General features: G+C 64.4%; 54 protein-coding genes and 1 pseudogene (2 of these 55 cut by a window edge). 32 read left to right on the top strand and 23 right to left on the bottom strand.

Annotated elements, in window-relative coordinates; all coding sequences use genetic code 11:
- A protein-coding gene (locus H1B27_RS40085) for a hypothetical protein (RefSeq protein ID WP_246515393.1) crosses the window boundary here: on the top strand, positions 1-38 show its 3' end. 118 nt of this gene lie to the left of the window's left edge; only the last 38 of its 156 coding nucleotides appear in the window; its start codon lies off the left edge, out of view; its stop codon occupies positions 36-38.
- A 126-nt stretch (positions 39-164) separates the two neighbouring features.
- Here the strand turns inward: H1B27_RS40085 and H1B27_RS13940 are convergent, their stop codons facing one another.
- From H1B27_RS13940 to gltX, 3 genes are all read right to left on the bottom strand, one after another.
- On the bottom strand, positions 165-482 hold the full coding sequence (locus H1B27_RS13940) for a hypothetical protein (RefSeq protein WP_197966433.1): 318 nt from the start codon (positions 480-482) through the stop codon (positions 165-167).
- A 202-nt stretch (positions 483-684) separates the two neighbouring features.
- Complete coding sequence (gltA, locus tag H1B27_RS13935) at positions 685-1,989, bottom strand: citrate synthase (protein ID WP_124158115.1); 1,305 nt, start codon at positions 1,987-1,989, stop codon at positions 685-687.
- A gap of 144 nt (positions 1,990-2,133) precedes the next feature.
- Positions 2,134-3,561 carry a glutamate--tRNA ligase gene (gene gltX, locus H1B27_RS13930; protein WP_197966432.1) on the bottom strand — a complete coding sequence of 476 codons (1,428 nt, stop codon included), beginning with the start codon at positions 3,559-3,561 and terminating at the stop codon, positions 2,134-2,136.
- A gap of 143 nt (positions 3,562-3,704) precedes the next feature.
- Here gltX and H1B27_RS13925 point away from each other — a divergent pair, with 143 nt between their 5' ends.
- The 7 genes from H1B27_RS13925 to H1B27_RS13895 all read left to right on the top strand — a co-directional run bounded on the left by H1B27_RS13925 (position 3,705) and on the right by H1B27_RS13895 (position 8,413).
- The gene (locus tag H1B27_RS13925; protein WP_197966431.1) at positions 3,705-5,381 is read left to right on the top strand and encodes a glutamine--tRNA ligase/YqeY domain fusion protein; all 1,677 of its coding nucleotides are present in this window, start codon (positions 3,705-3,707) and stop codon (positions 5,379-5,381) included.
- 7 nt (positions 5,382-5,388) lie between these two features.
- Entirely contained in the window at positions 5,389-5,775 is a 387-nt protein-coding gene (locus tag H1B27_RS13920; RefSeq protein ID WP_197966430.1) for a YybH family protein, read from the top strand.
- 185 nt (positions 5,776-5,960) lie between these two features.
- Positions 5,961-6,194: a DUF2171 domain-containing protein gene (locus H1B27_RS13915; RefSeq protein ID WP_197966429.1), complete on the top strand. Its 234-nt coding sequence runs from the start codon at positions 5,961-5,963 to the stop codon at positions 6,192-6,194.
- Between the two features lie 55 nt (positions 6,195-6,249).
- Positions 6,250-6,891, top strand: coding sequence for a hypothetical protein (locus H1B27_RS13910; RefSeq protein ID WP_197966428.1), 642 nt, complete (start codon positions 6,250-6,252; stop codon positions 6,889-6,891).
- Positions 6,888-7,679, top strand: coding sequence for a DUF1828 domain-containing protein (locus H1B27_RS13905; RefSeq protein ID WP_197966427.1), 792 nt, complete (start codon positions 6,888-6,890; stop codon positions 7,677-7,679). Before H1B27_RS13910 ends, H1B27_RS13905 begins: the two co-directional genes overlap by 4 nt.
- Positions 7,676-7,843, top strand: a complete 168-nt coding sequence (locus H1B27_RS13900; protein WP_197966426.1) for a hypothetical protein — start codon at positions 7,676-7,678, stop codon at positions 7,841-7,843. The genes H1B27_RS13905 and H1B27_RS13900 overlap by 4 nt, the downstream gene beginning before the upstream one ends.
- 144 nt (positions 7,844-7,987) lie before the next feature.
- Positions 7,988-8,413, top strand: coding sequence for a hypothetical protein (locus H1B27_RS13895; RefSeq protein ID WP_197966425.1), 426 nt, complete (start codon positions 7,988-7,990; stop codon positions 8,411-8,413).
- 499 nt (positions 8,414-8,912) lie between these two features.
- Here H1B27_RS13895 and H1B27_RS13890 read toward each other — a convergent pair.
- Positions 8,913-9,870: pseudogene (locus H1B27_RS13890) on the bottom strand (IS1595 family transposase).
- Between the two features lie 126 nt (positions 9,871-9,996).
- Here H1B27_RS13890 and H1B27_RS13885 point away from each other — a divergent pair.
- Complete coding sequence (locus tag H1B27_RS13885; RefSeq protein WP_197966424.1) at positions 9,997-12,276, top strand: ComEC/Rec2 family competence protein; 2,280 nt, start codon at positions 9,997-9,999, stop codon at positions 12,274-12,276.
- A 124-nt stretch (positions 12,277-12,400) separates the two neighbouring features.
- Here the strand turns inward: H1B27_RS13885 and H1B27_RS13880 are convergent, their stop codons facing one another.
- From H1B27_RS13880 to H1B27_RS13870, 3 genes are all read right to left on the bottom strand, one after another.
- Complete coding sequence (locus H1B27_RS13880; RefSeq protein ID WP_027574385.1) at positions 12,401-12,835, bottom strand: hypothetical protein; 435 nt, start codon at positions 12,833-12,835, stop codon at positions 12,401-12,403.
- Between the two features lie 481 nt (positions 12,836-13,316).
- Positions 13,317-14,018 carry a transcriptional repressor LexA gene (gene lexA, locus H1B27_RS13875; protein ID WP_028177622.1) on the bottom strand — a complete coding sequence of 234 codons (702 nt, stop codon included), beginning with the start codon at positions 14,016-14,018 and terminating at the stop codon, positions 13,317-13,319.
- Between the two features lie 176 nt (positions 14,019-14,194).
- Positions 14,195-15,406, bottom strand: coding sequence for a molybdopterin molybdotransferase MoeA (locus H1B27_RS13870; RefSeq protein WP_197966423.1), 1,212 nt, complete (start codon positions 15,404-15,406; stop codon positions 14,195-14,197).
- 128 nt (positions 15,407-15,534) lie between these two features.
- On the opposite strand from H1B27_RS13870, the gene H1B27_RS13865 reads away from it, so the two are divergent.
- On the top strand, positions 15,535-15,762 hold the full coding sequence (locus H1B27_RS13865) for a hypothetical protein (RefSeq protein WP_061881437.1): 228 nt from the start codon (positions 15,535-15,537) through the stop codon (positions 15,760-15,762).
- Positions 15,759-16,052, top strand: coding sequence for a type II toxin-antitoxin system RelE/ParE family toxin (locus H1B27_RS13860; RefSeq protein ID WP_082822124.1), 294 nt, complete (start codon positions 15,759-15,761; stop codon positions 16,050-16,052). Before H1B27_RS13865 ends, H1B27_RS13860 begins: the two co-directional genes overlap by 4 nt.
- A 102-nt stretch (positions 16,053-16,154) precedes the next feature.
- Here the strand turns inward: H1B27_RS13860 and H1B27_RS13855 are convergent, their stop codons facing one another.
- The 3 genes from H1B27_RS13855 to H1B27_RS13845 all read right to left on the bottom strand — a co-directional run bounded on the left by H1B27_RS13855 (position 16,155) and on the right by H1B27_RS13845 (position 18,317).
- On the bottom strand, positions 16,155-16,361 hold the full coding sequence (locus H1B27_RS13855; RefSeq protein ID WP_061881435.1) for a hypothetical protein: 207 nt from the start codon (positions 16,359-16,361) through the stop codon (positions 16,155-16,157).
- Between the two features lie 170 nt (positions 16,362-16,531).
- Positions 16,532-17,155: an HAD-IA family hydrolase gene (locus tag H1B27_RS13850; protein WP_197966422.1), complete on the bottom strand. Its 624-nt coding sequence runs from the start codon at positions 17,153-17,155 to the stop codon at positions 16,532-16,534.
- 28 nt (positions 17,156-17,183) lie between these two features.
- On the bottom strand, positions 17,184-18,317 hold the full coding sequence (locus H1B27_RS13845) for an alpha-hydroxy acid oxidase (protein WP_197966421.1): 1,134 nt from the start codon (positions 18,315-18,317) through the stop codon (positions 17,184-17,186).
- 306 nt (positions 18,318-18,623) lie between these two features.
- On the opposite strand from H1B27_RS13845, the gene H1B27_RS13840 reads away from it, so the two are divergent.
- Positions 18,624-19,961 carry a S41 family peptidase gene (locus H1B27_RS13840; protein WP_197966420.1) on the top strand — a complete coding sequence of 446 codons (1,338 nt, stop codon included), beginning with the start codon at positions 18,624-18,626 and terminating at the stop codon, positions 19,959-19,961.
- A gap of 74 nt (positions 19,962-20,035) precedes the next feature.
- Here the strand turns inward: H1B27_RS13840 and H1B27_RS13835 are convergent, their stop codons facing one another.
- The 6 genes from H1B27_RS13835 to H1B27_RS13810 form a co-directional block, all read right to left on the bottom strand.
- Positions 20,036-20,791, bottom strand: a complete 756-nt coding sequence (locus tag H1B27_RS13835; protein ID WP_197966419.1) for an SDR family oxidoreductase — start codon at positions 20,789-20,791, stop codon at positions 20,036-20,038.
- Positions 20,792-21,097: 306 nt separating this feature from the next.
- A complete protein-coding gene (locus H1B27_RS13830) occupies positions 21,098-23,830 on the bottom strand; it encodes a bifunctional diguanylate cyclase/phosphodiesterase (protein ID WP_197966418.1) in 2,733 nt (910 codons plus the stop codon).
- Between the two features lie 176 nt (positions 23,831-24,006).
- Positions 24,007-24,555: a cyclic pyranopterin monophosphate synthase MoaC gene (gene moaC / locus H1B27_RS13825; RefSeq protein ID WP_197966417.1), complete on the bottom strand. Its 549-nt coding sequence runs from the start codon at positions 24,553-24,555 to the stop codon at positions 24,007-24,009.
- 1 nt (position 24,556) lies between these two features.
- Positions 24,557-25,366: an indole-3-glycerol phosphate synthase TrpC gene (trpC, locus tag H1B27_RS13820; RefSeq protein WP_197966416.1), complete on the bottom strand. Its 810-nt coding sequence runs from the start codon at positions 25,364-25,366 to the stop codon at positions 24,557-24,559.
- 8 nt (positions 25,367-25,374) lie between these two features.
- A complete protein-coding gene (gene trpD, locus H1B27_RS13815) occupies positions 25,375-26,388 on the bottom strand; it encodes an anthranilate phosphoribosyltransferase (RefSeq protein WP_197966415.1) in 1,014 nt (337 codons plus the stop codon).
- Positions 26,389-26,402: 14 nt separating this feature from the next.
- Complete coding sequence (locus H1B27_RS13810; RefSeq protein ID WP_197966414.1) at positions 26,403-28,301, bottom strand: SurA N-terminal domain-containing protein; 1,899 nt, start codon at positions 28,299-28,301, stop codon at positions 26,403-26,405.
- A 269-nt stretch (positions 28,302-28,570) separates the two neighbouring features.
- On the opposite strand from H1B27_RS13810, the gene tpiA reads away from it, so the two are divergent.
- The 3 genes from tpiA to pyrG all read left to right on the top strand — a co-directional run bounded on the left by tpiA (position 28,571) and on the right by pyrG (position 31,662).
- Entirely contained in the window at positions 28,571-29,329 is a 759-nt protein-coding gene (gene tpiA, locus H1B27_RS13805; protein ID WP_197966413.1) for a triose-phosphate isomerase, read from the top strand.
- 151 nt (positions 29,330-29,480) lie between these two features.
- Entirely contained in the window at positions 29,481-29,864 is a 384-nt protein-coding gene (secG, locus tag H1B27_RS13800) for a preprotein translocase subunit SecG (RefSeq protein WP_197966412.1), read from the top strand.
- A 166-nt stretch (positions 29,865-30,030) separates the two neighbouring features.
- The gene (gene pyrG, locus H1B27_RS13795; protein ID WP_197966411.1) at positions 30,031-31,662 is read left to right on the top strand and encodes a CTP synthase; all 1,632 of its coding nucleotides are present in this window, start codon (positions 30,031-30,033) and stop codon (positions 31,660-31,662) included.
- A 4-nt stretch (positions 31,663-31,666) separates the two neighbouring features.
- On the opposite strand, the gene H1B27_RS13790 is transcribed toward pyrG, so the two are convergent.
- The 3 genes from H1B27_RS13790 to H1B27_RS13780 all read right to left on the bottom strand — a co-directional run bounded on the left by H1B27_RS13790 (position 31,667) and on the right by H1B27_RS13780 (position 34,488).
- Positions 31,667-32,329 (bottom strand): class I SAM-dependent methyltransferase, encoded by a 663-nt coding sequence (locus H1B27_RS13790; RefSeq protein WP_197966410.1) that lies wholly within the window; start codon positions 32,327-32,329, stop codon positions 31,667-31,669.
- Positions 32,330-32,440: 111 nt separating this feature from the next.
- Positions 32,441-33,817 carry a sensor histidine kinase gene (locus H1B27_RS13785; RefSeq protein WP_197966409.1) on the bottom strand — a complete coding sequence of 459 codons (1,377 nt, stop codon included), beginning with the start codon at positions 33,815-33,817 and terminating at the stop codon, positions 32,441-32,443.
- Positions 33,814-34,488, bottom strand: coding sequence for a response regulator (locus tag H1B27_RS13780; RefSeq protein ID WP_061881837.1), 675 nt, complete (start codon positions 34,486-34,488; stop codon positions 33,814-33,816). The genes H1B27_RS13785 and H1B27_RS13780 overlap by 4 nt, the downstream gene beginning before the upstream one ends.
- Positions 34,489-34,676: 188 nt before the next feature.
- On the opposite strand from H1B27_RS13780, the gene H1B27_RS13775 reads away from it, so the two are divergent.
- The 4 genes from H1B27_RS13775 to glsA all read left to right on the top strand — a co-directional run bounded on the left by H1B27_RS13775 (position 34,677) and on the right by glsA (position 39,160).
- Positions 34,677-35,003: an NIPSNAP family protein gene (locus H1B27_RS13775; protein WP_061881836.1), complete on the top strand. Its 327-nt coding sequence runs from the start codon at positions 34,677-34,679 to the stop codon at positions 35,001-35,003.
- Between the two features lie 126 nt (positions 35,004-35,129).
- On the top strand, positions 35,130-35,978 hold the full coding sequence (kdsA, locus tag H1B27_RS13770) for a 3-deoxy-8-phosphooctulonate synthase (protein WP_197966408.1): 849 nt from the start codon (positions 35,130-35,132) through the stop codon (positions 35,976-35,978).
- Entirely contained in the window at positions 35,978-37,183 is a 1,206-nt protein-coding gene (locus H1B27_RS13765) for an MFS transporter (RefSeq protein WP_197966407.1), read from the top strand. The genes kdsA and H1B27_RS13765 overlap by 1 nt, the downstream gene beginning before the upstream one ends.
- Before the next feature lie 102 nt (positions 37,184-37,285).
- A complete protein-coding gene (glsA, locus tag H1B27_RS13760; protein ID WP_197966406.1) occupies positions 37,286-39,160 on the top strand; it encodes a glutaminase A in 1,875 nt (624 codons plus the stop codon).
- Here the strand turns inward: glsA and queF are convergent.
- On the bottom strand, positions 39,157-39,609 hold the full coding sequence (gene queF / locus H1B27_RS13755) for a preQ(1) synthase (protein ID WP_100230722.1): 453 nt from the start codon (positions 39,607-39,609) through the stop codon (positions 39,157-39,159). The genes glsA and queF overlap by 4 nt on opposite strands.
- A 51-nt stretch (positions 39,610-39,660) precedes the next feature.
- Positions 39,661-40,638 (bottom strand): Vgb family protein, encoded by a 978-nt coding sequence (locus tag H1B27_RS13750; RefSeq protein WP_197966405.1) that lies wholly within the window; start codon positions 40,636-40,638, stop codon positions 39,661-39,663.
- 174 nt (positions 40,639-40,812) lie between these two features.
- Here H1B27_RS13750 and eno point away from each other — a divergent pair, with 174 nt between their 5' ends.
- From eno to H1B27_RS13730, 4 genes are all read left to right on the top strand, one after another.
- Positions 40,813-42,096, top strand: a complete 1,284-nt coding sequence (gene eno, locus H1B27_RS13745; protein WP_197966404.1) for a phosphopyruvate hydratase — start codon at positions 40,813-40,815, stop codon at positions 42,094-42,096.
- 38 nt (positions 42,097-42,134) lie between these two features.
- A complete protein-coding gene (locus H1B27_RS13740) occupies positions 42,135-43,268 on the top strand; it encodes a zinc-binding dehydrogenase (protein ID WP_197966403.1) in 1,134 nt (377 codons plus the stop codon).
- A 116-nt stretch (positions 43,269-43,384) separates the two neighbouring features.
- On the top strand, positions 43,385-44,383 hold the full coding sequence (locus H1B27_RS13735) for an MBL fold metallo-hydrolase (protein ID WP_197966402.1): 999 nt from the start codon (positions 43,385-43,387) through the stop codon (positions 44,381-44,383).
- Positions 44,384-44,559: 176 nt separating this feature from the next.
- Positions 44,560-45,111, top strand: coding sequence for an NADPH-dependent FMN reductase (locus tag H1B27_RS13730; RefSeq protein WP_197966401.1), 552 nt, complete (start codon positions 44,560-44,562; stop codon positions 45,109-45,111).
- 96 nt (positions 45,112-45,207) lie between these two features.
- Here H1B27_RS13730 and acmB read toward each other — a convergent pair whose 3' ends face one another.
- Entirely contained in the window at positions 45,208-46,401 is a 1,194-nt protein-coding gene (gene acmB, locus H1B27_RS13725) for a methyl acetate hydrolase AcmB (RefSeq protein WP_197966400.1), read from the bottom strand.
- 51 nt (positions 46,402-46,452) lie between these two features.
- Complete coding sequence (locus H1B27_RS13720) at positions 46,453-48,090, bottom strand: flavin-containing monooxygenase (RefSeq protein WP_197966399.1); 1,638 nt, start codon at positions 48,088-48,090, stop codon at positions 46,453-46,455.
- A 351-nt stretch (positions 48,091-48,441) separates the two neighbouring features.
- On the opposite strand from H1B27_RS13720, the gene H1B27_RS13715 reads away from it, so the two are divergent.
- The 9 genes from H1B27_RS13715 to H1B27_RS13675 all read left to right on the top strand — a co-directional run.
- Complete coding sequence (locus H1B27_RS13715) at positions 48,442-49,329, top strand: helix-turn-helix domain-containing protein (RefSeq protein ID WP_061881825.1); 888 nt, start codon at positions 48,442-48,444, stop codon at positions 49,327-49,329.
- 101 nt (positions 49,330-49,430) lie between these two features.
- Positions 49,431-49,748, top strand: coding sequence for an FtsB family cell division protein (locus H1B27_RS13710; protein ID WP_061881824.1), 318 nt, complete (start codon positions 49,431-49,433; stop codon positions 49,746-49,748).
- 218 nt (positions 49,749-49,966) lie between these two features.
- The gene (locus tag H1B27_RS13705) at positions 49,967-50,926 is read left to right on the top strand and encodes a helix-turn-helix domain-containing protein (protein ID WP_061881823.1); all 960 of its coding nucleotides are present in this window, start codon (positions 49,967-49,969) and stop codon (positions 50,924-50,926) included.
- 325 nt (positions 50,927-51,251) lie between these two features.
- The gene (adh, locus tag H1B27_RS13700; protein ID WP_197966398.1) at positions 51,252-52,769 is read left to right on the top strand and encodes an aldehyde dehydrogenase; all 1,518 of its coding nucleotides are present in this window, start codon (positions 51,252-51,254) and stop codon (positions 52,767-52,769) included.
- 225 nt (positions 52,770-52,994) lie between these two features.
- The gene (pdhA, locus tag H1B27_RS13695) at positions 52,995-54,017 is read left to right on the top strand and encodes a pyruvate dehydrogenase (acetyl-transferring) E1 component subunit alpha (protein ID WP_061881821.1); all 1,023 of its coding nucleotides are present in this window, start codon (positions 52,995-52,997) and stop codon (positions 54,015-54,017) included.
- Between the two features lie 29 nt (positions 54,018-54,046).
- The gene (locus H1B27_RS13690; protein ID WP_197966397.1) at positions 54,047-55,438 is read left to right on the top strand and encodes a pyruvate dehydrogenase complex E1 component subunit beta; all 1,392 of its coding nucleotides are present in this window, start codon (positions 54,047-54,049) and stop codon (positions 55,436-55,438) included.
- Positions 55,439-55,441: 3 nt separating this feature from the next.
- Positions 55,442-55,744, top strand: a complete 303-nt coding sequence (locus H1B27_RS13685; RefSeq protein WP_197966396.1) for a DUF5076 domain-containing protein — start codon at positions 55,442-55,444, stop codon at positions 55,742-55,744.
- A gap of 2 nt (positions 55,745-55,746) precedes the next feature.
- The gene (locus tag H1B27_RS13680) at positions 55,747-56,199 is read left to right on the top strand and encodes a nucleoside deaminase (protein ID WP_197966395.1); all 453 of its coding nucleotides are present in this window, start codon (positions 55,747-55,749) and stop codon (positions 56,197-56,199) included.
- 64 nt (positions 56,200-56,263) lie between these two features.
- A protein-coding gene (locus tag H1B27_RS13675; protein ID WP_061881817.1) for a pyruvate dehydrogenase complex dihydrolipoamide acetyltransferase crosses the window boundary here: on the top strand, positions 56,264-56,478 show its 5' end (the start). It continues 1,147 nt past the right edge of the window; 215 of the gene's 1,362 nt are visible here — the first part of the coding sequence; it begins with the start codon at positions 56,264-56,266; its stop codon lies off the right edge, out of view.

Below are 56,478 nucleotides of genomic sequence, written 5' to 3'. Positions count from 1 at the left end.
CCTTCACGCGTTTCGACGGCAGCCGCGTGACGATCTGACGGTAGACGGGCGGCATTGCCGCCGGGAGGCGCCGGTTCACCTGAGCGGAAGCGTTCATACCCGACGGCCTGCAGGCGAACGCCCGGCGCATCGCCTGCCAGACCACTGAATGGACGCCGGCTGGTCTACTTCGGGGCGCTGGTCTGACCACCCGAACCCGTGGTCTGCTCACGTCCCGGTCGGCCCGGAGGATGCGCAGAAGCGGCCGGCTTGTCCTGATCGGCCACGTATCCGGACTCTCCGGAGTTGCGGGTCTTGATCCCTTTGTCCGCATCACGCTGCATCTGCTCGTTGGGCTGACCAGGCTTGAGCCCTTGGTCCACGTCGCGGTTCATCTCCTCCTTGGTTTGCTCACTGGGTGCGGCCTTTTGCTGTTGGGCCGATGCTTGGAAGGTAATTGCGCTTGCGGCAACTACAATCAACGCGAGAATTGCTGTTCGCATGCTTCTTCTCCACGGCTTGCTCCAGCCCCTAAACGCGCGAACGTCCCGAGGTTTCCTAAGCTCCGATCGCTGCCCGGCGGATCGGCCCGGACGGCCAATCTACACTGAAAGGCCGTCACGAACCTCACAAGGGTACAGGTTGGGCAAACGAAAGCGGCGCCATCGTGAGATGGCGCCGTTTCGAAAGCCGTGACGGCCGAGCTTACTTGCGATCGCCGATCGGCACGTAATCGCGCTTGGTGACGCCGGTGTAGAGCTGGCGGGGACGACCGATCTTCTGCTGCGGGTCCTCGATCATCTCGCTCCACTGGCTGATCCAGCCGACGGTGCGGGCGACCGCGAACAGCACGGTGAACATCGAGACCGGGAAGCCCATCGCCTTCAGCGTGATGCCCGAATAGAAGTCGACGTTCGGGTAGAGCTTGCGATCGATGAAGTACTGGTCGCTGAGCGCGATCTTCTCGAGCTCCATCGCCACCTTCAGCATCGGATCGTCGCCATGGCCGGTCTCCTTGAGCACGGCGTGACACATCTTCTGCATGATCTTGGCGCGCGGATCGTAGTTCTTGTAGACGCGGTGACCGAAGCCCATCAGGCGGACTTCGGAGTTCTTGTCCTTCACCTTGGCGATGAACTCGGGGATCTTGTCGACCGTGCCGATGTCGTAGAGCATGTTGAGCGCGGCTTCGTTGGCGCCGCCATGCGCCGGGCCCCAGAGACAGGCGATGCCCGCCGCGATGCAGGCGAACGGGTTGGCGCCGGAGGAGCCGGCGATGCGCACGGTCGAGGTCGAGGCATTCTGCTCGTGGTCGGCGTGCAGGATGAAGATCTTCTCGAGCGCGTCGGCGAGCACGGGGCTCACCTTGTAATCCTCGCAAGGCACCGCGAAGCACATGTTCAGGAAGTTCTCGGCAAAGCCCAGCGAGTTCTTCGGATAGATGAAGGGCTGGCCGACGGTGTACTTGTAGGCCATCGCCGCCAGCGTCGGGATCTTGGCGATCATGCGCATGGACGCGATCATGCGCTGCTTCGGATCGTTGATGTCGGTGCTGTCGTGATAGAACGCGGCGAGCGCGCCGACGGCCGCAACCATGATCGCCATCGGATGGGCATCGCGGCGGAAGCCCTGGAAGAAGCGGGCCATCTGCTCGTGCACCATCGTGTGATGGGTCACGCGGTGGTCGAAATCCTTCTTCTGCGAGGCGGTCGGGAGGTTCCCGTAGAGCAGGAGATAGCAGGTCTCCAGGAAGTCGCCGTGCTCGGCGAGCTGCTCGATCGGGTAGCCGCGGTATTCCAGCACGCCCGCGTCGCCGTCGATATAGGTGATCTTGGACTGGCAGCTCGCGGTCGACGTGAACCCCGGATCGTAGGTGAACAGGCCGGACTGGCCGTAGAGCTTACCGATATCGACGACATCGGGCCCGACGCTGCCGCTGAGGATCGGAAGCTCGTAGTTCTTGTTTCCTACCGTCAGCGTGGCGGTCTTGTTGCTTGGTTTTGCGTCCATCGTAGTCCCCGATGTGTGGTGAAACGGGCCGGAGCCGGAGGCCCCTGGGAAGATCATGGGGGCAGGCCGGAAGTTCCAGAATGTACGGGGAGATGGGTATATTATTGCTGTGTGCGCTGCAAGATCGCCGCACGCATGATCGACTTACGTCGTAGACTGGTCCTTGAGCCGGCCAAGGCTCTCCTGGCGTCCCAGCACGTCCAAAACCTCAAATATACCAGGCGACGTCGTCCGCCCGGTGAGCGCCGCCCTGAGCGGCTGGGCAACCGCGCCGAGCTTGAGACTGTTTTCCTCGGCAAAGGCGCGGAGCGCCGCCTCCGTCGCGGCGCCGCTCCAGGTCTCGACTTTCTCCAGCGCGGAATGAAGCTGGCCGATCAGCTTGCGGTTCTCTTGTGTCAGCAGCGCCAGCGCTTTGGGATCGAGCGCCAGCGGCCGGTCGGCGAAGATGAAATGGGCGCCGTCGATCAGCTCGATCAACGTCTTGGCGCGCTCCTTGAGGGCCGGCATGGCCTTCAGAAGCTGCGCGCGCGTGGTGTCGTTCAGCTTGGCCTTGATCTCGTCACGGCTCGGCACGATGTGGTCGAGCACATCCTCGAACATCTTCACGAGTGCTTGATCATCGGCATGGCGGATGTAGTGACCGTTGAGGTTTTCCAGCTTGGCGAAATCGAAGCGGGCGGCGGCGCGGCCGACGCTGGCGAGGTCGAATGCCGCGATCATCTCCTCGGTCGAGAAAATCTCCTGGTCGCCATGGCTCCAGCCGAGCCGGACGAGGTAGTTGCGCAGCGCAGCCGGCAGGTATCCCATGGCGCGGTAGGCATCGACGCCGAGCGCGCCATGGCGCTTGGACAGTTTCGAGCCGTCCGGGCCATGGATCAGCGGGATGTGGGACATGCTCGGGAGCGCCCAGCCCATCGCATCGTAGATCTGCTTCTGGCGCGCGGCGTTGATGAGGTGGTCGTCGCCGCGGATCACATGAGTGACGCCCATGTCGTGGTCGTCGACCACCACGGCGAGCATGTAGGTCGGGTTGCCATCGCCGCGCAGCAGGACGAGATCGTCGAGGTTCTCGTTCTGCCAGACCACGCGTCCCTGGACCTGGTCCTCGATCACGGTTTCGCCGGTCTGTGGCGCGCGCAGGCGGATGGTGGGCTTCACGTCTGCGGGGGCCGTCGCGGGATCGCGGTCGCGCCACATGCCGTCATAGAGGCGGGTGCGCCCTTCGGCGCGCGCCTTCTCGCGCATGGCGGCGAGCTCCTCGGCCGTGGCGTAGCAGCGGTAGGCCTTGCCGTCGGCCAGCAGCTGCTCGGCGACCTCGCGGTGGCGGGCGGCGCGGGCGAACTGGTAGATGACCTCGCCGTCCCAGCCGAGCTCCAGCCATTTCAGGCCGTCGAGGATGGCGGCGATGGCGGCCTCGGTGGAGCGCTCCCGGTCGGTGTCCTCGATCCGGAGCAGCATCTTGCCGCCGTGCTTCTTCGCATAGAGCCAGTTGAACAGCGCCGTGCGGGCCCCCCCGATATGGAGGAAGCCGGTCGGCGAGGGAGCGAAGCGGGTGACGACGGAAGCGGTCATTCTTGGCAGGGCCTATGCATGGGAGGCGGTGGTGTATAGCAGGACCGGAGCATAACTAAAGCCCGGCGGCGGACATGCTAGGCCTTGGCTCAGCCACGCGAATTTGGCAGAAGGGCCGCTGATTTCCCTACAGGATTTTCGTGATGACAGAACCGGTGGCGACTGAGGTTGGGCGCGATTTCATTCGTGACATCGTCCAGGCCGACCTCGATCAGGGCAAATACAAGGAGATCGTGACCCGGTTCCCGCCGGAGCCGAACGGCTATTTGCACATCGGCCACGCCAAGTCGATTGCGCTCAACTTCGGCATCGCCCAGGAGTTTCCGGGCCGCTGCCATCTGCGCTTCGACGATACCAACCCGGTCAAGGAAGAGCAGGAATATATCGATTCCATCCAGGCCGACGTGCGCTGGCTCGGTTTCGACTGGGGCCAGAACGTTTTCTTCGCCTCGGACTATTTCGACCGCCTGTACGAATGGGCGGAGCAGCTGATCCGCGACGGGCTCGCCTATGTCGACGACCAGACCCAGGAGGAGATCCGCCTCTCGCGTGGCACGCTGACCGAGCCCGGCAAGAACTCGCCGTTCCGCGACCGCAGCGTGGAGGAGAACCTCGACCTGTTTCGCCGCATGAAATCAGGCGAATTCCCCAACGGCGCGCGCGTGCTGCGGGCCAGGATCGACATGGCCGCGGGCAACATCAACCTGCGCGATCCCGTGCTGTACCGCATCCTGCACGCGCACCATCCGCGCACCGGCACCAAGTGGAACATCTATCCGAGCTACGACTATGCGCATGGCCAGTCGGACGCGATCGAGGGCATCACGCATTCGATCTGCACGCTGGAGTTCGAGGACCACCGGCCGCTCTACGACTGGTTCATCGAGAAGCTGCCGGTGCCGTCCAAGCCGCACCAGTACGAATTCGCGCGGCTGAACCTGACCTACACGCTGCTGTCCAAGCGCGTGCTGACCCAGCTCGTCCGCGACGGCCATGTCGCGGGCTGGGACGATCCGCGCATGCCGACAATGGCGGGCATGCGCCGCCGCGGCGTGCCGCCGGCGGCCTTGCGCGAATTCGTCAAGCGCATCGGCGTTGCGAAAGCCAACAGCGTGGTCGATGTCGGCATGCTCGAATTCTGCATCCGCGAGGAGCTGAACCGCACGGCGCAGCGGCGCATGGCGGTGCTGAAGCCGCTGAAGGTCGTGATCGAGAACTATCCGGAAGGGCAGACCGAGGAGCTCGAGGCGATCAATCACCCGGATGATCCATCGGCAGGCACGCGGAAAATCACGTTCGGCCGCGAGCTCTACATCGAGCAGGACGACTTCATGGAGAACCCGCCGAAGAAGTTCTTCCGCCTGTCCCCCGGCAACGAGGTGCGGCTGCGCTATGCCTATTTCGTCAAGTGCACCGGCGTGATCAAGAACGACGTGGGTGAAGTGGTAGAGCTGCGCTGCACCTACGATCCCGCGACCAGGGGCGGCAACGCTCCCGACGGCCGCAAGGTCAAGGCGACCATGCATTGGCTTCCGGCGGCTGCCTCGAAGCCGGCGGAGATCCGCATCTACAACCAGCTATTCGCAAATCCGAGCCCGGATGCTTCGAACTTCGCGGCCGACCTCAATCCGAATTCGCTGGAGATCCTCGCCGATGCGCGGGTCGAGGCTTCCGTCGCGGACAGCAATTCGACCGCGCCGATGCAGTTCGAGCGCCAGGGCTACTTCGTGCGCGACAAGGACTCGACCCCCGGCAAGCCGGTGTTCTCGCGCACCATAGGCCTGCGCGACACGTTCGCGAAGGAAGTCGCGAAAGGTTGATGCGCCCATGAGCAGCGAAGCCGACGCCATCGTTTCCGCTGTCATCGCGAAATGGTGCGCAGGCTTTGCCAAGCTCGACGCCGTGGCGCTGTCGTCGCTATACGCGAAGAACGCGTTCTTCTTCGGCTCCAACCCGAAACTCTATCGGGGCAGGGGCGGCGTCGCTGACTATTTCGATGGGTTGCCGCGATGGCGCAAGCCGAGCGCGGCCTTTTCCGACGTGCAGGCGGCGCAGGCCGGCCCCGATCTGATCAACATGGCCGCGACCATCGCGTTCGATCTTGCCGGCGAGCGCCCCGCTCTCGTCGTCAAGATGAGCTGGGTCCTCATCCGCGAGGACGGCGAGTGGAAGATCGTCAATCATCATGCCTCGTCGCAGGCGCCGCTGATCTAGCGATCGCGCTTAACCAACCGGTTTCGTCATTCCGGGGCGCGACAAAGTCGCGAGCCCGGAATCCATAACCACCAGCGTGAATATGGATTCCGGGCTCGCGCCAAGTGGCGCGCCCCGGAATGACGGAAGGATACGAACCGAAGCTCTCTCCGCGCGTTGAGGTGGCTCCAACCAAGGATCCCGCCATGCAGAACATCGCAGAGCATATGGAAGTCATCGGCGCCGACGGCGTCCACATCGGCACCGTCGATCGCGTCGAGGGCAACCGCATCAAGCTGACCAAGAAGGACAGCGGCGAGGGCAGCCACAAGGGGCACCATCATTTCATCGACAAGGGCCTCGTTGCCGACGTCGAAGGCAACAAGGTCCGGCTGTCGGCCAACGCCTCGGTCGCGGTGACGATGGAAGAGGAAAAGTAGCGCGCTACGCCGCCTGTTCCCGATCTGTACCGCTATTCGCCCGGGGATTATAACCTTGACAAAGCATCCCCGCGATGTGGTAATTCCGCCTGTCGGGACTGATTTGGTCCCGGCTGGCGCGCCCGAATTTACGCTGTCCGACGCAATCAAGTCGGCGCTAACCTACCTGTGGTATGCTCCCTCGCATTGTTACGCGGGGGAGTTTCAATTGCGCCTGAAGGAGATTATTCGCGCCCCAAAATCCGAGATTGAAATCGGAAAGTGGCGCTCCGGGAAAGTTCCGAAGTCGGATTTCCCGCTGTTTAAGAACGCTTACAACCTTGGCTCTGCCTTCAAGTGGAATGTCATCACGTTCCAAGCGCTTGGGGCGGAATGTCGAGTGCTGGTGGTTTTCAACGCTGGCAAACAGAAATACGAAGCAATACTTGGTGTGATGGGCTCGCGCGGGATTATGCGCGTCCTATGCTCTTATGAATATCACGCGAGCGAGCCGGGCTGGCATTGTCACGCCACGCACGACGATTCCGAATCGCTATCGAACAGTTTCATGAGAGGGCCGTGGGTCAAGCGCATCCCGAGTGCCAAGAAGTTGCACAGACAGCCCAAGTTCGCGAAGTTTACGATAGGAGACGAAGTCGAGGCCCTACGATTCGCGTTGAGGCGCTACAAAATAGACCAAAAAGGTTCCCTGCTATGAACAAGGAAGAGATATGCAGGGCCTTCTGCAACGAGATTTCGGTTAAGGAAGTGCCCGCTGGACTAGCGGTTAGCACTGCATTTCGTCGCAGCGACGGAGATGCCGTATCTTTTTACATCGTCAAGGATTCGACGTTGCCGGGGTTGGTGCGCATCGAGGACGATGGCGAAACGATTCCCTACCTAGAAGCTTGCGGCGTAGATTTCACTACACAGACGCGCATGAAAGCCTTCCATGCTCTATTGAAGGAACATGGGGCTGATTTCGATGAGTCGGAATCCATCGTGCATACACCCGCCATGCGCCAAGAGGACGTGCCTGGGGCGGCACTTCGATTTGTGGCCTTGATGCTGAGGCTGGCGGATTTCCTGCTCTTACGAGAAGAGCATGTTGAAAGCACCTTCAAGGAAGATGCAGCTAGCCGCATCAAGGCTGCACTGGGAGATCGTGCGCGAATTTCTGAGAACGTATTGGTTAGTCCTCAGCTAACCGAGATTGCGCCAGATCTAATCATCAGGACTGACAAGCGCGATCCAGTCGCTGTATTTTTTGCGCAATCGGCACCTAGAGTGTATGAGGCCATCATTTTGCAGATGGCGGCCATTTACGAAGCAAGGCAAGCTCTATCTGTTATTGCGCTGTTGGAGACTGAGAACTCCATTTCTCGCGACATGCAGAAGAGGGCTTCAAATAGGCTCTCCGCGATAACCTTTTGGCGAGGTGATGAAGTCGCCTCGATTCAGCGCATTGAGCGTGAGGCTGTCGGTGCACAAGGATTGCTGCATTGAAGAAGAAGACAGACAAGCCAGTCGAAATTGAATTGCATCCCGACGCATGGGAGCGCTTCGAGCGCGCTGCTGAGGTGGTCGGTAAGAGCCCGCCGCAGCACCGGCAACGAGAGCCGGAAAAGTCGAAACCCGTAAAGCCACGGATAGGAACAAAAAAGGACTGATTCGCTGTCCACAGCGAGATCGCGGCGGGACCCATAGTCAACAACTTTAGTGCCATTTTCCCACGAATTAATTGCTGGCTGGCTCCTTGAAGCGCTGGCTTCCCGCCATACTATGAGTGAGTAGAGGAACCTGCGAGGGCCACCATGACTGCGACCACGCCCCTTGATAGTGAGATTCACCAGCTCGAAGCCGAGCTGGAACTCGACCCACGTTTCGTGCGCCTGAAACAACTCAGGAAGCTCCGCGAGGGCTATTTGGCCCTTCCGTCTGTCGCTCTTCCCGAACCCGAACATATTGATCCATACACCCTCGCGTCCGAGGGTATCCCTGCGCAACGCTCCGGCCGCCGGCGGTCGCCGGAGCGGGAGCTAGCCCTACAAGAGGCGCGCATGCTTCTGCGGGGCAAGACGGAGCCAACCAGGATCACAGAGATTGATGCACATCTGGAGGCAAGGGGCATCCGCCTCGGAGGCTCCGACCCGCTCAACAATCTCAGCGCGCTTCTTTCCGGATCGGGCGACTTCGTCGCGCATGGTCGCGCCGGATGGACGCTGGATCAGCCGCACTAGGGGGAGGATGGAATTACCCGGTCCAATCGCGGTCGAGATCGGGACAGTAATAGGCCGGGTCAAGTGGCTTCAACACTTGCCCGGCCAGACCGCAGACCGAAACGGACCTCGGTTGAGGTGACGCTAGAGCGCGGCTCACACTGCAAAGATAGCGACTCTGGCGCCATTTTCAACTGAGGTCTCCCAGCAATGCGCCACTAGGGAGACCTATCATGCGCGTCCAATACCCGTTGACTGCCCTAAAAGCTTCGTTTGCCAAATATCTCGTTGAGGTGAATGGCTGGAGCCAAACCAAAACTGCAATCTTCTTGGAACTTAACCAAGGCAGCGTGTCCCGCGCCGTGAATGGCAAGAGGCACGCGGGAGTGCCTCCGGTAGATCCATCGACGTACAAGCCGCCGTCGGCGCCGACGTCGTCATCATAAACTTCGTGAGGCGCCCCTGTCGGGCGCCTCATTTTTTCTTTGCCTTCAAACGAGCGAAGCGCCTCGCAAGCATCTTAATTTTTCGGGGCGTCTTTTTTGCCGTTAGGCCGTCGATAGGTCAGACGCTTGCCAACGATGCCCTTCGCCGCGATTTCAGCGCGGGTGTAAATCGTCAACGCCGAGCGCAACACGGTTGCTGTAACGGAAATCGAATTCAGCCAGATAGCGGTGCAGGTGCTTCTCGCCGCAGTGCTGATAGACCCCCTTCATGCCGCGCTTGAAGATGCTGTAGTAGCCCTCGACCGTGTTGGTCGAGATCACCTTATCGCCTTCACGGCGGACATATTCGTCCTTGCTATGCTTGACGCTGGAATGGTCCAGACCTTCGATATCGGCAATGATCTTGTAGGAAGCGGCTTCGTCCGTCATGAGCTGGGCCTCGCGGCTCAGGTTCTCGCGGATGATCGGCAGCAGATCGCCAGTGCGGACGCCGTCAACGTGGAAGCTGCGGGCCGAGCCGCCGCGCTCCACAAGCGTCATGACAACATTCTTGTGAGCCCATGCGGCTTTGCCCTTCTTCTGGCCTTCAAGACGACCGAAGAAAGTCTCGTCAACTTCAACGGCCTTGCCGCCGCTTCCCATCGGGGGGAGCAGGCCGCCAGTGCGCAGCGCCTCACGCAGGCGATGCATCATGAACCAAGTGGATTTGTAGCTGACGCCCAGCATGCGGTGCATCTGATGGGCGCTAATGCCCTTCTTGGATGCAGTCAGGAGGAACAGCGCAGCAAGCCACTTCGAGAGCGGGATTTTGGAGCGCTCGAAGACGGTCTTGACGGTCACGGTGAATTGCTCGCGGCAGGCCGCACACTGGTACAGACCCGGACGGTGAGCCTTGCCCTGAAGTGCCTTGATCTTGTCCTGATCGACATTGCCGCAGTGAGGGCAAACCGGGCCGTTCGGCCAAACCCGAGCCTCAAGCCATTCGCGGGCCTTGGTCTCATCGGTGAAGATCGGGTTCTGGAGGTTCGACATGGCAGGCAGCTCCTATGGGCTTCACTCTACCAATAAGTACTGCTTTGTCAAGGTTATAATCCCCATTCGCCCGGTCGCGCGTTCCGGTAGCCTCCGCACCCGTCGCGTATCGTAAGGTGCAGGGGAATGGCGGAGGCTGGCCGGCCAGTGCGCTCCCAGGGAGTTGCGGGGACGTGGCCGGTCGGCCGCGCCGCACCGGCTGGCGGCTTTGCGCCGGCGGGCCTTGGCATCTGGCCGGCAATCGTCGGAACGCTGCGCGAATGGGCCCGCGCCGAGGCCGGCCCCGGGAGGTTGTTGCCCTGGGTGCCAGTCGCCTTTGGTGGCGGCATCGCGCTGTACTTCGCCGCCGATCATGAGCCGGTGCTGTGGGTCGTTGCCGTGACCGCGGTCATGCTCGCGCTTGGCGCGGTCCTGCTGCGACGGAGCCGGCTGTTTGCCCTGGCGATCATGATCGCGGCGGTCGCGGCCGGTTTTGCCGTCGCGACCTGGAAGACGGCGCGCATCGCCCACACCGTGCTGGCCAAGCCGCTCTATTCGGTGTCGCTGTCGGGCTTCGTGGAGGCGCGCGACATCCGCGAGCGCACCGATCGTTTCGTGCTGCGCGTCAGCGCGATGGAGGCGCAGCGCAGCGACGTCAAGCTCGAGCGCGTGCGCCTGTCGGTGCGCAAGGGCACTGCGCCCGAGGTCGGCAGCTTCGTGCAATTGAAGGCGCGGCTGCTGCCGCCGATCTCGCCCGTGCGCCCCGGCAGCTACGATTTCTCGCGCGACATGTTCTTCCAGGGCATCGGCGCCTCCGGCTTCGTGATGGGCGCCATCACGGCCGCGCCGCCGCCGGATGCCGTCGGCTTGCGGCTGCGCTACGCGGCTTTCATGCAGGGCCTGCGCGATGCGATCGATGCCCGCATCCGTGCGACGCTCGAAGGCGACAATCGCGCGATCGCGACCGCGCTACTCACCGGGCGGCGCGATGCGATCACCGCGCCCGTGAACGACGCGATGTTCGTCTCGGGGCTCGGCCATGTGCTGTCGATCTCCGGCTATCACATGGCGGTCGTCGCCGGCGTCGTCTTCTTCGCGGTTCGCGCGCTGCTGGCGCTGATTCCGGGGCTGGCGGCCGGCTTCGCCATCAAGAAATGGTCGGCGGCCGCGGCGATGGTGGCGGCTGCGTTCTACCTGCTGCTGTCCGGCGCCGAGGTCGCGACGCAGAGATCGTTCTTCATGACGGCGGTGGTGTTGATCGCCGTGATGGTCGATCGCCGCGCCATCACGTTCCGGACGCTGGCGGTGGCCGCGCTGATCGTGCTCGCCGTCGCGCCCGAGGCGCTGGTTCATCCGAGTTTCCAGATGTCCTTTGCGGCAACCCTCGGGCTGGTGGCGCTGGTGCAGATCGGCATGCCGAACCTGCTGGCATCGCCCGATCATTCCGCAACGGCGCGGATCGCGCTGTGGGGCGGCCGCGAGATCGCGATGCTGTTCCTGGCCTCGTTGATCGCCGGGCTTGCGACCACGCCCTATGCCGCCTTCCACTTCCACCGCGTGACGCCATACGGCGTGCTCGCCAATCTCGGCGCGATGCCGGTGGTCTCGGCGCTGGTGATGCCGGCGGGGTTGCTGGGATTGCTCGCCGCGCCTTTCGGGCTCGACGGCGCGTTCTGGTGGCTGATGGGGATCGGGATCGAGTGGATGGTTGCGGTCTCGCGCTGGGTGGCGGCACTGCCGGGCGCAGTCGGCCGCATTTCCGCGTTCGGGATCGCGCCGCTGATCGCGGCGAGCCTCGGGATCATCGTGATGGGGCTGCTGCGCACGCCCCTGCGCTGGTCCGGTGCCGTGGTGCTGCTTGCCGCGATCCTCTGGGCGATGTCGGTGCGGCAGCCCGACATCCTGATTGCCGGGGATGGCGCGAGCGTCGCCGTGCGGGGCCGGGACGGGCGGCTGCATGTGATCCGCGCCAGCAAGGATGGCTTCCTGCTGAGGGAGTGGTTGGCCGCCGATGCCGATCCGCGCGATGCCGGCAGCGCCTCGTTGGCCGACGGTGTGTCGTGTGACGAGTCCGGCTGCGTGACGCCGCTCGCGGACGGACGGCTTGTCGCGTTGGCGTTGCGCATCGACGCTCTGGCTGATGATTGCAGCCGCGCCGCGCTGGTGGTGACCGCGCGGCCCACGCCGCCCGATTGCGCGGCGATGGTGGTCGACAGGCCGCGGCTCGCCAGTCAGGGTGCGCTGGCTCTGACGCAGAGTGGTGACGGCTTCTCGGTTCGGGCGGTGAGGGCGAGAGGCACAAGCCGCCCCTGGCTGCCGGCCGGCGCCGGCGAGGGGGATTTCGACGGCAGCCTTGCGCCGAAGACGGCCGTGCCCCGCAACCGGGACGCAACGCCATCGGAGATGGACTTGCAGGCGGACGATTGAGGAGCGATGCGGGGGAGGTCGGTCGGACGGGATCTCGCAGGACGCAAACCATACCATCTCGCCGGCCTCGGCCGGCGATGGCATTTCATTCCTGGCCCACGACCATCGGCCGGGGGCGACGACGTCAGCCGATCGGCAGGCGCGTGATCGTGGACCGCGTGTCGGCGACGATCTGCGGCTTGTGCTCGCGTTCGCCAACCGGCTGGGTCACCGGCAGCTGCAGCACGGTCGCGCGCTGGCCTTCGACGAGCTGTGTCACCAGCACGTATTTGCCGTCGGGGAATTCGATCGCGTCATGATGGCGATCGGGAATGTGCGGGTCGATCTTGCCGAACTTGCCGACGCGGGAGTTCACGGTGCGCGTCCAGATCCAGCGATTGTCGTAACGGACGTTGTCGGCGAAAGCGAGCTCCGTTCCCGGCAGCAAGCAGACCGCGACGGAGAGGTCGGCTTCGGAGGCGAAGCCGCGCGTCGACGTGCCACGGAAGGTTGTCGTGACGATCGTCTCGCCGACTTCGGCGGGGCGCGTCGCGACAGCATGCAGGCTGTAGTCACACATTGGGTGCTCCTCATGCGAAGATAGCAACCCGCACCTCTTTTGGAGGCGCAGGCCTCTATCAGGGTGGAAGCACGCAACGTTCTGCTTCGTTGTAGGCAAATCTGCGGCTGGGCGCCGCATGCCGCGATCACATTATCTTTCCCGGATTCGATAGGAACAAAACCGACGCCTGTGTATTCGGAAGGCGCGTGTCAGCGCCTCGTGGGCGCCGACCAGCCTGGGTATTGCCGCTCGCTTTTGCCGAATGGCGGTGCGATTGTATGGCGACGGCTTACATCGCCGATGCTGCGATCGGCGCCGTAACATCGTCCATGATAAGTCTGGCGCATCACGTGTCCTCGCACTCTCAGGCCGCGAAGCGATGATGCGTCGTATCGAGGTTGTGGCGCCGAAAGAGGGGGCCGGACAATCTGAGCAGAACCGGAAAAACCATCCAGCCGGAGCGGACAGCCATCCGCTCCAATCGATATCGAACGACCGCTCAGTACTTGCGGTAAAGCCCGATCAGCTTGCCCTGAATCTTCACGCGGTTCGGCGGAAGAATGCGGACCTCGTAGGCGGCGTTGGCGGGCTCGAGCGCGATCGAGGCCCCGCGGCGGCGGAAGCGCTTGAGCGTGGCCTCCTCGTCGTCGATCAGCGCCACCACGATGTCGCCGGTATCGGCGCTCTCGTTGCGCTGGATCAGCGCCATGTCGCCATCAAGGATGCCGGCCTCGACCATCGAATCGCCGCGCACTTCGAGCGCGTAGTGCTCGCCCGAGCCGAGCATGTCGGGCGGCACGCTGATGGTGTGGCTGCGCGTCTGCAACGCCTCGATCGGCGTGCCGGCCGCGATGCGGCCCATCACGGGCACGGCGACGGGACGCTCGCCCTCGTCCACAGGCGGGCTGGAGGTCGCGCGCACCTTGCCGAGATTGCCCTCGATGACGCTCGGCGTGAAGCCGCGGCGACTGCCGGCGGCGGCCTGCAGCTCGGGCAGCTTGATCACCTCGATGGCGCGGGCGCGGTTGGGCAGGCGGCGGATGAAGCCGCGCTCCTCGAGCGCAGTGATCAGGCGATGGATGCCCGACTTCGAGCGCAGGTCGAGCGCATCCTTCATCTCGTCGAAGGACGGCGGCACGCCGCTTTCCTTCAGACGTTCGCTGATGAATCGCAGAAGCTCGTATTGTTTGCGCGTCAACATCTCGACCAAAGTCCCCCGGTTGATGTCGTTCAAGTCCGAGACGAGGAAGTCAGCGATAAGCCGCTACATCCTCGAAACAAATCATGAACGGACACTATATGTTCGATATGTGTTCCGCAACTGCTTAATTTACGGTGAACAGAGCAAAGCTCGCGCGATGCGTGTGGCCATGCAGCTCAGGCGGGCAGGCGCAGCACCTCGCAAGGCGTGCCGGCCTCGGCCCTCGGCGCGAACGGTGCGCGCACGAGAAGTACCTCTGCCGCAGCGAGATTCGCAAGCAGAGAGGAGTCCTGATGGCTGACGGGAAGAGCGACGAGCGTGCCGTCGTCGCGCTGTTCCAGGCGCGCACGCAGATAATCCTCGCGCTGGTCATTGGCACCGAGATCGCGGCCCAGCACGGCGCGCTCGCGGCGATGATGGATCACTGAACGGCCCGACAGGGCGCGAATCAACGGCACCATGAACAGGAAGGCGCACACGTAGGACGACACGGGATTGCCGGGCAGGCCGATCACGCGCATTGCGCCGAGCCGTCCGTGCATCATCGGCTTGCCGGGCCGAATCGCGATCTTCCAGAACGCCATCGAGATGCCTTCGTCCTTGAGCGCCTGCTGGACCAGATCGTGGTCGCCGACCGAGGCACCACCGGTCGTGATCAGGATGTCGGCGCCGCTCTCCCGGGCGCGACGGATGCCGGCGGAAGTGGCCTCCAGCGTATCGGCGGCGACGCCGAGGTCGATGGTCTCGGCGCCCTCGCTGCGGGCGAGCGCGTGCAGGGCATAGCCATTGGAATAGACGATCTGGCCGTGTCCGGGCGTAGTGCCGGGCATCACCAGCTCGTCGCCGGTGGCGAGGATCGCAACCCTCGGACGGCGGCGGACGGCGAGATGCGCGTGATTCATTCCCGCAGCCAGCGCGAGATCGCGCTCGGTGAGACGGCTTCCCTCGCGGAGCAGCACGTCTCCCTCGCGGAAGTCGACGCCGGCGGGGCGAATGTGCCGACCGGGAATCGCGGCTTCCTTGATCGTGACGAGCTTGCCTTCCGCGACAGTGTCCTCCTGGATCACGACCGCATCGGCGCCGTCGGGAACGACGCCGCCGGTGAAGATCCGCACGGCTTCGCCGGGGCCGACCCTTCCCGCGAACGGACGACCCGCCGCGACCTCACCGACGACCGTCAGCCGGGAATCGATCGTTGCCGCGTCGGCCGCGCGCACGGCATAGCCGTCCATCGCCGACATCGCCTGCGGTGGCTGCGTGCGCCGCGCCGCGACATCGTGCGCGAGCACGCGATGGTAGGCCTCATTGAGGGAGACCATCTCTTCAGGCAGCGGCTCTGCATCCGCCAGCACCGCGGCAAGCGCGTCAGAAACCGGCATGAGGGCCACGGGCGAACTCCGCAACAAATCGGGACTGGGTCGGCATGGTTCTAGCCGAGCGGAGGAGCTGACGCAAAAGGCGGCGCTCAGTCGAAGACGCACTTCCTTTCGGCGCAAGGTCGGCTTAACTTATACTGATGACAAAATTGCTCGAAAAGGCGCTCCAAGCCGTGCGGCAGCTTCCTGCGGATAGCCAGGATGAGATCGCGCGCGCGATGTTGGCTCTGACCGGCAACGCAGGGGAGCCCGAGGAAATCGATCCCAGCCATCTTCCGGCGGTCCTTGAGGGGCTCGCACAAGCGAACCTCCGGCAGTTTGCGTCTGATACCGAGGTCGAAGCCGCGTTTCGCCGCTTCGAGGGATGAAGCTCAGATTCACACCACGCGCAGCCCAAGATCTGATTAGCATTGCCGACTATGTCAGAGAGCGCAGCCCGCGAGGCGCGTTACGCGTGCGTGCTGCGATCCTTGAATCGCTTCAAAATCTCGTTCGCTTTCCGCGGCTTGGGAGACCACAGAAGGTCGAGGGCGTACGCAAGCTGGTGACGCGGCGGTACCCTTATCTGGCTTATTACCGGCTGGACGAAGAAGCTGGCGAAATCGTCATTCTCACAATCCAGCATCCCGCGCAGGAACGCGAGCACTCGGACGTCTGAGGTGACTCAAATCCGCCGGGGCATGATCCGGAAGGCGAGACAGACCGGCACGAGGATGGCCGTGGCGAGGACGAGAATGACGAGCGCCACGGCCAACATCGGTCAACGTCCTGTCGGATCGCTCGGACCGACGTCCGATGCCACGTCGGGAGCTCTAGGATCCTGATCCTTGTCGGGCAGCGGATCGGCCTGGGACTTCAGGTCGGCCGCCTTGCTGATCAGCTTGGCGGAAAGATCAGAATCCGAGGTGGTTCTGGCGAATTCAAGCAGGAGAGAGGCCTGCTTGGTGAGATAGGTTTTGCCCAGCACGTCGATCCGTCCGATGTAGAAATCCCAACCGACTCATGAGTCCGAAGGGTGGTATTCCGTTCCCGGAACTCCGTACAAAAATGCACAGAGGCGTTGGGTTCCTCATCTCCTGCAATTGAGTTCCGGAAACCAAGGGGCGCTGCAGACATCTCGCGGCACCCCGGTTGGCGTCAGATCCCAAGCGCCCTCAATGCGTTCCCGACGTCGCCGGGCGACGTCACGTGCACGGCGTTCAAACCTCGCGCCCGCGCGCCCTCGATGTTCTCCGCGAGGTCGTCGAAGAACACGATACGACCGGCCGGCACGCCGATCGCGGCGACGACGTGGTCGAACGCCTCCGCGTCCGGTTTGCGCAGGCCGATGCTGGACGACAGATACAGCTCGCGGAAATGGCCGAGCAGGCCGGCATATTCCTTCGAAAAATAGTCAACGTGCGGCCGATTGGTGTTGGAGAAGGCATAGAGCGGCATCTGCTTCGCCGCGCGCGGCAACAGCTCGGCGATGTCGGGCATCTCGCCTGCGAAGATCGCGTTCCAGCCTTCCAGGAACTGCGCATCCGAGATGCCGATTCCGAGCGACGCGCGCAGCGAGCCGAAATAATCCTCGTCGCTGATCTTGCCCATCTCGTGCAGGCGGTAGGCCTCGTCACGCACATAGCGCGCGACGATCGCCTCGGGCTCGCAGCCGGCATGTCCCGCCCAGCAGGCGATCGCCTTGGAGAAGTCGATGTCGAGCACGACGCGCCCGAGATCGAACAGCAGCGCATCCGCGCTGCCGGGAGAGAGCGATGTCATTGCGTCCTTTTCACTTCAGTATGGCAAGTCAGTAACGATAAGGCTCATGATCGAACAGCGGGAACGCGCTGAACACGCTGGGGGCGTTGGTGGCGGTTGCCGGATGCAGGCAGGATTTGTCGATCTCGGCGAATGAGGTGGCGCCCAGGAGGCCAAGGCAGCGCAGCACCTCGTCCTCGAGCAGTTCCAGCATCCGGGTGACACCGGCTTCGCCCGCTGCCGCCAGCGCCCAGCATTGCAGCCGGCCGATGCCGACGAGGTCCGCGCCCGCCGCGATCGCCTTGACGATGTCGGTGCCGCGGCCGAAGCCGCCGTCGACCATGATCTTGGCGCGGCCCTTCACGGCATCGACGATCTCGGGCAGCACATGCATGGCGCCGCGGCCGTGGTCGAGCTGGCGGCCGCCATGGTTGGAGACGTAGATCCACTCGACGCCGTGATCGAGCGCGATCAGCGCGTCTTCTGCCGTGGCAATGCCCTTGAGGATCAGCGGTATTTTGAACTTGTCCTTGATCATCTTCACGGTCCGCCATTCCAGGCCCTTCTGGAAATCGCCGCCGGTGGCGCGCAGACGACTCTCGCGAACGTAGCGCTTGGCGATGTCGCGTTCACGACGGCTGTAATGGGCGGTGTCGACGGTCAGGCAGAAGGCGGCATAGGCGTTCTTCTCGGCCCGGCTGACGACATCGGCGACGAAGGCATCGTCGCCGCGGACATAAAGCTGATAGAGGCGCAGCGCGTCGGGCGCGGCTTCGGCGGTCTTCTCGAGTCCTGGCTCGGATACCGAGCTCAGCATGTGCGCCGCACCGAAAGTGCCGGCGGCGCGTGCCACGCTTGACGCGCCATCCGGATCGAAGATCTCGAGGGCGCCGACCGGGGCGAGCACCACCGGCAGGCGCATCCTGCGGCCGAATTGATCGACCCCTCCGTCGACCTTGCGGACATCGCGCAGCACGCGCGGGCGGAAGGCGATCTCGTCCAGCGCCATGCGGTTGCGGCGCATTGTGGTCTCGGTCTCGGCCGCGCCGACGATGTAGTCCCAGGCGTTCTGGTTCAGGTTGGCGCGCGCTTTCCGGATGAACTCGTGCAGGTTCTGGAACAGCTCGTTGCTGGCGCCGAGTTCGACGTTCCTTTCAGGCCGGATGCGGGGCGCTTCGTTCATTGTTGTCCTCCCGAGAATTTGAAGTCTTATTGCCATCGCCTATCGCGTCCGGCTCTGCAAAACCATCCTAAAATCGCATAGCTGCGAGGCGTGGGCGGCCCGACCGGTTTCCGCTTCGCGCGAAACACTCGGAACGTTGCCAAAAGTTTAGGCCAAGGCGAAGGGATTTCTTCGTATACCCGCCAGCGTGGTATCCCGGCCTTGAAGAAACCGGAATGGTATTGTGAGAAGTGGGCTGGATCGCCATTTGCTGTGCATGGCGCTCCCAACCCGAAGAGAACCGCCAAGCAAAAGGCTACGTGATCCATGCGGAAAACCCTGCTGTTCCCCCTCGGCGCGCTCACCGGAGCGTGTCTGACTCTTCTGGTAGCCGGCCCGCACAGCGGAGTATGGGCGGCGCGGGCAGCAGCGACCGCGGACGATGCCTATTCCCAGCTCAATTTGTTCGGCGCGGTGTTCGAGCGGGTCAAGGCCAGCTATGTCGAGAAGCCCGACAACGCCAAGCTGATCGAGGGCGCGATCACCGGCATGGTGACCTCGCTCGATCCGCACTCGCGCTACATGAACGCCAAGGCCTGGACCGAGATGCAGGAGACCACCTCCGGCGAGTTCGGCGGGCTCGGCATCGAGGTCACCATGGAGGATGGCCTCGTCAAGGTGGTCTCGCCGATCGACGATACGCCGGCCTCGAAGGCCGGCATCATGTCAGGCGACCTCATCAGCAAGATCGACGGCGAGGCGGTACAGGGCATGACGCTCGAGCAGGCCGTCAACAAGATGAAGGGCCCGGTCGATACCAAGACCAAGCTCACCATCGTGCGCAAGGGCGCGGACGCACCGCTCGACGTTTCGATCACGCGCGAAATCATCCATGTGCGCCCGGTGCGCTTCCACGTCGAGAACGGCGACATCGGCTATATCCGCGTCACCTCTTTCAACGAGCAGACCACCGACGGCCTGAAGAAGGCGATCGCGTCGATCTCCAAGCAGGTCCCGGCGGAGAAGCTCGCAGGTTACGTGATGGATCTGCGCAACAATCCGGGTGGACTGCTCGATCAGGCCGTGTCGGTGTCGAGCGCCTTCCTGCAGCGGGGCGAGGTCGTCTCGACCCGCGGCCGCAATGCGGACGAGACTCAGCGTTTCACCGCACATGGCGGCGATCTCACCAAGGGCAAGCCGCTCGTGGTCCTGATCAATGGCGGATCGGCCTCGGCCTCGGAGATCGTGGCCGGCGCGCTGCACGACCACAAGCGGGCGACGCTGATTGGCACGCGCTCGTTCGGCAAGGGCTCCGTGCAGACCATCATTCCGCTCGGCTCCGGCAATGGCGCGCTCGCGCTGACCACGGCGCGATACTACACGCCGTCGGGCCGCTCGATCCAGGCTCAGGGCATCGCGCCCGACATCGAGATCCTCCAGGACGTGCCGCCCGAGCTGAAGGGCCGGATGGACACCATGGCGGAATCCCAGATGCGCGGCCATCTGTCGGCTTCCGACGGCACCGAGCAGACCGGATCGCAGTCCTATGTCCCGCCGGAAGAGAAGGACGACAAGGCCCTGCACGCAGCGTTCGACTTCCTCCACGGCGTTACGGCAAATGCCGTCGCTGCCAAGCCTGCGACGAAGGCTGCAGTGCCGAACTAGACCCTGCGAGATCCCCAGACATCGATCGCCCGGGAGTGGATGACCCCTCCCGGGCGAATTCGTTTTGGGTTGTCTCAGCTCGGGTTCATGGCGGCGAAGGTCGTCTCGTAGCGGCCCTCACGCTCGGCCCATCGACGAGCGCGGTCGCGTTCGACAAGCACTTCATCGCGGGGATGAACCCGCAGCTCTAGCAATTGCATGACCTCTGCGATGTAGGCTGGCAACGGCATCGCGCGCTCATCGCTTGCCTGCCGCGCGCCGGTAAGCTCGGTCTGGACATAGGGCGGTGCGAGCTCCAGCACCTCGACCGGAATCCTGCGGAGCTGATGCCGCAGCGATTGCAGCCAGGAATGCAGGAACGCCTTGCTGGCGCAGTAGGTCGGGAAGTCGGCGCGCGGCACAAAGGCGAGATTCGAGCCGGTTGCGATGATCGTAGCGTTCTGCTGCTTTTTCACCGCCGGCAGGAACGCCGCCGTCACGCGCAGCACGCCGAGAATGTTGGTCTCGACGATCGCCTCCGCGTCGGAGGTGTTCCAACCATCATCGGTCATGTCCTCCGCTCGCGAGATGCCAGCGTTGGCGATCAGCACGTTGAGCTCGGGAAATCGTGCGCGCATGTCGGCCGACAGGCGCGGCAGGCTCGATGGATCGTCGAGGTCGAGCGGCATGCCGATCAGGCCGGGGCGCCCAGCCGTGATCTGATCAAGCAGGGCTTGCCGTCGCCCCGTCACGATGACGCGGTTGCCGCGATCGTGAAAAGCCTTGGCGAGCGCACGGCCGATGCCGCTGGTGCCGCCCGTGACGAGAATCGTGTTGCCAGTCATCTTCATGGTGTTGCCTTTCGATTGAAAAGGCCACGGCAACCCTCGAAATCCTCATGGCGAGCCATCCGACAAGACAGCCGGCATCGCGGCATTCGTGCCGGATTCGGCATCTTGAACGGGTAGGCGTCCGCAAACAGGAGGTGTGATGGCATGACCGTGGCGTCTCGTGAATCGAGATCTCCCTGCTGGGATCCTCTCGACAAAGGACGCGTTGGATGACGGTAACGCCTACGGCAGCGGCATCACAGCGGCTGCAAGAGTGGAAATACTTGGACCCAGCGTAACCGTCAAGCGCGATGGGTCGCGGAGGACCTAGCTTGCCTCGCGGCGGCGGCCTTCACTGCCTTCGCGCCGGGCGAGCCGGCTGCGGTGCAGCGCGAACAGCTCCAGCATCTTGTCGGCCGGCTTGGCGGCGCTGAACAGATAGCCCTGCATCTCGGAGCAGCCGAGCGTGCGAAGCAGGCGGCGCTGCTCCTCGGTCTCGACGCCCTCGGCCGTGGTGGTCATGCGGCGGGAGGTCGCCAGGTTGACGACGGCCTGAACGATGCTGGCGGAGCCGTCGGGGCGTGCGATGTCGTCGACGAAGCAGCGGTCGATCTTGATCTTGTCGAAGGGGAAGCGGTGCAGATAGCTCAGGGATGAGTAGCCGGTGCCGAAATCGTCGAGCGCGATGCGCACGCCGATGGCTCGGAGCTGGTGCAGGATCGCGAGCGCGGCATCGTCGTCGCGGATCAGGACTGCTTCGGTGATCTCGAGCTCGAGCCGGCTCGCCGGCAGGTTCGACGCGGCGAGCGCCGCCATGATCTTCAGCGCCAGCGTGCCGCTCTTGAACTGCACCGGCGAGACGTTGACGGCGAGGCGGATGTCGTCGGGCCAGGTGGCCGCGTCCCGGCACGCGGTCGCCAGCACCCATTCGCCGATCTCGTTGATGAGGCCGGTGTCCTCGGCGATCGGGATGAATTCGGCCGGCGAGACCATGCCGCGCTCGGGATGACGCCAGCGCACCAATGCCTCGCAGCCGGTGATGCGGTCATCCTTCAGGCCGAGGCAGGGCTGGTAATGAACCTCGAGCCCGCCTTCGAACCCGCCTTGGGCGATGGCGTGGCGCAGGTCGCTCTCGAGCTGACGGCGCTCGCGGACCCTGGTGTCCATCTCCGGCTCGAAGAAGCGGTAGGTGCGGCGTCCGGCGGACTTCGCCGCGTACATCGCCATGTCCGCGTTCTTGAGGATCTGGTCCAGCACCGTTCCGTGTTCCGGCGCAAGCGCAATGCCGATGCTGGCGTCGGTGGTGAGATGATGGCCCATGCAGTCGAACGGCGTGCGGATGGTCTCGAAGACTCGCGCGACGAGTTCGTCGACCTGGTCCGGCGACATCACCGCGCTCTGCACGATGGCGAATTCGTCGCCACCGAGTCGCGCCACGAAGTCCGCCGGGCCTGCACAGCGCTGGAGGCTCGCGGCTACCGATTTCAACAGCTCGTCGCCGACGAGATGGCCGAGCGCGTCGTTGACGCCCTTGAACTCGTCGATGTCGATGTAATGCACCGCGACCTGCTCGCCGTCGCGGATCGCGGCCAGCTCTTGCCGCAGATGCTCGTGGAACATGGCGCGGTTGGGCAGATCCGTGAGCGCGTCGTAATGGGCGAGGTGGGTGATGCGCTCCTCGATGCGACGGCGCTCCGTGATGTCCTCATGGGTCGCCACCCAGCCGCCATCCGCGAGCGGTTCGTTGAGGATGTGGATCGAGCGGCCATCGGCGGTATCGACCACCATGGAGTTGCGGAGATGAATGTCCTTCAGGACGCGCGCGACGTAGGCGTCGACGTCGCCGGTGAACGAGCCGGTCGCCTTGCGATGAGCGATGATGTCGCGGAAACGGGAGCCGGGCTTCACGACCTTGGCCGACAAACCGTACATCTCGAGATAGCGCTGGTTGCAGACCACGAGCCGCTGCTCGGCGTCGAACAGCAAGAGGCCTTGCGTCATGTTGTTGACGGCGCGGTCGAGCCGCTGTTTCTCCAGCGTCAGCCGTTCGCGCGAAAGGCGGTGCTGCTCCAGCAGCTTGCGCACGATCGCAATCAGCACGCCTGCGATGGCGAGCGCGGAAGAGGCGGCGACCGAGATCAGGATGCCGATCTGTTCCCGCCAGTCGGTCAGGGCCGCCGCGCGCGTCGTGCTGGCCATCATCAGGATCGGGAAGTGCGGCAGGGCACGCGCCGAGATCAGCCGGTCCTCGCCGTCGACGGGGCTCGTGAAGCGGCCGGCGAAGTGATCGAGGCCGAAAATCCTCTGATGTGCGAACGAACCGGTCTTGAAATTACGTCCCATCAGTTCGCTGGAATGGGGATAACGGGCGAGCAGCGTGCCGTCGCGATGCAGCATCGAGATCGTCGCGCCTTCGCCGAGCACGACGGAGGCGAAGAATTTCTCGAAGTTGGCTGGTTCGATGCCGCGTCCGACGACACCGAGGAACTCGCCGCTGGGCCCGACGATCTTCCGGGCCACCAGGATGGTCCATGCGCCCGAGACGCGGCTATGCAGCGGCTCGATCAGGACATCAGGCGAAAAGGGATCGTATTTGAAGGTGCGGAAGTAGGCGCGATCGGCCACGTTCACCTTGGGAGCCGGCCATGCCGTCGACGAATTGATCAGATTGCCTTCGGCATCGGTGACGTTGACGCCGCCGATGTAGGGCAGCGCCTCGATCTTCGACCGCAGCATCCGGTGGACGTCCTCGCCCGAAAGGCGCTTGCGATAGTCTTCCCCGGTCGTGATTCCGATCGAACGGACGTGGTCGACGAAATCCTTCTGGATGACCGCGAAATCCTGCAACTGCTGATCGAAATGATGAGCGAGCAGCAGCACGGTGTTTTCCAGCTCGCGGCCGGAGTTGCGCAGCGCCCGCTCGCGGAAATTCTGCGCCATCAGGACAGAGCCGATGGCGATGGCCGCGATCAGCAGCGTGCCGCCCACCACCAGCCAGCGGATCGGTCCGCCGCGCACGAAGGCTTGGTCAAAGAGGCGACTGCCGAATTTCGTCATCATGCTGGATCATTGCCGGGCACACCTCAGGATCAATTCTTGGCCCTGGAAACATCCGTTGGTTTACGGGAACGGTGTGGAGGCAAAGTTAGGAAGCGCGGTTAACGCAACATGAAAGGCCGCGCTCAAAAGCAATCGATGTGCGCCGCGCGAGAGGCGGTTCGCCGCAGCAAGCGGTTTCAGGCGCGGTAGTGGCCGGATTTGCCGCCGAGCTTCTCGACCAGGTGGATGTCTTCGATGCGCACGCCGCGCTCGACCGCCTTGATCATGTCGTAGATGGTGAGGCAGGCGACCGAGACCGCCGTGAGCGCCTCCATCTCGACGCCGGTCGGTCCGGTCACCTTCACGCTGGCCCGTACCACGCAGCCCGGCAGCTTGGCGTCAGGCTCGATATCGACGATGACCTTCGACAGCGCGAGCGGATGACAGAGCGGGATCAGCTCCGAGGTGCGCTTGGCGGCCATGATGCCGGCGATACGCGCGGTGCCGAGCACGTCGCCTTTCTTGGCGTTGCCGGATACGATCAGGTCGAGCGTCGCCCTGGTCATGACGACGCGGCCTTCCGCGACAGCAAGCCGCTCGGTCGCGGGCTTGTCCGAGACGTCGACCATCCGCGCCTCGCCGGAGGCGCCGATATGGGTGAGGGCGGGGCCGACCTTGGATTTGGCCGGCTTCGTCCTGGCTGGCCTCGTCTTGGCTGGCCTCGTCTTGGCTGGCTTGCGCGCCATATCAGCGCGTGCCCATCGTGTTGCGCGCGAGCAGCGCGCGCGTCGCCGCAGCGACGTCGGCCTGCCGCATCAGGCTTTCACCGACGAGGAACGTCGCTATGCCGACGCGCTCGAGCCGGGCGAGATCTTCTGGCGTGAAGATACCGCTCTCGCCGACCATCAGTCGGTCCCGAGGGATCAGCGGCGCCAGCGCCTCGCTGGTCGCAAGCGTGGTCTCGAAGGTGCGCAGGTTGCGGTTGTTGACGCCGATCATCGGCGACCGCAGCTTCAGCGCCCGCTCGAGCTCGGCGCGGTCATGGATCTCGATCAGGACGTCCATGCCATGGGCGACGGCGGCGTCTTCGATATCCCTCGCGGCGGCATCATCGAGCGCCGCCATGATGATCAGGATGCAGTCGGCGCCGTGCGCGCGGGCCTCGACCACCTGATAGGTGTCGAACATGAAATCCTTGCGCAGCACCGGCAGTGACGTTGCCGCGCGCGCCGCCACCAGGAAGTCGAGATGGCCCTGGAACGAGGGCGTATCCGTCAGCACCGACAGACAGGCCGCGCCGCCCGCCTCATAGGCTCTTGCGAGTGCCGGCGGGTCGAAATCGGCGCGGATGAGACCCTTGGAGGGCGAGGCCTTCTTGATCTCGGCGATCAGCGCGTAGTCGCCGTTGGCAACCTTGCTCTTGATCGCGCGGAGGAAACCACGCGGCGTGGATGCGGCCTTGGCTTGCGCCTCCACGGCGGAGAGCGGACGCGTCCGCTTCGCTGCCGCGATCTCCTCGCGCTTATAGGTCTCGATCTTGGTCAGGATGTCGGGCATGCGGGAGTTCAGCTGTTGGAGACTGCGACCAGGTGCTTCAGCTTCGCGTTGGCCGCGCCGCTGTCGATCGAGCGGGCGCCGATCGCGACGCCCTCCTTGAGGTCCTTGGCGCGGCCGGCCACGACCAGCGCGGCCGCGGCGTTGATCAGCGCCACGTCGCGATAGGGGCTCGGCTTGCCGTCGAGCACGCTTTGCAGCGCGATCGCATTGGCATCGGCGTCACCGCCCCTGAGCGCGCCGGCCTCGCAACGCGACAGTCCGGCCTCCTCGGGCGTCACCTCGAAATTCCGGATCTCGCCATTGTGGAGCGCGGAGACGAAGGTCGGGCCGGTGAGGGTGATCTCGTCGAGGCCGTCGGAGCCATGCACGACCCAGGCGGATTCCGAGCCGAGGTTCTTCAGCACCTGCGCCAGCGGCTGCACCCATTGCCTGGAGAAAACGCCGACCATCTGCCGCTTCACGCCGGCCGGATTGGACAGGGGGCCGAGCAGGTTGAAGATCGTGCGCGTGGCAAGTTCGACCCGGGTCGGGCCGACGTTCTTCATCGCGGGGTGGTGGGCGGGAGCGAACATGAAGCCGATGCCGCATTCGCGCACGCAGCGTCCGACCTGCTCCGGCTTCAGGTCGATCTTCACCCCGAGCGAGGCCAGCACGTCGGCGGCGCCCGAGCGCGACGACAGCGCGCGGTTGCCGTGCTTGGCGACCGGCACGCCGGCGCCCGAGACGATGAAGGAGGCGCAGGTCGAGACGTTGACCGAGCCGGAGCCGTCGCCGCCGGTGCCGACGATGTCGACGGCTTCGGGCGGCGCCGTCACGGTCAGCATCTTGGAGCGCATCGCAGAAACGGCGCCGGTGATCTCGTCCACGGTCTCACCGCGCACGCGCAGCGCCATCAGCAGCCCGCCCATCTGCGATGGCGTGGCCTCGCCCGACATCATGGCGTCGAAGGCGGAAGCGGCTTCGTCACGCGACAGGCTGGCGCCGGTCGCCACTTTTCCAATGATCGATTTCAGGTCGTCCATCGCGTGCTTTCAACTCACTGGTTCACGCCGGTCACCTGCGCGAAGGCGGCCTGATTGATGGTGGTCCCGATGTCGGTCTCGAGCTTGTTGACGTAGGAGGCAACCTGCTCCTCGGTCAGGGCCCGGTCGAGGCTCTCCTTCAGCTTCTTGACCGCGTCGGAGGCGGCATCGACCGCGGGATCGACGATGTCGGTGACGCGGAAGACGATGACCTCGCTGCCGCCGCTCACGGCCGTCTGTCCGACGCCGTCCTTGGCGGTACGGAAGGCGGCCGACACGAGGGTGGCGGGCACGCCGGCGGGCGAGTCGTCGCGCTTGAAGCCGGTCGCGGTCTCGACCTTGGCGCCAACAGCGGCGGCCTCGTCAGCGAGCTTGCCGCCTGCTTCGAGCTTCTGCACCATCTCCGTCGCCTTGGCCTTCAGCCTGGCCGCGATCTGGTCCTGGCGCCAGCGCGCCTCGACCTGGTCGCGGACCTCGTCGAGATTTCGGTCGCGCGAGGGCGTGATGGCGAGCACGTCGTACCAGACATAGCCGCCCTTGAACGAGATTGCGTCGTTGTCGACGCCGACGTCGGTGTTGAAGGCTTGCGACACCACGTCGAGACCCTGCGGGATGCTGGCGACCGGCTCGCCGTTCGGGGCGCGGCCGGAGCGGTCGACGGCGTCGATGGTCACGGCGGTGAGGCCCAGCTTCTGCGCCGCGTCGATCACGCTGGAGCCGCCGCCGCGCTCGTCTTCCATCTTGTCGCGGAGATCGGCGACCTTGACGCGCGCGCGCTCGGTCGCGATCTCGCGCTTGATGTCGCCGGCAAGGCTGGCGTAGTCCGCCTCTTTGCCCGGCTCGATCTTGTCGACCCTGACAATGGAGGTGCCGAGAGCGCCCTGGATCGGCTGGCTGATCTCCCCGACGGGAAGTGCGAAGGCGGCGTCGCCGACCGCGGGAGTGAGCGAAGACTTGGTCACGAGCCCGAGGTCGATGTCGGAGGCACTCAGCCCACGCTCCTTGCCGAGGTCTTCGAACGACAGCCCGCCGACGAGACGCTCGCGTGCCGCTTGCGCGTCGGCGACGTTCGGAAACACGATCTGCTGGATTTGTCGCTTCTCCGGCGTGCCGAGCCGGTCCTTGCGCTGCTCGAACACCTTCCTGGCGTCCTCGTCCGAGACCTCGGTCCATTTGCCGATGTCTTCCGGCGAGATCACGACGAAGGCGATCTTGCGGTATTCGGGCGCGCGGAACTGGACCTTGTGATCCTCGAAATAGGTGGCGAGGGCTTCGGGCGAGGGCGCGTCGATGGTGCCTGCCTGCGCGGCGTCGAGCTTGACGAATTCAATGGAGCGCTGCTCGTTCTGGAAGCGCGTGAGCGCGTCGATCATGGCCTTCGGCGGCTCAAGGCCGGCGCCGATCGTGCCGGTGATCTGGCGGCGCAGCGACACCTTGCGTTGCTCGGCGACGTAGCGCTGCTCGGTATAGCCGAAATTGCGGATCACGGCCTGGAAGCGGTTCGCATCGAAATTGCCGCCGACACCCTTGAAGTTGGGATCGTTCATGATGACCTGGCGGATCTGGTCGTCGGTCTGGCCGAGCCCGAGCCGGCGCGCCTCTTCGTCGAGGGCGGCTTCCGCGATGGTCTGCTGGAGCACCTGGCGATCGATGCCGAAGGCGCGGGCCTGGTCGGGCGTCAACGGCCGGCCGAACTGGCGGCTGATCTGCTGGAGGCGGTCGGTGTAGATCTGGCGGAACTCGTTGAGCGAAATCTCCGTGCTGCCGATTTTGGCCACCGTGGACTGCCCGAAGCCCTTGAAGATGTCGGCGATGCCCCAAATGCCGAAACTGATGATCAACACGCCCATCACAATGGCCATGATGGTCTTGCCGAGCCAGTTTGATGAGGCCTTGCGCATTCCTCGAAGCATTTGGTCCAACTTGTTTGGTCAGGAGGGGAACGGAGCGCGTCTTAATGCAGATTCCGCAAAAGCGCGTCACCAAATTGATAGTTCATCATAAAGTGGCGGCTTTCCCCCCGCAACCTCGCCTCACGCGGCCGCTCGAGACTGAGGCCCCAAAGCGTTTTCCAGCGAAGCGGACCCGGTTCGCTTCAAGAAAACGCGTCAAAACAAGAATCTGGAACTGCCGCGAGAGCTCTGCTAGCGCATCCACAAACCTCATTTTGCTGGACCCTGACATGACCGACGCCATCCGACCGCTGATTGCCGGCAACTGGAAAATGAACGGGCTGAAAGCCCAGGCTGCCGAATTCGACGCCATGCTCAACGGTGCGGCAGACGTAGCCGGCAAGGCCGACCTGCTGGTTTGCCCGCCGGCGACCCTGGTCGCCGCCTTCGCCGACAAGGCGCGCGGCGAAAAGGTCGCGGTGGGGGCCCAGGACTGCCATCCCAAGGCGTCCGGCGCCCATACCGGCGATGTCGCCGCCGAAATGCTGGTGGATGCGGGTGCAACCGCCATCATCGTCGGCCATTCCGAGCGCCGCGCCGACCACGGCGAAGGCGATGCTCTGGTCCGCCAGAAGGCCGAAGCCGCCTGGCGCGCCGGGGCGACGGCGATCGTCTGTATCGGCGAGACGCAAGGCCAGCGCGATGCCGGCCAAACCCTGGACGTCCTGCGCAGCCAGCTGAACGGTTCACTGCCAGACGCCTCCACCGCAGCCAATCTGGTCGTGGCCTACGAGCCGGTCTGGGCGATCGGCACCGGGCTGACGCCGACAGCCAAGGATGTCGAGCAGATTCATGGCTTTATCCGGGAACTCCTGATCTCCCGGTTCAAAGCCGAAGGTGCCGGAATGCGCATCCTCTACGGCGGATCGGTCAAGCCCTCGAATGCGGCTGAACTGATGGCGGTGAAAAACGTCAACGGCGCGCTGGTCGGCGGCGCCAGCCTGAAAGCAGCCGATTTCCTTGCGATCGCCAAAGGCTGTCCTAACTAAGCGCTGCCCGGGCTCGTTCAAACCGTTGGGTTCGGATCCGATCGGGGGTGGCAATACGCCTCCCGATCGTGTAACACCGCGCAACTTCAGGAAAACCGCGAAGCGCGATCGGCCGCCGTCAGGCGCCGTCCGCTTGTGACGGAAGGATATTATGCAGACCGTTGTCATCGTCATCCACCTCATGATCGTCGCCGTCATGATCGGCACCGTCCTGCTCCAGAAGTCGGAAGGCGGCGGGCTCGGCATGGGCGGGGGCGCCGGCTTCATGTCGAGCCGCGGTACCGCGAACCTTCTGACGCGGACCACCGCGATCCTGGCCGTCGGTTTCTTTCTCACCAGTCTGTTCCTGTCCTGGTACGCCGGCTACGACCGCAAGCCGTCATCGATCATTGGCACGCCTGCGTCGCAGACCCAGCCGGCCGGCGGATCGCCGATCGCGCCGCCGACCTCGGGCGGCATCCTGGATTCGCTGAAGAAGGCTGACGAGCAGCAGAACCAGGCGCCGTCAGGTCCGCAGGTGCCGCGCTCGCAATAAAGCAGGGGGGCCATGCAGGCCGGTCGCTACCGTCCTGCATCAACAATCCCCATCAAGGCACTGTCACCACTGTTAGTTCTGGCTCACCCACAGCCCGCAAAATCTTTTGGGGCGGAATACGAATCGCTTTGGCGAATCGAATTTAGGGGATTAGAGGTTAAGTCCCATGGCGCGGTACATATTCATCACCGGCGGCGTGGTTTCTTCGCTCGGCAAGGGTTTGGCTTCAGCGGCACTCGGTGCCCTGCTGCAGGCCCGGGGCTACAAGGTCCGCCTCCGCAAGCTCGACCCCTATCTCAACCTCGATCCCGGAACGATGTCGCCGTACCAGCACGGCGAAGTGTTCGTGACCGATGACGGCGCGGAGACCGATCTCGATCTCGGTCACTACGAGCGCTTCACCGGCCGGCCGGCGACCAAGGCCGACAACATCACGACGGGGCGCATCTACCAGGACATCATCTCCAAGGAGCGCCGCGGCGACTATCTCGGCGCGACCATCCAGGTGGTTCCGCACGTCACCAACGCCATCAAGGAATTCGTCCTCGACGGCAATGACGATTACGACTTTGTGCTGGTCGAGATCGGCGGCACCGTCGGCGACATCGAGGGGCTCCCGTTCTTCGAGGCGATCCGCCAGCTCAAGAACGAGCTGCCGCGCGATCACGCGGTCTATATCCACCTCACGCTGCTGCCCTATATCCCGAGCGCCGGCGAGCTCAAGACCAAGCCGACGCAGCACTCGGTGAAGGAGCTGCGCTCGATCGGCATCCAGCCGGATATCCTGCTCTGCCGCACCGACCGCGAGATCCCGAAGGAAGAGCGGCGCAAGCTCGGGCTGTTCTGCAACGTGCGCGAAAGCGCCGTGATCGAGGCGCGCGACGTCGACAACATCTATGCCGTGCCCGAGGCCTATCACAATGCGGGTCTCGACGACGAAGTGCTCGCCGCCTTCGGCATTGCCTCGCGTATTCCGCCGGAGTTGCGCAGCTGGCAAGAGATCAACGAGCGCATCCGCAACCCCGAAGGCAACGTCACCATCGCCATCGTCGGCAAGTACACGGGCATGAAGGATGCGTATAAGTCGCTGATCGAGGCGCTCTCACATGGCGGCATCGCCAACAAGGTGAGGGTCAATCTCGACTGGATCGAGAGCGAGATCTTCGAGAAGGAAGATCCGGCGCCGTTCCTCGAGCACGTCAACGGCATCCTGGTGCCCGGCGGTTTCGGCCAGCGTGGCGCGGAAGGAAAGATCAAGGCGGCTCAGTTCGCACGCGAGCGCGACGTTCCCTATTTCGGCATCTGCTTCGGCATGCAGATGGCGGTGATCGAGGCCGCGCGTAACCTCGTCGGCATCGAGGACGCCAATTCCACCGAATTCGGCCCGACCAAGGAGCCGCTGGTCGGCCTGATGACGGAATGGCTGCGCGGCAACGAACTCGAGAAGCGCTCGCAGGCCGGCGATCTCGGCGGCACGATGCGCCTTGGCGCCTATCCCGCCGCGCTCAACCGCGGCAGCCGCGTCTCTGAGGTCTATGGCGGCGCCACCGAGATCTCCGAGCGCCACCGCCATCGCTACGAGGTCAACACCGCCTACAAGGATCGCCTCGAGCAGCACGGCTTGAAATTCTCAGGCCTCTCGCCCGACGGCGTGCTGCCCGAGATCGTCGAGTACGAGGATCACCCCTGGTTCATCGGCGTCCAGTTCCACCCCGAGCTGAAGTCGCGCCCCTTCGAGCCGCATCCGCTGTTTGCCTCGTTCATTCAGGCGGCGATGGTGCAGAGCCGGCTGGTCTAACCGCTCAGCGCGCGGCGGAGTGGTCGCGCGCGTGATGCATCGGCGCCGGCGCGACCCGCGCCGATGGTTGAGGCGCAAGCGATCCCGTGATCAACTTCATCTGTGGCCGCCGCGTCAGCCTGTAGACCGCGGCCGGCGGCACGTTCAGCAAGGCGCGATCCACGAGCTTTGCGCGCAGGCCCAGCCGGTCGAGCACGGGCCGCGGCACCGGGCAGCTCATACCATAGGTGAACTGGTAGAAGGCGCCACCGGGACGGACATAACTGAACGCGCCGCTGAGGATCGAGATGACCTTGCGCCTCGACATGTTGAGCAGCGGCAGGCCGCTCACGACCGCGCCGACGGGGGCGCCGTCATAGAGGCGCTCGCTCGCAAGCCGGCCTGCGTCCATCCACAGCACGCGCGCCCCGGGAAAGCGCACTTGCAGGAGCTTCATGAAGTCGGAGCCGTATTCGATCAGCGTGAGATCCTGCGGCCGGACGCCGCGTTTGAGCAGCTTGTAGGTGAATGCGCCGGTGCCGGGCCCGAGCTCGAGAATCGGCCCCGTCGATGCGCTGATCTCGCGCGTGATGAGATCGGCGAGCGCCGCACCCGACGGTGCGACTGCGCCGACCAGACGCGGGGACGACATCCAGGACAGGAAGAAGGAAAGGAAATCGTTGGGCATGCGCACTCCGGCATCTTGGTTTGCACCTCCTGAGATCAGAGGTGAGACGGATGCAATGTTGCGGAGGTGCATTGCGACTGCATTGCGCTTCAGCGGCGAATGCGGATTGAATCAACTCTGTCGGACCGGCGGCAGCGTCATCCGAAAACAGGCTCCGCCCTCCGGCCCGTCCGCTACGGAGACTTGGCCGCCATGTAGCTGCACGATCTCGCGCACCATGTTGAGGCCGAGGCCGGCGCCGCGATCGAGCGGCATCAGCCGATAGAACGGCTCGAAGATCTGTTCGCGCTGATCGGCAGGAATTCCGGGGCCTTCATCGGTAACCTCGATAGTCGCGGGCCTGCTGACGCGAATCCCGATCGCGCCGCGGCGAGGGCCGTGCTGGATCGCGTTCTGCACGAGATTGGTCAGTGCGCGCTCAAGGGCTGCCGCATCGCCGGTCGTCTCGACCGGTGTCGCCGGCGCATCAAGCGCCAGCTCGTAGCCGGCGGCAATCGCCAGCGGCGCGAGGTCGGCGGCGACGCTTTGCGCAACGGCGGCGAGATTGACGCTGGTGAAGGGATGGCAGCAATGGTCGAGCCGCTGGATATCGAGCAGCTGGTCGGCGAGCGTCGCCAGCCGTGCGGAATCTTCCAGCAGGCGGGTCTTGTCCGGTCCTGGGGCAAGCGATTCCAGCCGCGTGTTCAGAATCGCGATCGGTGTGCGAAGCTCGTGCGCCGCATCCGCAACGAAGCGCCTGTGGCGGGTATAGCCCTGGTCGAGCCGCGCCAGCGCGTCGTTGATCGCGGTCACGAGCGGCAGCACCTCCAGCGGGATCCGCTCCACCGGAAGCCGCGCGCCGCGCTGATGAATATCGATGCGCCGTGCCTCGTCCGCTGCGGAATCGAGCCCCCTAAACGTGCTCCGCACGATCATCGGCGTTGCGATGAACGTCGCCGTTCCCATCAGCAGCAGGCCGGGCAGGGCAATGCCGAGGAACGCGAGTGAGGTCGTGAACAGCGCCTTGGCGCCGGTGAGACGTCCTTGCGTTGCGGTGATGACCTGCACATTGCCGGCGTCGGTGTCGACCCGCTTCAGCCGCGCCGCCGGCTTGCGCGGATCGTCCTCGAGCAGCTGCCAGCCGAGCCGCGCCTGGCTGATCTGGTCGAGACCACCGCCGATCGTAGCGAATTCGGCCGGCACGGTGCCTTCGCTGAGCGAACGCCCCAGCCGGTCGCGCACCAGGAACCAGAGGTCTGGCGTCTCACTCCGCAACTGTTTCAGCTCGGCCGTCGGCCGCAAAGCCAATTCGCCTTGCGCGTCGCGCGTGAGCGCGCGCTGGACGACATCGATGACTCGGTCCTCGTCCCTCTCGGCCAGCACGAAGCCGGAGGCGCAAAGCCCGGCGAGGACGATTGCAACCAGCGCGACCAGGATCGCGGCCTGAAGCGAGAGCAGGCGCCAGCTCAGCCGCGAGCGCAAGCAATAGGGATCGTCGTGCTTGCTCATGGCAACTTCTTGAGCAGATAACCAACGCCGCGAATGCCGTGGATCTCGATACCCGCATCGGCTTCCGCGAGCTTTCGCCGCAGCCTCGAGACATGCGTGTCGAGCGCGTTCGACTGGATCTCGTCGTCGAAATTGTAGACCGCCTCTTCCAGCGCCGAGCGCAGTACGGTTCGGCCCATGCGACGAACCAAGGCTTCCAGCACCAGGAGCTCGCGGCGCGGCAGCTCGAACGGCTGGCCGTCGATGCTGGCCTCGCGATGGCCGACATCGAAGGCGAGGCGGCCCGCGCGGATGATTTCGGGGGAGAGGCCGGCGGGCCGCCGCAGCACTGCGCGCAGCCGCGCCAGCAGCTCCTCGACTGCAAACGGTTTTGCCAGATAGTCGTCGGCGCCGCCGTCGAGCCCGGCGATGCGGTCGGCGAGCTCCCCGCGCGCAGTCAGGACGATGATCGGTACGCCGTCGGCGCGCGCGCGGAGCTTTGGGATCAGGGCAAGGCCATCGCCGTCGGGAAGCTGGCGGTCGAGCAGGACGGCGGCATGGACGTCGGCGGAAATGGCCTCCTCCGCCTCGGCGAGCGTCGGGGCATGGTCCACCACCATGTCGTAGCGCTTCAGCGCCGAGGCCAGCGCACCGGCCATCTCCGCTTCATCCTCGACGAGCAAAATCCGCATGTAACAGGCACCTGAACCGCAACTGAGCCTTTCTAGCGGCCCGATCATTGCGGCAGCATTGCGGGAGTCTGATGCAGCGCCGGAAGCTCAAGCCATGCGCAGAACGCCACAGGGGCGGCCGGGCCGGGCTCAAGACACCGTCGGGGCCAGCCGCTATAACCGCCGGACCTGTTCAGGGAGGAACATGAATGATCTACGAAATGCGCGTCTATCGCTGCGTGCCCGGCCGCCTGCCGGCGCTCTTGAGGCGGTTCGAGACCGTCACGCTGAAGCTTTGGGAGAAGCACGGCATCAAGCAGGCCGGGTTCTTCACGACGCTGATCGGCGAATCGAACCAGGAGCTGACCTATTTCCTGGCCTGGGAGTCGCTTGCCGAGCGCGAGACGAAGTGGGGCAAGTTCATGACCGATCCGGACTGGATGAAAGCGCGCGCCGAGAGTGAAGCCGACGGCCAGATCGTCGGCAATATCGTCAGCCAGCTCCTGACGCCGACTGCCTTCTCGGCCGTGAAGTAGGAACCTGCCGATGCAAGGGCGGCGCCGGCGGCGCCGGCGCAACCCTGATATTCGGGCCGCCCGGACCGAATAGGGTTGATCCGACCTTCGTGGGGGCTATGGTCGCGCCGAAACGAGGGATTTGTCTTGAGCTCTTCGAATTCAGCGGCGCCGGTCGTCACCATTGGCACGGTCAAGTTCGGCAATGATCTGCCGATCTCGGTCATTGCCGGACCGTGCCAGCTCGAGAGCCGCCAGCATGCGCTGGAGGTCGCCTCCGCGCTGAAGGAGATCGCCGCGCGGCTGAACATCGGCCTCGTCTACAAGACCTCCTTCGACAAGGCCAACCGCACCAGCGCATCGGCGGCGCGCGGGCTTGGTCTCGCCCAGTCGCTGCCGATCTTCGCGGAGATCCGATCCGCGCTTGGCCTGCCGGTGCTGACCGACGTGCACGAGGCCACGCAATGCGCCGAGGTGGCGCAGGCCGTGGACATCTTGCAGATCCCCGCGTTCCTGTGCCGCCAGACCGATCTCCTTCTCGCCGCGGCCGCAACCGGCAAGGTCGTCAACGTCAAGAAGGGCCAGTTCCTGGCGCCCTGGGACATGGCCAATGTCGTGAGCAAGATCACCGGCGCCGACAATCCCAACGTGCTCGTCACCGAGCGCGGCGTGTCCTTCGGCTACAACACGCTCGTCTCCGACATGCGCGCGCTGCCGATCCTGGCGCGTACCACCGGCGCGCCCGTGATCTTCGACGCCACCCATTCGGTGCAGCAGCCCGGCGGGAAGGGGACCTCCTCGGGCGGCGAGCGCGAATTCGTGCCGGTGCTCGCACGCGCGGCCGTTGCGGTCGGCGTTGCCGGCGTGTTCATCGAGACCCATCCTGATCCCGACCGCGCGCCCTCGGACGGACCGAACATGGTGCCGCTACGGGAGTTCGAGGCGCTGATCGCCAGGCTGATGGCATTCGACGCGCTCGCAAAGAATCCGCGCTGATGCAGGAAGGCGAGGCGCGGCCGCACGATCACGGCTTGCCGACAGCGCTCTACGTCATATCAGGCGCGAGCTTCGCTGCTGCACTTTCGGCACGCGCGCTGGATCCAGTGCTGCCGCACGTCGCCGAGGATTTTGGCGTCAGCATCGCCACTGCCGCGGGCTTTGCCGCGGTGTTCGCTTTTACCTTCTCGATCATCCAGCCGATCATCGGCGCCGCCGCCGATCTGTTCGGGAAGACGCGGCTGATGATCGGCTGCCTCGCGCTGCTCGGCCTTGCCAACATCCTCGGCGCGCTCTCGTCCTCGTTCTCGGTTTTATTCGCGACCCGCATCCTCGCCGGCATCGGCTCCGGCGGCGTGTTTCCGGTGGCGCTGAGCCTCACAAGCGATCTCGTCGGGCCCGACAAACGCCAGGTCGCGATCAGCCGCACGCTCGCCGGCGCCATGACCGGCAATCTGCTTGGCGCCTCGGCTTCCGGCCTGATCGGCGATTTCCTCGGCTGGCGTGGGGTGCTGGCGGTGCTCGGCGCGCTCGTGATCGTCGCCTCGATCGCCGTTGCGGCCGGCTTCCGCGGCGCCAAGGTCAAGCATCCGCCGAAGACGAGCCTGTCGGCGCTGAAGGCCGGCTATCGCACCATCTTCACCAATCCGAACGCCTATGTCTGCTACTCGGCGGTGTTCATCGAAGGTTGCTGCGTGCTCGGCCTGTTTCCCTACATCGCTTCGTTCCAGTTCGAGCTCGGCCAGACCTCGCTGTCGATCGCCGGCATCGTCATCGCCGGCTTTGCGGTCGGCGGCCTGTTCTACACGCTGACGGTGTCGCGCCTGCTGCCTTGGCTGGGCGTGAAGGGCATGATGATCGCGGGCATGGCGCTGGTGGCCTCGCAGCTCGTCGCCGTGGCTTTCGGTCCGCGCTGGGAGGTTCAGGCGCTGAGCCTCGTCGTGATGGGCTGGGGGTTCTACATCGCCCATGGCTGTCTCCAGGTCTTTGCCAGCGAGCTTTCGGTCGAGGCGCGTGCCACCGCGCTGTCGCTGCATTCGTTCTTCTTCTTCATGGGGCAGACCGTGGGGCCGCTCGCCTATGGCTTCGGGCTCCAGCACGCCGGCAAGATGCCGACGCTGTTCGCGAGCGCCGCGATCATGGTCGTGCTGGGCCTCGTCTGCGCCCGACTGCTCAAGCAGCGCGCGCCGGCGGATGCGCGCTGACGTCCAGGGGCCCTGGAGTGGGCTGTCGCCTCACCATGACACCGTCAGTCGCGTATGCATGGCACACGAATTGCTTTTAATCCGGGCAAATCGAGGTGGACCGTGGATGCGCAGCCCGACCGTTTGCCCAGCCCAGCAGGCACGCCTGGATCGACCGGGTATCCGACCAGGCCTCCGCTCCGCCGCTTCCTGACCGATTGCCACGAGGAGTTCAGGCTCGATCATTCCGGCGACCTTGCCGACTACATCCCCGAGCTGAAGCGCGCCAACCCCGATCATTTCGGCATCGCGCTCGTCACCATCGACGGCCATGTCTATGAGGTTGGCGACAGCGCAGTGCCGTTCACGATCCAGTCGGTGTCGAAGGCGTTCGTCTTTGCGCTGGCGTTGGAGATGGTCGGCGAAGAGCGTGTCGCGGCCACGATCGGGGTCGAACCGAGCGGCGAAGCGTTCAATTCGATCCGGCTCACCAACGACAACCGTCCCTTCAACCCAATGGTCAATGCCGGCGCGATCGCCTGCTCGGGCCTGATCTACGAGGTGGACGGGAAGGGCGCCTTCGAGCGCGTCCGGGCCAAGCTCAGCGAGTTCGCGGGCCGCCAGCTCGGCGTCGATGAGGCCGTTCATGCCTCGGAGACGGCGACCGGCAATCGCAACCGCGCCATTGCCTGGCTGCTTCGGAATTACGCGGTGCTGCCGGATGACGTCGACGCCGTGCTCGACGTTTATTTCCGCCAGTGCGCCATCCTCGTCACCGCGCGCGATCTGGCGGTGATGGCGGCAACGCTTGCGAACCGCGGCATCAATCCGGTGACGGGCGCACAGGTGATCACGCCGCACATCGTTGCGCGCACGCTGTCGGTGATGACGAGCTCGGGCATGTACGACTATGCCGGCGAGTGGACCTATCGCGTCGGCATTCCCGCCAAGAGCGGCGTCGGCGGCGGCATCGTCGCGGCGCTGCCCTCGCAACTCGGGCTCGGCACCTTCTCGCCGTTGCTCGACAATCATTTCAACAGCGTGCGTGGTCTGAAAGTGTGCGAGGCGCTCTCGGCGCGGTTCGACCTGCACATGCTCAACCGCAACGCCGATGTCCGCACCAGCATCATGGCGGATTACGACATTTACGGTATTTCCTCGCGCCGCAGCCGTCAGCCGCACGAGCAGCAGATCCTCGACGAGCGTCACAGCGACATCCGCGTGCTCGAGCTGGTCGGGGCGATGAATTTCGGCACTATCGACTACGTCACCCGAAGGCTCAGCAGCGAGCCGCCGAGCGCACCGCTTCTGATCATCGATTTCCGCCGCGTGCCCGACATCACCGCGGCCGGCACCGAGTTGCTTGGCGAGACGCTGACAGCGCTCGGTCATGGCGGCGTCACCACGATTCTGTCGGGCCTCGAGGAGACCTCCGCGGTCTGGTGCGCGATCTCTGCCCGCGCGGCGGATTTGCGTCGGCTGCGGCGCTTCACGCTGCTCGACGACGCCATCGAATGGGCCGAGGACCAGGTGATCTACCGCTTTGGTGGCTTCACCGACGTGAAGGAGAGTGCGCATCTTCACGAGCAGGCGCTGCTCGCCGAGCTCGACGCCGAGGAGATCGCCGCCATCGTTAAGCTGTCGACCACGCGGCATTACGCGGCCGGCCAGCGCATCGTCGCTGCCGGTGCGCCCGCCAATTCACTGTTCTTTCTCCAGAGCGGCATGGTCAGCGTGAAGCTGCCGAGCGGCGTCCGGCTCGCTTCCCTCGGCCCCGGCATGGAATTCGGCGAGATGGCGATCCTGGAGCAAAGCCGCAGCGCCGACGTCTTCGCCGACACACCCGTTACCTGCCTCGAATTGCCGCTGGACAGCTTTGCCGATTATCGCCGGCTGCACCCGGAAACGTCGCTGAAGATCATGCGCAACCTCGCCGCCATCCTGGCGCGGCGGCTGGTGCTGGCGAATGCCAAGGTGGACTTGCTGAGTGCCTATTAGCCCCGCCCGCGATAGGGCGCGACGCCCTGCTCCGGCACCCACAGGCCCTTCGGAACGCGGCCGGTCTGCCAGAACACGTCGATCGGAATGCCGCCGCGTGGATACCAGTAGCCTCCGATGCGCAGCCATTTCGGCTTGATCTCGCTGGCGATACGCTTGCCGATCATCACGGTGCAGTCCTCGTGGAACGCGCCGTGGTTGCGGAAACTGGCGATGTAGAGCTTGAGGGACTTCGACTCCAGCAGCCACGCACCCGGCGCGTAGTCGATCATCAGATGCGCGAAGTCAGGCTGGCCCGTGACCGGGCAGAGCGAGGTGAATTCCGGCACCGTGAAGCGCACCAGATAATCGGTGCCCTTTTGCGGATTGGGCACGCGGTCGAGCTGGGCTTCTTCCGGCGTATGCGGCCACTCGACCGCCCGGCCGAGCTGGAGGGATTTCTTCGCCATCGTCGTCACATCCTGTTTCGGGTGCCGGGATGGACGCAAATGCCGCTGTCGTCAACCGTGCGCGGTCGTCTGGATCATGACGATCCGGTCGTTGCCGGACTCGCAGCCCCACAGCTCGCCCGGCCTGCCATCGAGCTGGCGCACATTGGCGTTGGCCTTGTCGCTGGCGAACACGTTGAACCGCTCGGTGGTGGGATCAAAGCGCACGATGGCGTTGGCGGAGAAATCCGTGAGCCAGACCTTGTCCTTGTCGTCGACATAGACGGCGTAAGCGCGGGGACGCTCGCCCGGCAGCTTCCATGTCTTCCAGGAGCCATCGGCGGGATCGTGCACCGAGACGTGGCCGCTATTCCACTCGCTGACCCAGATCCGCCCCTTCGAATCCGACCAGACCCGCCGCGAACCCTGGTTCGGCGTCGGCGGCTCGACCACGGTCGCATTGCCGCTCGCGAGGTCGATCCTCGCGATGTGGCTGCCGGCGAGGGAGGCGTACCAGACCTCGCCTTTCGGCGTGACCGTGATGCCGTAGGGACCGATGCCCTTCGGCGCCTTGAACACATTCATTTCGCCAGTCTTCGGCGCGAGCCGGCCGTAATAGCCGGACTGGCCGGTAAACCAGTAGGTGCCTTGCTTGTCGAACACGCCGGTGTTGAGATTGGCGTAGGCGAACTTTTCCGGCAGGCGGAACAGCGTGACCTTGAGACCGGTGGGGTCGACCCGCGCGATCGCGTTCTGGCCGCCCTCGGTGATCCAGGGCGCTCCATCGGGGCCGATGGTCACGCCATGCGGCGCTGCGCCCTGGCCGAGGCTGACCGTCTTGAAACTGCCATCCCGGGGATCGAGCCTGCCGAGCAGGCCCTTGCCCTGCGCCGTGAACCAAACCGCGCCATCAGGCGCGGGCGTGAGATCATGCAGGCCGATGCCCGGGCTGATGGGATAGTATTTTGTCCGGAACGGGGCTTCCTGTGCAAACCCTGGGCGGGCAATGAGCAGCGCGGCGCTCGAAGCAAGAAACTGGCGGCGATTCATGGCGTTACCCCGACTGTTTCAGATTGAGGTTGGGCACGCGGACCAGATTCGGTCGAACATAATCCGAGGCGCTTCATGCGTCAGTCGAAGCGGCTCTTCCAAGCGTTCACATTTGCTTGCGGCCCGTGTAAGACCCGCGGCACCGATCAGCTCTAACGAACGGAAGTGGACATCATGACCGCCATCATCGACATCATCGGCCGCGAAATCCTCGATAGCCGGGGCAATCCCACCGTCGAGGTCGATGTCGTGCTGGAGGACGGCGCGCTCGGCCGCGCTGCGGTGCCGTCGGGAGCCTCCACCGGCGCCCACGAGGCCGTGGAACTGCGCGACGGTGACAAGGCCCGCTATCTCGGCAAGGGCGTCTCCAAGGCGGTCGGCGCCGTCAACGGCGAGATCTTCGAGGCCCTGAGCGGCCTCGACGTCGAGCAGCAGGCCCAGATCGACCAGATCATGATCGACCTCGACGGCACGCCGAACAAGAGCCGGCTGGGCGCCAATGCCATCCTCGGCGTCTCGCTCGCCTGCGCCAAGGCCGCCGCGAACTCGCTGGACATGCCGCTCTACCGTTACGTCGGCGGCACCTCCGCGCGCCTGTTGCCGGTACCGATGATGAACATCATCAACGGCGGCGTGCATGCCGACAACCCGATCGACTTCCAGGAATTCATGATCCTGCCGGTCGGCGCGTCGAGCTTTGCCGAGGGCCTGCGTTACGGCGCCGAGGTGTTCCACACGCTGAAGTCGGAGCTGAAGAAAGCCGGCCACAACACCAATGTCGGCGACGAGGGTGGCTTCGCGCCGAACCTGCCGTCGGCGGATGCCGCGCTCGACTTCGTCATGAACGCGATCGGCAAGGCCGGTTTCAAGGCGGGCACCGACATCGTGCTCGGCCTCGATTGCGCCTCGACCGAGTTCTTCAAGGACGGCAAATACGTCTATGAAGGCGAGGGCAAGACCCGCTCGATCTCCGAGCAGGCGAAGTATCTTGCAGACCTGGTCTCGCGCTATCCGATTGTGACCATCGAGGACGGCATGTCGGAAGACGACATGGACGGCTGGAAGGAGCTCACTGATCTCATCGGCAAGAAGTGCCAGCTGGTCGGCGACGACCTCTTCGTCACCAACGTCAAGCGCCTTGCCGAAGGCATCAAGGCGGGCCGCGCCAACTCGATCCTGATCAAGGTCAACCAGATCGGCACGCTGACCGAGACGCTCGCCGCCGTCGAGATGGCGCACAAGGCCGGGTACACCTCGGTGATGTCGCACCGCTCCGGCGAGACCGAGGATTCCACCATCGCCGACCTCGCGGTCGCCACCAATTGCGGCCAGATCAAGACCGGCTCCCTTGCACGTTCCGATCGCACCGCCAAATACAACCAGCTCCTGCGCATCGAGCAGCAGCTCGGCAAGCAGGCGCTCTACGGCGGCAGGGCGGCACTGAAGGCGCTGGCGTAAGCCGGCGCCGCGGCAAAGACGGACAGGGGAGGATCGACATGAGCGACGGCAAGACCGGACTGCAATTGCGTTCGCTGCTGAAGAAGAGCGGCGAGCTTGAATTGTCCCTCGTCAATATCCCGACGCCGGAGCCGGCCGACGACGAGGTCGTGGTCCGCGTCGAAGCCTCGCCGATCAACCCCTCCGACCTCGGCCTTCTGATCGGGCCAGCCGACATGTCGGCCGCCAAGGCTTCCGGGACCAAGGAGATGCCGGTCATCACCGCCACGATGCCGGAAGCGGCGATGCGGATGATGGCAGCCCGGCTCGATCAGTCGCTGCCGGTCGGCAACGAGGGGGCCGGCACGGTGATCGGAACCGGATCGTCGGACGCGGCGAAGGCGCTGATGGGCAAGACGGTGTCGATGATCGGCGGCGCGATGTACACGCAGTACCGCGTGCTCAAGGTCCGCGACGTCATGGAGCTGCCGGCGGGCACCACGGCCGCGGACGGTGCCTCCTGGTTCGTCAATCCGCTGACGGCGCTCGGCATGACCGAGACGATGCGGCGGGAGAACCACAAGGCGCTCGTGCACACGGCCGCCGCCTCCAATCTCGGCCAGATGCTCAACAAGATCTGCATCAAGGACGGCATCGGCCTCGTCAACATCGTCCGCAGCAAGGAGCAGGCCGACATCCTTCACAAGATCGGCGCCAAGCACGTCGTGGATTCCAGCGCGCCTGATTTCATGGACGACCTCACCAACGCGCTGGTCGAGACCGGCGCCACCATCGCCTTCGACGCGATCGGCGGCGGCAAGCTGGCGAGCCAGATCCTGACCGCGATGGAAATCGCGGCCAACAAGACCGCGAAGGAGTACAGCCGTTACGGCTCCAACGTGTACAAGCAGGTCTACATCTATGGCAGCCTCGACACGCGGCCGACGGAGCTGAACCGCTCGTTCGGGCTGAGCTGGGGTGTCGGCGGTTGGCTGCTCACGCCGTTCCTTCAGAACATCGGCCCGGCCGAAATCGGGCGCCTGCGCCAGCGCGTGGCATCCGAGCTCAAGACCACCTTCGCCAGTCATTACACCAAGGTGGTGTCGCTTCCCGAGGTGCTCGATCCCGCCAACATCGCGATTTACGCCAAACGCGCCACCGGCGAAAAATTCCTCATCAACCCAAATAAATAATCATGACGTGCGACGGCACGTCACCGAAAGAGGGTCTTGCCTTCTGAGCGACGCGGGGGATTATTCCGCCGCCGTTTCAAGCGGAAGAACCGCAAGGCGCTCAGAAGGGACATTCCATGACCGATCTCAATCGCCGTCACCTGCTCACCGGCGCCGCCGCCATGGGCGCGGCGGCTGTCACCGGGTTCGGGCCCATCGCCGCGAATGCCTCAGCCCCGCAAGCCGGGACGCAGGCGCCGGGCTTCTATCGCTACAAGGTCGGCAGCTTCGAGTGCACCTCGATCAACGACGGCGCGCGCACCTTCCCGATGCCGGACAAGTTCGTCGTCAACATTCCGAAGGAGGAGGCGCTCGCGGCCGGCGAGGCGGCCTACATGCCGAAGGGCATGGTCACGGTGCCGTTCAATCCGCAGCTCATCAACACCGGCTCCAAGCTGGTCCTGATCGACACCGGCAATGGCATTGCGAATTTCGAGGCCAGCAAGGGCGCGGTCGGCCGCACGCTGCAAAACCTTCAGGCCGCCGGCGTCGACCCCAAGAACGTCGACATCGTGCTGCTGTCGCATCTACACCCCGACCATACCAACGGCATCCGTTTGGCCGACGGCGCGCTGGCCTTCCCGAATGCGGAGATCATGGTGCCGGGCAAGGACTGGGAGTTCTGGACCAGCGAGGACAACGCCGCCAAGGCCGAGGCCAATCCGATGATGAAGAACTACTTCGCCAACGTGAAGAAGACCTTCGCCGGCCTCGAGTCCAAGTTGACGAAGTACGAGTGGGGCAAGGAGGTCGCGCCCGGCATCACCTCCATCGCGACACCCGGCCACACGCCCGGGCACACCTCCTTCGCAGTCGCCTCGGGCGACGCCAAGGTGCTGATCCAGTCCGATGTCACCAACATTCCGGAGTTCTTCCTGCGCAATCCGGACTGGCACGTGGTGTTCGACAACGACGCCGCGATGGCGCAGGCGACGCGCCACAAGTTCTACGACATGGCGGCAGCGGAAAAGGCGACCGTGATCGGCTTTCACTTCGCCTTTCCCTCGGTCGGCCATGTCGAGAAGGACGGCGCCAAATATCGCCTGATCCCGTCGGCGTGGAATCCGACGATCTGATTTGCACGCGACGTTTGCGCGAACCATCGGGCCGCCGCTTGGCGGTCCGATTTGTTTGGGCCGCATTCGCGAAACGCAGCGTTTCCAAATCCGACCAATTCATGCACTTGCATCCATCGGTCCGGTTGGCTTAAGTGCCGGGACGGCACTCCCGCTCAAGCCCTCGAGGACATTCCATGGCCTACAACATCGTCACGATCGCCGGCAGTCTGCGCAACAACAGCTTCTCGCTCAAGATCGCCAATGCGCTCGCCAAGCTGGCGCCTGGATCGCTCAAGCTCGAGGTCGTCACGCCGGCAGGCATTTCGTTCTTCAACCAGGACCTCGAGGGCGCGCCGCCCGCGGACTGGCTCGCCTTCCGCGAGAAGCTCCAGAAGTCGAACGGCGTCCTGTTCGTCACGCCCGAATACAACCGATCGATCCCGGGCGTTCTGAAGAATGCCATCGACGTCGCCTCGCGGCCCTATGGCAAGAGCTCGTTCCTCGGCAAGCCGGTCGGCATCATCTCCAACTCGCCCGGGCTGCTCGGCGGCGTCAGCGCGGCCAAGCATCTGCAGAACATTCTGCCGGGCATTTCCGGTCCGGTTCTCCAGCAGCCGGAAATCTACCTCAGTGGCGTCGGCGACGCCTTCGACGCGGACGGCAATCTGACCAAGGACTCCCTCAAGACGGTGCTGCAGCAATTCATCGACGCCTTCGCCGCGCATGTAGCGAAGAATCAGGGCTGAGGCCGAACGACCCGGCGGCCAGACAGCAGCTCTGCAATCTGAGGGACAGGCCGATCAATGATCGGCCTGTCCGATTGGACCTTCGAGAGCGCAAGTCTAACTTGCCATGCGCTGCCTCAGGCTCTGATAGAACGCCGTCTCGAAGTTCATGTAGCCGATGAACGACGTTGGATCGCCGAAGGGGAGAATCTGGGTGGCCCAGAACCCGCCGACCCCGTTCTGCCGGTCGATCCAGTAGAACAGGTTGGCGAGGCCGGCCCAGCCCAGCGCGCCGGCCGGACGTCCCGTCGGAGCTTCCTCGTCGTTGATCATGAAGCTCAGCGCCCACGACTTGGACTGGCCCGGGAAGAACTCCGCGTCGTTGCACAGCGCGGGAATGACGCCGGTGATCGGCGTGACCTTCTTGTCGCCGAGATGGTTCTTTTCCGCCATGCGCACGGTTTCGGCCTTGAGCACGCGACCGTGCTCGCCCACGCCGTCATTCAGCCACATGCGAATGAAGCGCATGTAATCGCCGATGGTGCCGTAGAGACCGTGACCGCCCATATGAATTTCGGGCTTGGCCGGCAGTTCGAAATCCATCGGCGTCAGCGAGCCGTCGGCATTTCGCGCGTGGATACCGGCCAGCCGATGGCGCATGGCATCCGTCAGTTCGAAGGTCATGTCCTTGATTCCGAGCGGTTCGAAGATGCGCGTCTTGAAGACGTCACCGAGCCGTCGGTCCGTGATGGCTTCGACGATCTGGCCGCACCAATCGAGATTCGTTCCATAGTCCCACCGCTCGCCCGGATCGAACAGGAGCGGGGTCATCAGGCAGGCCTTGGTCGCAGTGATCACGCTGGGCTGACCCTTTTCCTGGGCCAGGCGATTATAGGTGTGGTTGATGAAATCGTAGCTCAGTCCCGCCGTGTGCGTCATCAGCATGCGCGTGGTGATATCGCGCTTCGGCGGACGCAGGACCGGCTCGCCCCTGTCGTCGAAGCCATCGATCACCTGGAGCTTGCCGATCTCGGGTGCGTATCGCTTCGCGGGCGCGTCGAGATCGAGCTTGCCTTCCTCGACGAGTTGCAGGACGGCCGTACCGGTAATCGCCTTGGTCGTCGAGAAGATGGCGAAGATGCTGTCGGTCGTCATGTCGGCCGCGGAATCGAGACGGCGCTTGCCGGCCGCGCCCTCGTAGATGTTGCGATAGCGGTTCGTCACCATCGCGACGACACCCGGCACGCGCGGCGTCGAGGTAACGACGCCGTCGAGAACGGCGTCTGCTGTCGCGCCAAAATTCATGATCATGATCGTCCTCCCGTCTGGATTGGAATTATCTGGTCGATGCGTTTCGCGCGCTCAGTTCATGGCGAAGCCCTGGTAGCCGCTCGCGGCCACCTCGTCGCATTTCTGGCGATAGGCGCCGACGCCGCCGCAATAGGAGAGAACGCGGCGCGGCTTGCCTTCGACGTTCGAGCCCAGGTACCAGGAATTGGTCTTCGCGATCAGCGTTGCGTTGGCGATCTCGTCGTGATGCGCCACCCAGCCGTCTTCCGCGTCCTTGGTCGGCTCGATCACCTTCAGGTCCTTGGCCCGCATGTACCTGATGCAGTTGTCGATCCATTCGACCTGCTGCTGCAGGCACGTCGTCATGTTGCACAGCGCTGCTGATGGGGCGAGCGGCACGGCGGTCGTGAACAGGTTGGGATAACCGTGAACCTGCAGGCCCATCGTCGTGCGAATGTCCCTGGCCCAGTCCTCTCCGAGCGATCGTCCGCCCCGTCCCCTGATGTCGATGCGCGTCAGGGCGCCGGTACCGGCGTCGAAGCCGGTTGCGAGAATGATGATGTCGAGCTCGTGGACCGTGCCGTCCGCGGTCTGGATGCCGTTTGGCGTCACACGTTCGATCGGATTGTTCTTGACGCTGACGATCTCGACATTGGGCCGATGGAAAGCCTCGAGGAAGTTCTGCTCGAGCGGCACCCTGTGCGTCCCGAAACCATAGTCCGCGGGGATCAGGAGATCGCACAGCTTCGGATCCTTGAGCCGCTCACGCATCTTCTCGCGGACGAATTCCGAGATTTCGGCGTTGACCGCCTCCTCGAAGAACAGCTCGGCGAAGGACGAGATCCATAGCTTCAGCGAGCCGTCATTCCAGCAATCCTCGATCACCTCGCGGCGTTTCTCGGGCGACAGGCCGGCCCACGCATGCTCGAAGTCATACTCGAAACCCGTGAAGGTGTGCGGCAATCGCTGTGTGAAGTGCTCGAATTTGGACTTGTAGGCCTGCGCATCCGCCGCGCTGTATTTGGGATTCTTCATCGGGATGATGTATTGCGGTGTACGGACGAAGACCTTGAGATGGCGGACATCACCCGCGATCGTCTGGATGACCTGGATGCCGGTTGCGCCGTTGCCGATGATGCCGACGCGCTTGCCCGCAAGGTCGACCGGCTGCTTCGGCCAGCGCGCTGTGTGGAACAAGCGTCCCTTGAAAGTCTCCTGGCCCGGAAACGACACGTAGGGGGCCGAGAGCATGCCGCAGCAGGTGACCAGGAACTGGGTGTCGATCACGTCGCCCGTGTCGGTCGTGACCAGCCAGCGCTGGTTTGCTTCGTTGAAATGGGCGCTTTTGACCGTCGTGTTGAACTGGATGTCCTTGCGGAGATCGAGACGGTCGGCGACGTAGTTGAGCCAACGTTCGATTTCCGGCTGGCCCGGGAATTTTTCGCTCCAGCTCCATCCCTTGTAGAGTTCCTCGGAGAACAGGTACTGGTAGATATAGGCCTCCGAATCGAACCGCGCGCCGGGATAGCGATTCCAGTACCAGGTGCCGCCGACGCCGGACGCCGCGTCGATCGCCCTGACCCTCAATCCCTGCTCACGCAAACGATAGAGTTGATAGAGCCCGGCGACGCCGGCTCCCACCACGAGGGCATCGAGCCTGGCCGTCACATGCGCGCCGTTGCTTCCATTGGTCTTGCTTGCGGTTTCCATGTTGGTTCCTCCTCACGTTTCCAGAGCGCACGCGACCTTCCCCCGTCCGTGAGATCATCGGACGCTGGTGCATCGCGTCATTTCCAGCAGGGATAGGAATGGGCTCGTTTGGCCCGCGGCTGTTCCGCCGCTTCTCCTGCACTGCCTGGAACGCGAGCAAGGCTACGTGGGGGCCGAGCCTTGGGGCTTGAACGGAATCGACAATCCTTTGAACGGAGCCCGGCGCCGGACCTCGACACAGTTCGCTTGGCAAACTGCAAAACCGGCTTATGCTCCCGTCCTGCCGTTCGGCCAATGAGAAGCGGAAGCAAATCAACCGCGCCACAAAATCCCAAGGAGGAGGCTCGCGCGATGGGCCAATTCATCACGGTCGAGGAGCTGCCACGCTACGCGCCCGGCGAGCTGATGCTGGACAGTTCGGCGGTGGGCAAATCCGACTTTCGGTTGCGTGTCTTCCGCTATGCGCCATCCGACATCTGGGTCCCACCAAACGAGAACTTCCTCATCGTCGTGTACCGTGAAGGCACGACGTCTATGAATCGCCGCGTGACCGGCCTCTGGAAGCAGGATCATGTCGGCCGCGGCGTCACGACACTGCTGACGCGTGCGGAGCCTTCGAACTGGCGCTGGAGCCACGACATCGAGGTCAGCCACTTCTACATTTCTCCGACTTTGATGGCGAAGACTGCGAGCGAAGCGTTCGACCGCGATCCGGAAGGCATCGAGCTTCACGACCTGCTCAGGATCGAGGACCCGGTGCTGACCTGGATCGGCGACCGCATGGTGCAGGAGGTGTCCGAAGGAGCTCCGGGCGGGCGGCTCTGCTATGACGCGCTGGCACTTCAGGCGAGCGTGCACCTCCTGCGAAGATACGCCTCCGTGCAATTCAGGATGCCCTGTGCACAGGGGCGCTTCAGGCCAGCCCATGCGCGGTTGATCGAGGACTATATCGAGCAGAACATCTCGAGGAACATCACGCTCGAGGAACTCGCCAATATCTGCAACTGCACGCCGGTGCAGTTTGCGCGCAAATTCCAGGTGCACTACGGCATGCGGCCGCATGCCTATGTGCTGAGCCGCAAGGTGCAGCGCGCGTGCCAACACCTGCGCAAGGACCGGCTCGCTCTGAAGGAGATTGCGCTCTTGAGCGGATTTTCCGATCAGAGCCATCTCAACCGGATCTTCCGCAGACACCTGAACATCACGCCGGCAGAATATCGCAGGAACTGCCTGAGTTAGGTTTGCTGCGCCACCATCGGACCCGCTCCTGACCATGAAGCTTGGGTAGGCGATGGCGTGGAATTAGCACTCCCTTAACCAACCTATCCCATCATCCCGGGATGGTCTCACGCGCGCGCCTGAAATCGATCCTGACCGGTCTTGCTCTCTATGCGATGGCGGCGGCGATCGTCGGCTATTTCGGCGTCAACGCCTATACCGGCAAATACGGCCTCAACGCCCGCCAGGAGCTCGACCAGGAGATCATCGCGCTGACCAGCGAGCTGGCCCAGCTCAAGCGCGAGCATGCCAGGAGCGAGCAGCGGGTGTCGCTGCTGCGGTCCCAGCGGATCGACCCGGACATGCTGGACGAGCGGGCGCGCTTCCAGCTCGACTATGTCAATCCGCGCGATCTCGTTCGGATGATCCCGGCGAAGTAGCGTTTTCCGCAGCTTTCGAAAGCGGAACGCAACATTGCTGCTGAAATCCGGCCAAGCTAGCCGTTGCCTCCTGCGAAGGTCGTAACCTTGAAACCGGGCAATTGCCTTGACGGCGGCGCCGCGGCGGGCTCATGCCTTTGCTGGCGCTCGCTGAAGTTGACCCAGATCAACCGGGGAGCACCGGCGCGTCCTACAATTAAGATCTGGAGGAAACCGTGATGAATGGGCCAATGCCCCGGCATCACGCGGCCCGTGTCGAGGCCGCCATCGCGTCAGGCCAGGCGGCTCGGTCCGCGCTCGTGGCCTCGTGGCGCCGTTCCTCCCGATTGCATCATCTCGATCCCGGCGGCCACGCCGCGCCGATGCGGCTGACCGAGACCGAGCTGCAGCAGGCGCGCGAGCGCATCGCGCCGCTTCTGGCGGCCGCGCAGGGCGCCATGGACCGGCTTTATCAGGCCGTCGGCGCCGCGGGCTGCTGCGTGCTGCTCGCTGACGGCGAGGGCGTGCCGGTCGATCGCCGCGGCACGGTGGCGGATGACGCGACGTTTCAGTCCTGGGGGCTGTGGACCGGTGCGCTCTGGAGCGAGGAGCACGAGGGCACCAACGGCATCGGCACCTGCCTCGTCGAGCAGCGTCCGCTGACGATCGATCGCGACCAGCATTTCTTTGCCCGCAATACGCTTCTGAGCTGCACCGCCGTTCCGATCTACGATCATGAGGCGGCGCTCGCGGGCGTGCTCGACGTCTCCTCCTGCCGCGCCGACCGCACCGACGCCTTCGCCAGCCTGATCGCGCTCGCGACGGGCGAGGCGGCCAAGCGTATCGAGGCCGACCTGTTTCGAAAGGCTTTTGCCGACGCCCGCATCGTGCTGACGCAAGCTGCGGACGGAAGTTGCAGCGGCCTCGTTGCGGTCGATACGGACGATCTCGTGATTGGCGCGACCCGCTCCGCCCGGGCGGCGCTCGGAATCGCGCCCGGCCGGGCCTTGCAGCCGGTGCCTGCCGCCGACCTTCTCGGCGGTGATACCGCACGCGATCACCTTGCCGGCGGCCAGCGCGCTGTGTTGCAGCGGGCGCTGCTTCGCGCCGGCGGCAATGTGTCGGCAGCCGCCAAGGCCCTCGGCGTCAGCCGCGCCACGCTGCACAGGAAGCTCAAGCGGTTCGAGCTGAACCACTGAGCCGTGCTGCTTGCTCGAAACGCAGGTCTCGTGCGCCGGACGCAGCGCAGCGCGTCGCTCTTGCGACGCGGTGTGCTGCTGAGCCGGGGCCCATGTCGCCGCATTCTCCCGTGCTGCCTTCTGGATCCGGCTCGGCGCAGCAACGCTAAGAGCGTTGCAGCGCGGCCGGGACACGAGAGCGGCGCCGCGCCACGACTGTCGCAGAACTGCGACAGGTCCGCCCCACCATCGCTCCCGCCCGGGCTGACAGAAAACACGTCCCGCGACATCGTCGGCGCAAGTCGCGACCAGGCGACGAATTGCGCAAGCACATCGGGAGTGATCAATGAACAAGGTGGAATTCCTCAGCGTCACCAAAGTTCCCTTTGCCGAACGCTACGACAATTTCATCGGCGGCAAGTTCGTGGCGCCGATCTCCGGCAAATATTTCGACAATGCCTCGCCGGTGACCGGCCAGATCGTCTGCAAGATCGCGCGATCCGACGCGCAGGACGTCGAGGCGGCGCTCGACGCGGCGCACGCCGCCAAGGCCGCCTGGGGCCGCACCAGCGTCGCCGAACGCGCCGCGGTCCTGAACCGGATCGCCGATCGCATGGAGGAGAATCTCGAGCGCCTTGCGATTGCCGAGACCTGGGACAACGGCAAGCCGATCCGCGAGACCCGCGCCGCCGACCTGCCGCTGGCGATCGACCATTTCCGCTATTTCGCCGGTGTCGTCCGCGCCCAGGAAGGCTCGATCGGCGAGATCGACCACGACACCATCGCCTATCATTTCCATGAGCCGCTCGGTGTGGTCGGCCAGATCATTCCCTGGAACTTCCCGCTGCTGATGGCCTGCTGGAAGCTCGCCCCGGCGCTTGCCGCCGGCAATTGCGTCGTGCTCAAGCCCGCCGAGCAGACGCCGGCCTCGATCATGGTCTGGGCCGAGATCATCGCGGATATCCTGCCGCCCGGTGTCCTCAATATCGTCAACGGCTTTGGCCTCGAGGCCGGCAAGCCGCTGGCGTCCAGCCCGCGCATCGCCAAGATCGCCTTCACCGGCGAGACCACGACGGGCCGGCTGATCATGCAGTACGCCAGCCAGAACCTCATTCCTGTTACGCTTGAACTCGGCGGCAAGTCGCCGAACATCTTCTTCAAGGACGTCATCGCCGAAGACGACGACTTCTTCGACAAGGCGATCGAAGGTTTCGTCATGTTCGCGCTGAACCAGGGCGAGGTCTGCACCTGTCCGAGCCGGGCGCTGGTCCACGCGGATATCTATGACCGCTTCATGGAGCGGGCACTGAAGCGCGTCGCCGCGATCAAGCAGGGCGATCCGCGCGATCCCACGACCATGATCGGCGCGCAGGCATCCAGCGAGCAGCTGTCCAAGATCCTCTCCTACATCGACATCGGCAAGGAAGAGGGCGCCAAGGTGCTGGCCGGCGGCGGCCGTGCCGAGCTCGCGGGCGATCTCGCCGGCGGCTTCTACGTCCAGCCGACCGTGTTCGAGGGCCACAACAGGATGCGAATCTTCCAGGAGGAGATTTTCGGCCCCGTCGTCTCGGTCACGACCTTCAGGACCGACGAGGAGGCGCTCGCGATCGCCAACGACACGCTCTACGGCCTGGGTGCCGGCGTCTGGAGCCGTGACGCCAACCGCTGCTACCGCTTCGGCCGGGAGATCCAGGCCGGCCGGGTCTGGACCAACTGCTACCATGCCTATCCCGCGCATGCGGCCTTCGGCGGCTACAAGCAGTCGGGCGTCGGGCGCGAGACCCACAAGATGATGCTCGATCACTATCAGCAGACCAAGAACCTTCTGGTCAGCTATAGCCCGAAGAAGCTCGGCTTCTTCTGATCGAGCAGGCGGAGCGGACGGCGTCAGTTCGGCGCCGTCCGCTCACGAATCCGCGCGCACCCGCGCGTGCATAGATTTGTTGCCCGATCGGCGCCAAAGATTTTGCAATATTTCGATCACGTTGCAGTGCGGCATAATGAAAGTCGTGCCATGCTGCCGCGGTGCTTTCGCGCGCGATTGACTTGGGTTAGAGAGGGCGAAAGTTTTCTCTGACCCGGAATTCCCATGGCCGCCCCCAAGAAAGCCGCCGCAAGCCCTCCACAGGACAAGACCGACGGCGGTTCGCCTCCGGAATTCACCAGGGAGCAGGAGCTCAAGGCGCTCCGCGACATGCTCCTGATCCGCAGGTTCGAGGAAAAGGCAGGCCAACTCTACGGCATGGGCGCGATCGGCGGCTTCTGTCACCTTTATATCGGCCAGGAGGCCGTGGTGGTCGGCATGCAGATGGCGCTGAAGCAGGGCGACCAGGTCATTACCGGCTATCGCGATCACGGCCACATGCTTGCCACCGGCATGGATGCCAACGGCGTCATGGCCGAGCTTACGGGCCGCCGCGGCGGCTACTCCAAGGGCAAGGGCGGCTCCATGCACATGTTCAGCAAGGAGAAGCACTTCTACGGCGGCCACGGCATCGTCGGCGCCCAGGTCTCGCTCGGCACCGGTCTTGCCTTTGCCAATCACTATCGCAGCAACGACAATGTCAGCGTCACCTATTTCGGCGACGGCGCGGCCAATCAGGGCCAGGTCTATGAGAGCTTCAACATGGCGGAGCTCTGGAAGCTGCCGGTGATCTACGTCATCGAGAACAACCGCTACGCCATGGGCACGTCGGTCTCGCGCGCCTCGGCGCAGCAGGATTTTTCCAGGCGCGGCGTCTCCTTCAACATCCCCGGCAAGCAGGTCGACGGCATGGACGTCCGTGCCGTGAAGGCTGCGGGCGAGGAGGCGGCGGCCTGGTGCCGCGCCGGCAAGGGTCCCTTCATCCTGGAGATGCAGACCTACCGCTATCGCGGGCATTCGATGTCCGACCCCGCAAAATATCGCACGCGCGAGGAGGTCGAGAAGGTCCGCCACGACCAGGATCCGATCGAGCAGGTGCGCAACCGCCTCCTGGCGGCGAAGGTCAGCGAGCAGGATCTGAAGGCGATCGACGCCGAGGTGCGCGACATCGTCAACGCCGCCGCCGATTTCGCCCAGCACGATCCCGAGCCGGATGCCGCCGAGCTCTGGACCGACGTTTACCGCTGAACGCGCGCAAGCTTTCTTTTGGAGCCAATATGCCAATTCAAGTGCTGATGCCCGCGCTGTCGCCCACGATGGAGAAGGGCAACCTCGCCAAATGGCTGAAGAAAGAGGGCGAGACGATCAAGTCCGGCGACGTCATCGCCGAGATCGAGACCGACAAGGCGACCATGGAGGTCGAGGCGACCGACGAGGGCACGCTCGGCAAGATCCTGATCCCCGAGGGCACCGCCGACGTTGCGGTGAACACGCCGATCGCCACCATTCTCGCCGACGGCGAGAGCGCCGCTGATCTCGGCAAGGCGTCCGCGCCGGCCAAGCAGGAGAAAGCTGCCGAGTCGGCGCCGCCTGCCGCCGCCAAGGCCGAGGCGCCGCAGCCAAAGGCCGCGCCTTCTGCCCCGCAGGCCGTTGCCGAGCCGGATCCGGAAGTGCCCGCCGGTACCGAGATGGTGACGCAGACCATCCGCGAAGCGCTGCGCGACGCCATGGCCGAAGAGATGCGCCGCGATGCCGACGTCTTCGTGATGGGCGAAGAGGTCGCCGAGTATCAGGGCGCCTACAAGGTGACCCAGGGCCTGCTCCAGGAATTCGGCGCCAAGCGCGTCATCGACACCCCGATCACCGAGCACGGCTTTGCCGGCGTCGGCGTCGGTGCCGCGATGACCGGCCTGAAGCCCATCGTCGAGTTCATGACCTTCAATTTCGCCATGCAGGCGATCGACCAGATCATCAACTCCGCGGCCAAGACGCTCTACATGTCCGGCGGCCAGATGGGCTGCTCGATCGTGTTCCGCGGACCCAACGGCGCGGCCGCGCGCGTTGCCGCCCAGCACAGCCAGGATTACTCGTCCTGGTACTCGCACATTCCGGGCCTGAAGGTGGTCGCGCCGTATTCGGCCGCCGACGCCAAGGGCCTGCTCAAGGCCGCGATCCGCGATCCAAATCCGGTGATCTTCCTCGAGAACGAGGTGCTCTACGGTCACACCGGCGAAGTGCCCAAGCTGGATGATTTCATCATCCCGATCGGCAAGGCGCGCATCGTCCGCGCCGGCAGCCACGTCACCATCATCTCCTGGTCGAACGGCATGACCTATGCGCTCAAGGCCGCCGACGAGCTCGCCAAGGACGGCATCGAGGCCGAGGTGATCGACCTGCGCACGCTGCGCCCGATGGACACCGAGACCATCGTCAACTCGGTGAAGAAAACGGGACGTGCGGTGACGGTGGAAGAGGGGTGGGCGCAGAGCGGCGTCGGCGCCGAGATCGCCGCGCGCATCATGGAAAACGCCTTCGACTATCTGGATGCGCCGGTCGCGCGCGTCTCCGGCAAGGACGTCCCGATGCCCTATGCCGCGAACCTGGAGAAGCTCGCGCTGCCGTCGGCGGCGGAAGTCGTCGAGGCCGCCAAAGCCGTCTGCTACAGGTAGATCATGGCGGGCCCCAAGGAGCAGCCACTGCCACCCGACGTCATGGACCGCGAGGACGCGGTCGAGATCCTGCGCGTGTTCGTGCTGGACGGCGGGCTGTCGATGGCCTTCCAGCGCGCCTTCGAGGAGCCCGACATGTGGGGCCTCCTGCTCGTCGATCTCGCCCGTCATGCTGCGCGCGCCTATGCGCGCGAGAGCGAATACACCGAGGAGGACGCGTTGAGCCGGATCCTCGAGATGTTCCAGGCCGAGATCGAGCGTCCCACCGACACCGGCACCACGACGCCACGCGGCAAGGGACACTGACCATGGCGATCGAATCCTACCACTTCGATTTCATGCTCGAGGCGATCCGCGAGGCGGAAACCTCGATCGCGCAGGGCGGCTTGCCGATCGGCGCGGTGCTGACGCGTGATAACAAGATCATCGCCCGCGGCCACAACAACCGCGTGCAGGAGAACAATCCGATCCTGCACGGCGAGATGAGCTGCCTGCGCGAAGCCGGCGCGATCTCGTTCCACGACACGGTCATGTACACGACGCTGTCGCCATGCTCGATGTGCGCGGGCGCACTCGGGCTGTTCAAGGTCAAGCTGGTCGTGATTGGGGAATCCGTCACTTTCGAGGGCTCCAAGGACATCCTCGACAAGTTCGGCATTCCCTGGATCGACCTTGCCGACGACCGCTCCATCACGATGATGAAGAATTGGCGTTCCATCCCTGCCAATGAGCGCCTGTGGCAGGGCGACATCGGCAACTAAAACCTGGTCCGTTCGTCTTCGCTGTCGAAAGACGACGTTTTGCAAAGTTCTTCTTGAGGTCAGCATGCCCATCAACATCCTGATGCCCGCTCTCTCACCGACGATGGAGAAGGGCAACCTCGCCAAGTGGCTGAAGAAGGAAGGCGACAAGGTCAAATCCGGCGACGTCATCGCCGAGATCGAGACCGACAAGGCGACCATGGAAGTCGAGGCGATTGACGAGGGCACGATCGCCAAGATCCTGGTACCCGAGGGCACGCAGGATGTCCCGGTCAACGA

The sequence above is a fragment of the Bradyrhizobium diversitatis genome, assembly GCF_016031635.1.
Classification (GTDB): domain Bacteria; phylum Pseudomonadota; class Alphaproteobacteria; order Rhizobiales; family Xanthobacteraceae; genus Bradyrhizobium; species Bradyrhizobium diversitatis.
This window is presented reverse-complemented; position numbering and strand designations above follow the sequence as displayed.

Excerpts from the sequence above, each read along its gene's own strand:
- H1B27_RS13940 (WP_197966433.1), bottom strand. The coding sequence starts at position 482 with ATGCGAACAGCAATTCTCGCGTTGATTGTAGTTGCCGCAAGCGCAATT.
- gltA (WP_124158115.1), bottom strand. The coding sequence starts at position 1,989 with ATGGACGCAAAACCAAGCAACAAGACCGCCACGCTGACGGTAGGAAAC.
- gltX (WP_197966432.1), bottom strand. The coding sequence starts at position 3,561 with ATGACCGCTTCCGTCGTCACCCGCTTCGCTCCCTCGCCGACCGGCTTC.
- H1B27_RS13925 (WP_197966431.1), top strand. The coding sequence starts at position 3,705 with ATGACAGAACCGGTGGCGACTGAGGTTGGGCGCGATTTCATTCGTGAC.
- H1B27_RS13920 (WP_197966430.1), top strand. The coding sequence starts at position 5,389 with ATGAGCAGCGAAGCCGACGCCATCGTTTCCGCTGTCATCGCGAAATGG.
- H1B27_RS13915 (WP_197966429.1), top strand. The coding sequence starts at position 5,961 with ATGCAGAACATCGCAGAGCATATGGAAGTCATCGGCGCCGACGGCGTC.
- H1B27_RS13905 (WP_197966427.1), top strand. The coding sequence starts at position 6,888 with ATGAACAAGGAAGAGATATGCAGGGCCTTCTGCAACGAGATTTCGGTT.
- H1B27_RS13895 (WP_197966425.1), top strand. The coding sequence starts at position 7,988 with ATGACTGCGACCACGCCCCTTGATAGTGAGATTCACCAGCTCGAAGCC.
- H1B27_RS13885 (WP_197966424.1), top strand. The coding sequence starts at position 9,997 with ATGGCGGAGGCTGGCCGGCCAGTGCGCTCCCAGGGAGTTGCGGGGACG.
- H1B27_RS13880 (WP_027574385.1), bottom strand. The coding sequence starts at position 12,835 with ATGTGTGACTACAGCCTGCATGCTGTCGCGACGCGCCCCGCCGAAGTC.
- lexA (WP_028177622.1), bottom strand. The coding sequence starts at position 14,018 with ATGTTGACGCGCAAACAATACGAGCTTCTGCGATTCATCAGCGAACGT.
- H1B27_RS13865 (WP_061881437.1), top strand. The coding sequence starts at position 15,535 with ATGACAAAATTGCTCGAAAAGGCGCTCCAAGCCGTGCGGCAGCTTCCT.
- H1B27_RS13860 (WP_082822124.1), top strand. The coding sequence starts at position 15,759 with ATGAAGCTCAGATTCACACCACGCGCAGCCCAAGATCTGATTAGCATT.
- H1B27_RS13850 (WP_197966422.1), bottom strand. The coding sequence starts at position 17,155 with ATGACATCGCTCTCTCCCGGCAGCGCGGATGCGCTGCTGTTCGATCTC.
- H1B27_RS13845 (WP_197966421.1), bottom strand. The coding sequence starts at position 18,317 with ATGAACGAAGCGCCCCGCATCCGGCCTGAAAGGAACGTCGAACTCGGC.
- H1B27_RS13840 (WP_197966420.1), top strand. The coding sequence starts at position 18,624 with ATGCGGAAAACCCTGCTGTTCCCCCTCGGCGCGCTCACCGGAGCGTGT.
- H1B27_RS13835 (WP_197966419.1), bottom strand. The coding sequence starts at position 20,791 with ATGAAGATGACTGGCAACACGATTCTCGTCACGGGCGGCACCAGCGGC.
- H1B27_RS13830 (WP_197966418.1), bottom strand. The coding sequence starts at position 23,830 with ATGATGACGAAATTCGGCAGTCGCCTCTTTGACCAAGCCTTCGTGCGC.
- moaC (WP_197966417.1), bottom strand. The coding sequence starts at position 24,555 with ATGGCGCGCAAGCCAGCCAAGACGAGGCCAGCCAAGACGAGGCCAGCC.
- trpC (WP_197966416.1), bottom strand. The coding sequence starts at position 25,366 with ATGCCCGACATCCTGACCAAGATCGAGACCTATAAGCGCGAGGAGATC.
- trpD (WP_197966415.1), bottom strand. The coding sequence starts at position 26,388 with ATGGACGACCTGAAATCGATCATTGGAAAAGTGGCGACCGGCGCCAGC.
- H1B27_RS13810 (WP_197966414.1), bottom strand. The coding sequence starts at position 28,301 with ATGCTTCGAGGAATGCGCAAGGCCTCATCAAACTGGCTCGGCAAGACC.
- tpiA (WP_197966413.1), top strand. The coding sequence starts at position 28,571 with ATGACCGACGCCATCCGACCGCTGATTGCCGGCAACTGGAAAATGAAC.
- secG (WP_197966412.1), top strand. The coding sequence starts at position 29,481 with ATGCAGACCGTTGTCATCGTCATCCACCTCATGATCGTCGCCGTCATG.
- pyrG (WP_197966411.1), top strand. The coding sequence starts at position 30,031 with ATGGCGCGGTACATATTCATCACCGGCGGCGTGGTTTCTTCGCTCGGC.
- H1B27_RS13790 (WP_197966410.1), bottom strand. The coding sequence starts at position 32,329 with ATGCCCAACGATTTCCTTTCCTTCTTCCTGTCCTGGATGTCGTCCCCG.
- H1B27_RS13785 (WP_197966409.1), bottom strand. The coding sequence starts at position 33,817 with ATGAGCAAGCACGACGATCCCTATTGCTTGCGCTCGCGGCTGAGCTGG.
- H1B27_RS13780 (WP_061881837.1), bottom strand. The coding sequence starts at position 34,488 with ATGCGGATTTTGCTCGTCGAGGATGAAGCGGAGATGGCCGGTGCGCTG.
- H1B27_RS13775 (WP_061881836.1), top strand. The coding sequence starts at position 34,677 with ATGATCTACGAAATGCGCGTCTATCGCTGCGTGCCCGGCCGCCTGCCG.
- H1B27_RS13765 (WP_197966407.1), top strand. The coding sequence starts at position 35,978 with ATGCAGGAAGGCGAGGCGCGGCCGCACGATCACGGCTTGCCGACAGCG.
- queF (WP_100230722.1), bottom strand. The coding sequence starts at position 39,609 with ATGGCGAAGAAATCCCTCCAGCTCGGCCGGGCGGTCGAGTGGCCGCAT.
- H1B27_RS13750 (WP_197966405.1), bottom strand. The coding sequence starts at position 40,638 with ATGAATCGCCGCCAGTTTCTTGCTTCGAGCGCCGCGCTGCTCATTGCC.
- eno (WP_197966404.1), top strand. The coding sequence starts at position 40,813 with ATGACCGCCATCATCGACATCATCGGCCGCGAAATCCTCGATAGCCGG.
- H1B27_RS13740 (WP_197966403.1), top strand. The coding sequence starts at position 42,135 with ATGAGCGACGGCAAGACCGGACTGCAATTGCGTTCGCTGCTGAAGAAG.
- H1B27_RS13735 (WP_197966402.1), top strand. The coding sequence starts at position 43,385 with ATGACCGATCTCAATCGCCGTCACCTGCTCACCGGCGCCGCCGCCATG.
- H1B27_RS13730 (WP_197966401.1), top strand. The coding sequence starts at position 44,560 with ATGGCCTACAACATCGTCACGATCGCCGGCAGTCTGCGCAACAACAGC.
- acmB (WP_197966400.1), bottom strand. The coding sequence starts at position 46,401 with ATGATCATGAATTTTGGCGCGACAGCAGACGCCGTTCTCGACGGCGTC.
- H1B27_RS13720 (WP_197966399.1), bottom strand. The coding sequence starts at position 48,090 with ATGGAAACCGCAAGCAAGACCAATGGAAGCAACGGCGCGCATGTGACG.
- H1B27_RS13715 (WP_061881825.1), top strand. The coding sequence starts at position 48,442 with ATGGGCCAATTCATCACGGTCGAGGAGCTGCCACGCTACGCGCCCGGC.
- H1B27_RS13710 (WP_061881824.1), top strand. The coding sequence starts at position 49,431 with ATGGTCTCACGCGCGCGCCTGAAATCGATCCTGACCGGTCTTGCTCTC.
- H1B27_RS13705 (WP_061881823.1), top strand. The coding sequence starts at position 49,967 with ATGAATGGGCCAATGCCCCGGCATCACGCGGCCCGTGTCGAGGCCGCC.
- adh (WP_197966398.1), top strand. The coding sequence starts at position 51,252 with ATGAACAAGGTGGAATTCCTCAGCGTCACCAAAGTTCCCTTTGCCGAA.
- pdhA (WP_061881821.1), top strand. The coding sequence starts at position 52,995 with ATGGCCGCCCCCAAGAAAGCCGCCGCAAGCCCTCCACAGGACAAGACC.
- H1B27_RS13690 (WP_197966397.1), top strand. The coding sequence starts at position 54,047 with ATGCCAATTCAAGTGCTGATGCCCGCGCTGTCGCCCACGATGGAGAAG.
- H1B27_RS13685 (WP_197966396.1), top strand. The coding sequence starts at position 55,442 with ATGGCGGGCCCCAAGGAGCAGCCACTGCCACCCGACGTCATGGACCGC.
- H1B27_RS13680 (WP_197966395.1), top strand. The coding sequence starts at position 55,747 with ATGGCGATCGAATCCTACCACTTCGATTTCATGCTCGAGGCGATCCGC.